Consider the following 54,421-nt stretch of genomic DNA (forward strand, 5'->3'; position numbering starts at 1 on the left):
GGCTGGCTATCAATGGGCGCCTGATGGTAGAAGTCTCCAACCTATCCCTGGCGGCCCGGCATCGCTTGACAAGCCGACTGAGGACCAAGCCAAGGCCCGAGGCTGGCTTGCTCAGGCCCAGAGTGCTCGGCAGAACATGATCGATGCAGCGGCGGCGAAGAAGGGTGCGGACACGCCGGGCTTTGGAGATGCTGTTGCATCGCTTCCCGGGCTGGCATCGGTGGGCAACTACATCATGTCGCCCGAGCGTCAGAAGTACAACCAAGCAGCCAGCTCCTTTGCCGAAGCCGCGCTGCGCGCTGCCACTGGTGCAGGCGTCAACAAGGACGAGGCGCTGCAGAAGATTGCGGAACTGACGCCTCGAATGGGTGACTCGAAGGAAGTGCGGGACCAGAAGTATGCGACTCAAGAGGTATACCTCAAGGCACTCGAAGCCAGATCAGGCCTTCGTCAACAAGAGCCACAGCCGCAGGCGGTTCCCCAGGCTGTAGCGCCAGTGGTTGCCCCAACAACCGCCAGCCCAACGCCTCAAGTCCAGGCGCCCGCATCGGCCGCGCCGGCGCAGCAGGTTGACCCTGGCCATTTGTCTGAATTGCAGCGCCGCGCCGCAAGCAATCCAGCCATTGCAGCAGCTCTCAAGCAAATGGGGTACTAAATGCCGACCAACTACGAGTCCATGTCTGACGCTGACCTTCTCGCGTCACTACCTCGCCGCGATGCCGCCCCGGCCGCGCCAACTTCTGCGCCGGTGCCGACCGCACCAACCGGGCAACGGGCTCTGCAGCGCACCCTTGCCCAGGGGGGAATGCTGACCCCGCCCCCTTCTACCCCTCCAGCGTCCGTCCCCGTCATGGGGGTAACCGCTGGCCCGCCAGCATCCCCGCAGCCATCTGCAACGCCGTCACGGGATTATTCCAAGATGAGCGACGATGATCTTCTGGCTGCACTGCCTGCGCGCAAGCCCGCCGGCGGCAACCCAGGGATCCTTGAGGGGGCTGGAATGGGTTTGGCCCGCGGCGTCAAGGATGTGATCGACACCGGCGCCCACGCGCTGGCATCGGGGTTTGACTCACTGATGGGCACCAAGGAGGCTGACCGCATCAAGGCATCGGACGCGGCCGGCGCTCAGGCCTTCGAGCAAAGGTACGGCGACAGCACCGCGGCCAGTATTGGCCGGGTGGGCGGTCAAGTGCTGGCCACCGCGCCTATCGGCGGCGCTGCGGGCGCCTTGGTGAAGGGCGGGGCGGCTGTCGGCGCTCTACCCAAAGGGGCGGCAGCCCTTGGCGATGCGATTGCTTCGGGCGGCATTGGAGGCTCTGGTGCTGGTGTCGCCACTCGAATGGCGGGTGGCGCGATCAATGGCGGGCTGACTTCTGCTGCAGTTGACCCCTCGACCGTTGACGCGGGTGCCGGCATTGGGGCAGCGCTGCCTGCGCTCGTTTCTGGCGCTGGTCGCGTTGGCCAGGCCGTGGGCGCAGCGGTGGCCCCGTTCACCCGCAGCGGTCAGGATGGCATTGTTGGCAAAACCATGCGCTCGATGGCCACAGACCCAGACGCAGCTGCGGCGGCTATGCGTGCAGCTTCGGAGGTGATTCCAGGCTCAATTCCAACCGCTGCGGCAGCATCGGGAGATGTCGGCCTTTCTGGATTGCAGCGTGGACTGATCAACAAAAGCCCTTCCTTTGCCTCTGACATGGCGGCACGCACGGCCGACCAGAACGCAGCACGCACCGCTGCGCTTGAAGCCATTGCAGGGAACGAGGGCAAGATATCTTTGGCTGAAGAGGCCCGAGACGCCGCCACCGCTGCGATGCGAGAAGATGTGCTTGCCCGCGCTGGCGTTTTGGATGCAAAACCAATGCAGGCTCAACTTGATGCAATGCTGAAAGACCCAAATAACGCGGGGCTGCTTTCGCGCAAGGCGATTCGTGACTTCAAGAAGCAGCTCAACGAGGTCAGTGTTAACGGCTCGGTCGACTCCCGCGCGCTATACGCCTTGCGCAAGGACCTTAACGACATCCTGGGCGGGAAACTGCAAGGCGAGTCCGGCAACCTCAAGTACGCAAGCGGCCAGCTCATCGGCATCAAAGGCATGATTGATGATGCCATCGACATGGCCTCAAACCGAGTTCCGATGGCTTCCGGGACGAGCCTTGGTGCACCTCAAAGTCAATTGGCAGGCGCCCAATCCGCAGCGGTCGGCCAGGCGGCCCCCTCTTGGAGAGGGTATTTGTCGACCTATGCCGACATGTCCAAGCCCATTGAGCAGATGAAAGCGCTCCAGGATGTCTTTAAGTCCATTCAGACCGGGACTGTGGACACGGCCGGCAGACCGATCATCTCGCCTGCAATGCTCAACAACCAACTGAAAAATAAGCTGCCCGAGCTGAAAAAGAAGCTGACAGAAGAGCAGATTCAGGTGCTGCGCAACCTGCAGGCCGACCTGAACGCGGCAACGCTGGCCAACAACGCAGGCCGGGCCGTGGGATCCAACACGGTACAAAATCTGGCTGGGGATCAAATGATCAACGGGTTGCTCGGCTCGGCGGGGAACGCTACACCCATCAAATCGCTGGTGGGTAACGTCATGCGCCTGCCCTATGCGCGGGCTAATGAGATGGTGGAGAACCGCTTGGCTGAGGCTATGCTGGACCCGCAGGTGGCGGCCAAACTGATGACCAAAGCGGAGAAGAAGAGCGCCCTCGAAAGAATGCGCGAGCTGCCAGCGGCGGCTAATTTCGGTCGCGCTTTTCCCGTTCTTGCGAATCCGAGTCTTGACCGTTGATGCCACGTTCAAAGCCTTCCCAAAAGGCTTTGCCGACCAGCAAGGTCACGAGGACGATTTTGTAGATGAGGAGTCCGCTCACGGGCACCAATGTACCCGCCAACCAGCTGTGATGCAAAATGCCCAAAAAATTCAGTGGGGGCGTCATGAACATCTTCTCAGCCGCAAGGCGGCTTGGCATCGTGGTTTCGGCAATCGGCGTCTTGATCGCCGGGGTTCTGTTCTTCAGCTACGAGCCAAGCGTCTGGCTCAAATTCAGCGGGCCGGGCCGTATAGATCCGAACTGCACAACCGAGTACATGGACTCAATCCGCGTGACGGTCAGGAACGGATATTTCCTCGCCTATCCTTGCCGGGACAAGTTCCCACCGGTCCGGGCGGTGCCACCTCAGTCAACCGGCGCGCCTCCAGTTGACTACTCAACGATGAGCACAGCCGAGTTGATTGCCAGCCTGCCTGTGAGACCACCACAGCCGGGCCAAAAATACGCCCCTCATTGGTTTAAAGAGTCCGCCATCACCCCAGAGGACAGGGCCTACGCCGAATCTCTAATCTCAGCCGAGAAGCGCCGCTGGTTCTTTGAGGTTGTCCGGGCTGCTGGGATTGGACTGGCTGCTTTCTGGCTTGCAGCGTGGGCTATCGGCTGGGTAGTCCGGGGCGCCCTTGGTATTCCCATGGGCCGCGATTCAAAAGCTTGATCGCGCATTGGGCGCGCGCCGCTGGCGATGCATTCTTCCCAGCAGGACGTGAGCTCTTGATGCCCCAGCTCCAGGGATCCCTCGCACCCTTCGCGCCGCCGCTCCGCATCCCTTGCGAACCAACTGTGCCGCTGCTTTGAGCGTGGCTACAAGGTGGGCGTGACCGATTTTCACCTTTCCCGCAGGCCGGTTCAGCATCTGCTTGACCTTGGCAAAGGTTACGCGCCGCTTGGTCTTCTTGGGCGTGAATTCACCTGTGAATGGGTGCGCCTCACGCTCGACGGCATAGGCTGCAACTTCCTCAGCCGCCTGTAAAGGCTTCAAGGTGAGGCGGCCGTGCTTGTTGGCATAGGTGCGCTTGACCACGTCGCGCATCTTCTTCAAGGGGCCGGCGCGCTTGTTCTGCAGGGTTTCACTTAGGGCCGCGAGGAAGCGCTGCTTTCGGCTCTTGAGCAGATGCCGCAGACCGAAATGGGCAATCACTTCATGGGCCACCGTCTTGGCTACACCGGTCAATGGCTGTTTCGCCACGATGTAGACACGATTCTTCCAATAGAGCCCCGCAGCATCCTCGGGCGCCTTCACAGGTAGGTCTGATGGCTTCTCCACAACATCGACCTGGGGGATGAATTTCCACTTCGAGAGTACGTTGTGGACGATGCTCTTAACGACTTGGATGCGGTCAAGGACCTTCATGATCACCTCCGGGCAGTTGGCCAAATGGATTGAAGTTGTGAACAGACTTGCGCAAACTCCTTTCGGAGTTGCGCCTTTCGCTCAAGGAGTTCGGCCACCTCGGTTGCCGATCGTGGCAGATCTGGTGCTGGTTGCAGTTGGTGACAGGCACCCTTCTCGCGCGCGTTGGTGGATCTGGTCATTTGCGCCCATCTCCAAAGTTTCCGGTTTTAAGGCGGGCGAGGAACGCTGCCGACTTTGTCTTGAGCTGCTTCACTTCCAGATCCAGAGCCTCAGCATGTGCGGCACTGACTTCTTCGAAGAACGGTACAAAGTCGAAGTTTTTGCACATTTGGACAAACAACTCTTCGAAATTCACAATGAATCCGACGGCCGCACCACGGTTAGAGAACTCCTTGTTGTCGCGCTGACTTCTGATGTGCACAGCCGCGGCGATGATCTCGACGATGCCTAGATGGCAGCTTTCGCTGGATTGCGCCGCAAGTGTGGCCAGTTCCCCAACCAACTCCAGGCCAGTGAGGTTCCCGCTGGTGTAGTCCTGGGGTTTGACATCGAAGTAATTGATCGCGCCGTCGGCCTCAATCGCTTTCTTCTCATCCCAAGTGACGCATGAGGCTTTGCTGATATAGCTGGGTTTCGGCATATCAGTGCACCTCCACAGCTTGGGCCAACACCCGGATTGCGGACATTGCGGCGGCAGCGTGATCGCTAGCCAGCTTGTAGGACGTGGACTGGCTGCGCAGCTCATGCAGACAGCGATTCAAGGCATTGACCGCGGTCGCATGAAGCTGGACTTGATCGGGGGTGTGACCTGGGGTGGTTGCCCGGGCCTGAGGGTGTGCATTACATTTCATGGCACGATTCCTTTTCAGTAGTGAGTTTGGGGATCCAGAAGCCCCTGAGCACTTCGACTTGCTCAGGGGTTTCGTCTTTCAGAGCGCATTGCCAATCTCGTTTGCTTCGCGCTGCTTGCGCGATTGACGGATCGCATCAAGTGGGATGGCTTGGCCCGGCCCATGCTTTTTTGGTGCGTGGCTGAACTCAATCAACATCTGGCCTTGACGTTCGGCGGCGTACCGCCAGCACAACTCCCGAACCCCCTCGCGCATCGCCTTGTCGGCCAGGTCTGGGTCAAACAGCTTGGAAGTCACGCCACCGACTTCGGCTTGGCCATTCGTGTAAGCACCATGCTTCACAAGCCAGATGCTCAACATGCGCGACGCGTTCTTCAGTTGCGGCAGGCCATGGCGCCGCCAAATCTGACCGGCGGTCTCGCCATGACGGAGGCTGGTTTGCTTCTTGGACAGTTCCGCCTGGATCAGCTCAGGGATCATTGCTGCCAGCTCCTTGTGAACGACAGCTTTGACGATGCCGCCGACCTGGGATGCGACCGCCGGAGGCAGTGTCAAAAATTGATCTTGCTTCGCTTTTGTCTCGAGTTCATGCCAGCGCCGGATCACCTTGTTGCGGGCGACGATGCTGTAGCCAGTCAAAAGCGTGTCCGTCAACTCACGGTTCAGGTGGAAGCAGGTGGTGTAACCGCGTGCATCCTTGTCTTCTTGGGGGTGGTCCAAAACTGGACCATCTTTTCCGAGCTCATCCAGCATGTTGCGAATGTCCCGCAGCACATGCTTGTGCTCCTTACCAGTCAGCTCCGCGATCTCGCGGCTGGTCATGGTTGCGATCAACGCTGGGCCGGTGATGGTGATCGGGGTGCTCATGCCTTGACCTCCTGAAACACGGGTTTGCCGGCCACTTCAAGGAAGAATTGCGCGCTGCCGAAAAGGAACTCCGGCAGGTTGCCATCGGTTTCCATCGAATGGGCGATGGCGCCTTCAGCGAAGAGGGCGGCCGCTTCCGCCTGACTCAGACCTTCGCCGGTCTTGAACCAGGCCTCTTTCGCCATTTCGAATCCGGCACTTGCGATGTCGGATTCGGTGTCTATGAACACGCTGGGTTGGAGGGTCAATCTCTTGCTCATTGCTGGCCTTTCTGGGGCTGGTTGGAAAGCTGTTGAGTTCGGCTCTGTTCGAGGCGGAAGACGATCTCGCCATTGAGGCTTCGCTGGTTCTGTGATGCGGATTGCATCAAGTGCGCCTTCAATGGCTGGGGCAAGCGCAGCGGGTATGCCGCCGTCTGGCTTCTATCTGGGTTTGCTTTGTGCTGCATTGATCTTTCCTTTATGCCAACTCGGCATGATCGAAATTTAATGCCAACTCGGAATGATGTCAACTAGGAATATAAAAAATGTTCCAAGTCGCCAGTACCATCGGCCCATGAGCAAGAAACCCTTTCCCAGCGAGATCCAAGAGCGGTTCATCGTTCGGTTGCCCGATGGGATGCGCGACCAGATCGCCTCAGAAGCTAAGAGCAATCAGCGCAGCATGAACGCGGAGATCGTTCACCGCTTGCAGCAGACCTTCCAGCCTGGCGGCTCTGTCCAACTTGGCGATACCTTTGAGGTTGAGCTGGCAGAGATGGTTGAGGAAGTGGTGAAGGCCTTGGGCCACAAGGTTGGTACGGCCCGGTATGAGTTCGCCTTCAATGAGTTGATTGCGTACGCGAGGCAGAGCGCAAGCCGGGAGGCAAAGAGAGCAATGGATGGCATTGCCTGGCTAGCAAAACTCCAGCGCGAAAACCCTGAGGCGCTTGCCAATATCAGCGAGACCACCGCCACCTACCGCGCCACCGAAGGCAACCCGAAGCCCTGACCCCCGTTTCGGATTCCCTGGTGGCCTGGATCGGCCGACCATCATCAGATGGCAATCCGACAATCCCCACCACTGAACTCACAAGGCCGGCCGCCCAAGCCCAGGGAACTGCGCCGCCAACAACTGCGCGAGCTGGAGCAATACCAACGCCGGCGCGAGTACCCACAGCCCGAGGTGGCCCCCTGGAAGCCCTTGGGATGAAGACCAAGCCGCAGGCCAAGCCATCACCGGCGACATTGGCAACGCTGCCCTCACCATCGCCCCCAAGGCTGCAAGCAACCTGGCTAAGGGTGTCGACATGCTCAACGCTGGGGCCTACCGCGATGCGAAGGGCTACAACGTCATCCAGACCACTCCCGGCGAGGCCTTTTCCAAGGCACTGGGCTTTCAGCCCGGCAGCGTTGCCAAGATCCAAGAGGCCAATGCGATCCACCAGCGCGAGAAGAACTTCTACGCGATCAACGCCGCTGAGATCCGGGCCAAGTGGGCGCGCGGGATCTTCGAGAAAGACCCGGACATGGTTGCCGAGGCCCGCGATGCTCTGGCCGACTGGAACGAGAAGAACCCGGATCAGCGGATCTCGCCCAACATGCCGGCCATCATGAAGAAGGTCCGAGAGATGGGCAAATCCAAGGATCAGCGCATCGCAGACACCGCCCCGAAGGCCATGCGCGCCGAGATGCGCCGCGAAAACGCCCAGGTGCGCGAGGGGATGTAAGGGCAGGGCGGGCGGCCGGGAAACGGCTGTCCCCCCTGTTGGGTTTCTGGATCTTGGGGCGCGCGGGAACACTGCACTCATTTGCGGCTTGACCGCATTGCAGGAGCCCAGCATGAGCAACCATCGAACTCCCCAGAACCAGTTCGTCTACCCATTAGCTGACAACGACGGGCGAAGCATCATCACATCCGAGGCGATTCGGTCTGTCATTGAAGTTCCGATTCTGGCTGGCAATAGCGTCACGTCGAACCTGGACCTCGGCAACAACTCGCTGATCGGCATCGCAATGCCGGCCGCTTGGACCGCTGCAGCCCTGACCATTGAGGTGTCCGAGGATGGCTCCACATGGCGCACCGCATACGACTCCAGCGGCGTGGCCACCGGGGTCATTTCTTCGCCGGTAGCTGGTGCTGCGTATGCAGTCGATGTGCAAGCGCTGTTGCCCTGGAGGTATGTGCGATTCCGGTCGAGCACCACCCAAGCTGCCCAGCGCCTGCTCGAAATCGTCACCCGGGCACTGGCATGACGCTGCTGCTACGACAACAACGCAATGATCGGCGCGCCGGGTACGCGCTGCTGCGACGTCTCGGGGACCGAGCGGTGGCCCTGCTGCCTGGTGTTGCCAACCCTGATGGCTCGCACTGGATCACCAATGCCAGCCTGACGCCTACCGCTGGGACTCTGGGGCCGGACGGTGTGAGACGACCGGGCGCTCTTTGGTTCAACACGGCTCAAGACAGCGCGAACACTATCGCTACAGCGGTGGACAGCCCTGTCGGGTTCTTAAGCGATGGCCTTGGAACAGTCGAAGCCCCTGGCAAGAATGCGACCCAGGCCACCGGCGCCAACAAACCGGTGTTGCGCCGGGGTGTGTTGAACACCCTACTGAGTAACGGAGTTCTAAATAGCGCGTCGTGGAACTCAAATAACAACGTGACCGTCACGAACAACTATGCAACCGCGCCGGATGGCACAACCACGGCTGCGCGGGTCCAGGTGAATGCGGCTAACGGAGCCCTGATACAAGGGTTGTCCATCTCTGCAAATACCCAATTCACACAAATGGTGTGGGTAAAAAGTAATACGGGAAGCAGCCAAACTTACCAGTTTTGGAACGGTTCCGCGAGTATCCAAGGTACGGCCACAACTGATTGGCGTCCCGTGACCCCAGGTGCGTCTAGTTTCGCAACTGGTACGCGTTTTGACTTCGGTAGTCCTACTAGTGGTGCGGACCTACTCGTCTGGCGACCTGGTGCGTTTGTCGGCGTGTTTACACCGGACGAAATTCGAGCCCAAGGTGGTATCCCTCTGACCACGACCGTGGCGGCTAGCTCGGCGCTGGGAAACTACGCGCTTGAGTTTGACGGTAATAGAGTTCTGCTCGCAGCGGCTCCGTTCCAGCCTTCGGAAGATCACATACTGATTGCGTCGGCTATCAATAGGGTTAGCGATACTGCATCCAAGAGTGTGCTTTGCATTGGTAACGCAGGTCAGGGCTTTGTGGAAGTCAGCTTCTCCCCCTCCGGGTCTATTCCACGGGCTATATGGAAAGATGACGCGGGTGCGCAAGTAACCATCGTGAATGACACACCCGTACTAAACGCCCCCGTCGTTATTACAGGTCGCAAAGTTGGTAATACCCGCTCCTTGAGGATCAACGGGATTACGAAGGGTACAGACACAACCGTGTTGGGGGCATCTGTTGCAAACACGATGTCCGTTGGTGCGCGATTTACGATCAATGCGTCGGGGAGCAGCCTCTTTGGTTTGTTTTTCGATGGGATTGTTATTCGTGGAACACTCACCGACGCCGAGCTGCTGATGCTAGAGCGCTTCGTTGCGGCACAGACCGGCCCCGTCCCCAACAGCGTGAGGTTCTGACAATGACCCCCTACACCGAGCAAATCCGCATGACCCTGCCGCTGGGCTTCGAGACCATTGCCGCAGCGATTGGTCGGGCTCTGGACCCCGATGTTGGCGGCGCCGAGTCTTTCCGCCGCCAAGTCACCGGCTACAACAAGGACGAAACGCCCATCTACGGCGACGTGCTCACCTGCTCCAGCCTCTGCACGCCTGAGTTCAAGCAGCAGGCCCTGGCGATGCAAGCGAAGCCGGAACTGCTGCACGCGGCCTGCGCCGCAGACTATGCTGCCCGCTGGCCAGACCTGACACCCCCAACCTTGGAGGACTGCCAGGCCTTTGCGGCCGCGGTGGCGATCGAATGAGTGCTTGGGTCTGGTTCATCGGCGGATGGGCCCTGCTACTGGTCCTGATGGCGTGGTGCTTCGTGCGCGCTGGGCGCCGCATTGAAGACGATGCTGGCGAGTTCGCTGAGGATCTGGCCGAGGCGATGATCGAGGACATTCAGGCCCGTCGCACTATCAAACCGAAAGACTAACCCCCCCCTTCAGGTTTCGACTTTCCCGTCACCCCTCAGAAACTCGTGTGCAGCTTGAACACGCACCGAGATTCACTCATGACGCACGAAACCACCGCTCAGGGCACCCAGGACAGCCCCCATGTCTGCCCGGTCTGCGAGGCCCCAGACCAGCAGGTCCAGGACCGCCTTGACGATGGTGACGCCCGCATGAGCAGGATCGAAGCCGCCCTGGCCGAAGTCGTGCAGTCGCTGGGGAAAAACACCGAGTTGACCCAGAAGAATGCCGATTCGACGCGCGACATCGTGGAGTTCTTTGAGGCCTTCAAGAGCGCTTTCAAGGTGCTGGGTTGGATCGGAAAGCTCGCCATGCCCTTTACTGCAATTGCGAGCTGCTGCGCGGCCCTGTACTCCCTCTGGATCACATGGAAGACGGGCCACCCCCCGCTGCACAAGCCATGAACGAGATCCTTCGCTCCCGCTTGGCCAAGGCGGCTGCCGGTGGGACGCTGGCCATCGTGGCCGTGCTGCAGTCGCATTTCGAGTCGAGCGACCGGCGCCCCCTGGTGCCCTACCTTGACCCAGCCAACATTTGGACCGTCTGCCATGGGGTGACCGGGCCAGAAGTGATCCCCGGCAAGACCTACACGACAGCCGAGTGTGAGGCCTTGGAGCGCAAGCACTTGGCTATCGCTGAGGCGGCGACCAAGCGCCAGATCGTGGTCTACGACCGTCTGAACCCCTTCCAGCAGGCCGCCCTGGTGGACTTCACCTACAACGCCGGCGAGGGCAACCTGGCCAGCTCAACGATGCGCCGCCTGTTCAACAGCGGCCAGACCGATGCGGGCTGCCGCGAGCTCATCAAGTGGGTGAAGAGCCGCGTCAATGGCGTGCTGATCACGCTGGATGGCCTGGTGGATCGCCGCTCGGTCGAGATGGAGCTTTGCCTTACCTGGGGGCGCAAATGAGCACCAACCTGATCGCTTTCATCGTCGGCGCCGTACTGGCCGGCCTGGGGTCTTGGACCTTCCAAGACACCCGCCGCGCCGCCGAGGTGTCGGAGATCCGGCTGGCCCAAGCCACTGCCGAGGCCGACGCAAGGGAAAAGGCCCTGGCCGAAGAGCGCGCAATCACCACCCGCTACGAAGGAGCCCTCAATGCTGCCCGAACCCGTGAAGCGGCCCTGCGCCGTGATGTTGACAGTGCTCGCGCTGAGTCTGACCGGCTGCGCGACCAGAACGCCGACGCCGCTCGCCGCCTCGCCAGCGCTCCCGCCGGTGCCGTCCTTGAGTACGCCCTTGCCGTCAACCAGCTATTCGACCAGTGCCAGCGGGAATATCAGGGACTGGCAGCAAAAGCTGACGGCCACGCAAGTGATGTCCTCACCCTGATCGAGGCCTGGCCCAAGCTCCCCTCAAACAAGTAGCGCTCCACCGAATTGCCCGCGATGGCCAGGGCTTCCCGCTGTGAGCCGCAGCAAACAACCCAAGGAGTTCTCCATGATGCGTTCCTCGTTCCGTTCCATGTTCTCTCTGGTGCTGGCGGCCGCCGCGGCCTTCGCTTGCGCCGTTGTCGACGCCTCCGGCCGGGCTGTCGCCGCGATCAGCACCCTGGTGGCCGGCGCTGTGGCGGTCTTCCACCAGCCGAGCTTCGACTTCATCCAGCGCTTGGGCCGACCGCCGGCCAAGTTGACGGGTGATCGAGAGCGGATCGTGGGAATGGCCCGCCGGGTTGAAGGGCGCCGCATGTTCAGCACTTGGCGATTGTGCCCCTCGATCTGAGGCTTGATCTTCCACCTCCCAATCCCTGAAAGGGCTCGCAGCGCGCGGGCCCTTTTTCGTTTGAGGCTCAGTCCTCGTCGTCATACTCCGGGCTGAATGCATCGTTGGGCCTGACTTGGATCTTGGAGAGCAACGCCAGGGCGACGGACTCATCCCACACGCACAGCCAAGTCTGAGCCCACTTTGTGGCGCGGCCCTTTGTGGTCCTTGATGTGATCTCAACCCCCGAGAGCTGCATGGCCTCACCGCGGATCTGCTTGACGGACGCATACTCCAGCGGCTGTGTAAGGTCCCGGCCATCCGGGCCCAGCAGACGGGCGCGGCGCCTGGTCTCTCCTACGTCAGCGGGAACGAGCTGGAGATCCCCGCGCAGCGCATGGCGAAGGGTCGGATCAGCGCCTGGGATTCGGTGGCCGCCGGAGCGAAGGCGGTAGACGATGATTTGCATCCTCAGCCCTTGCTGCAGCCCTCAACCGCGGCCCGAGGAGCAAAGGAGGCGCAGCCGTTGGCCGCATTGTTGTCCGCGCCGGTGTGAGCGGCGTAGATTCTGAATCCCGGTTCCATTTTCTCAGTCCCTCAAAAATCGGCGTAGGTTTTGGCGCAGTTTTGTAAAAACCAGCCCAATTCTCCGAGGGGGACATTGCAATCGAGGATCACAATGTTCATCCCCTGATTGTGCCTTGCCTGCGCTGCCCCCATCGCCATCCGGGCCAGCCTGGCGTGGCCTAGTTGGCGCTCCGGTGCGGGGAGGGGCGGCCCAAGCGTCTGAACAGACGGTCAAAGTCGGATTCCGATCGGTCTGGCAACAGTTCAGTGCCGGATTGAAGCCTTGGCAGACCGAGCGCCCGCTCAAGGGCAGCGTCCCCTGCCGCTGAGCGCCCGCCGGGCGTCCATCGAACGACATGGAGCCTCTGTCGAGCGCTTGCTGAGCGCCCTCAGGGCCCGGACGCCAGGGCCTGGGGCCCTGTGACGGCAGGTTCAGTGCAGCAGACCAGGGTGGGCATTGGCCAGTCGCTCGAGTTCGGCGCACACATCGGCCATGCGGCCCGAGATCACCAGGCGGCCCGCATGGCGGCTGGACTGGCGTTGCTCGCGGATGCGCAGCACGCGCAGCGGTCGGGCCTGGGCGCCCTCGCGGGCCGACAGGGACAAGGCCGGGCTGGCCAGGTGGCCGTGGGCACCGCTGACCAGCGAGCCGGCGGGGGGCTGAGGGGCGCTGGACGTTGGCGTGTTGGGGGCCTCCCAGGCGGCGACCCGGGGCGAGTCAGCGGGCGGTTCGACCCGCAGGCCATTGACCGGTCGTTGGGCCTCGGCCGCCAAAGGGCCGGTGGCAGGGGGCTGGAAGACCGCGCGGTCCGCCTGAGGACGCGGGGGCTGGCCGGGGGCGCTGTTCAAGTGCGTGGGCCGCCATTGGTCCCACAGCAGGCCCAGCGGGGCGAGCAGGCGCGACGCGGCAGAAAATGCCTTTCCCATGTGAAACTCCAGTTCGATTCAGGGGTTGAACACAGGCAGGATTCAAGGTGTCGCCACAGACCAGGGTTGTTTGGCAAATCCGGATTTGCCTCAAACGCCCGCCACCTGGTCAGGGCTGCTGAATCACATCAGCATCGAGTTCCGGATCAGGCCGACCGCGAGGCCTTCGATTTCGAAGGGTTCGTCGGGCTGGACAATGATGGGCGCGAAATCGGGGTTTTCGGCCAGCAGTTCAATGTGATCGGCGGTGCGGTGCAAGCGCTTGACCGTCACTTCTTCGCCCAGTCGGGCCACGATGATCTGGCCGTTCTTGGCTTCGCGGGTGGACTGCACCGCCAGCAGGTCGCCGTCCATGATGCCGACGTCGCGCATCGACATGCCCCGCACCTTGAGCAGGTAGTCGGGCTTTTGCTGGAACAGGCTGTTTTCGACGTAATAGGTCTGGTCCACGTGTTCCTGCGCGAGAATGGGCGAGCCTGCGGCCACCCGGCCGATCAGGGGCAGCGCCAGCTGGCTCAGGCTGGGCAGGGGCAGCGAGAACTGCGGGTCCCGCGACTGGTTGAGCTGGCGCAGGCTGTTGCCGCGCAGGCGGATGCCGCGCGAGGTGCCACTGACCAGTTCGATCACGCCTTTGCGGGCCAGGGCTTGCAGGTGCTCTTCAGCGGCGTTGGCCGACTTGAAGCCGAGTTCCGAGGCGATCTCGGCCCGGGTGGGTGGGGCGCCCGTGCGGGCGATGGCGTTCTGGATCAGTTCCAGAATTTGTTGCTGTCTTGCGGTGAGCTTCACTGTGAGCTGGGGCATGTCCATCATCGCGCCTCCTGAGGGCTGTTTGAATATCCAGTAACTGTATTTTTGACCAGTTTTTTACGAAATGCAAGTCACCTCTCCAAAAGCCGATCGCCTGCTTGTGTTGGGCACCGGGGGCACCATCGCGGGCGAAGCCGGCAGCCAGCATGACAACGTCGGTTACCGGGCCGCTCAGCGCAGCGTCAGCGACCTGCTTGGCAGCTTGCCTGTGCCCGAGGGCCTGACGGTGCAGGCCGAGCAGGTGGCCCAGCTCGACAGCAAGGACATGGACCACGCGACCTGGCAGCAGTTGCTGGCCCGGGTCCACGCGGCGCAAGCCGATGAGCGTGTGCGCGGCATCGTCATCACCCACGGCACCGACACGCTCGAAGAGACCGCGTTCTTTTTGCACACCTTGCTCGGTGACAGCAAGCCGGTCGTGCTGACTTGCTCGATGCGCCCCGCCACGGCCCTGCTGTCCGACGGCCCGCAGAACCTGGTCGACGCGCTGGCCGTGGCGGCCGACCCATCGGCCCGCGGCGTGGTGGTGGTGTGTGCGGGGCAGATCCATGACCCGGTGGGCGTGCAGAAGGTGCACACCTACCGACCCGATGCGTTCGCCTCGGGCGATGAGGGGCCCCTGGGCCAGGTGCTCGAAGGCCGGCCTGTGTGGCACCGGCGCACGGCACGGCCCCACCAGGCAGCCGCCCCCGAGGCGCTGGCCGCCGCCCTGGCGCAGCCGGTGCAGGACTGGCCCTGGGTGGCGGTGCTGAGCAGCCATGCAGGTGCCACCGAGCGCGCCATCGATGCCTGGGTGGCCCAGGGGCTGTCGGGCCTGGTGATCGCGGGCACGGGCAACGGCACGGTGCACGAGGCCCTTGAGGCGGCGCTGCAACGCGCTGCCGAGGCGGGGGTGTTGGTGTGGCGCAGCACCCGCTGTGTGGGCGGACCCGTGCTCGAAGGCGGGGCCTCGCCGTGGCCCATCGCTGAGGGCCTCAATGCCGTCAAAGCCCGGGTGGCCTTGCTGCTGACCTTGCTGGCACGCCGCACCACGGCGTGAGCCTGTGGGGCTGAACGCCTGAAGTACGCCCCGCGGCGCCAAGCGGGGCGTTCAGAGGCCCCAAAAAAAGCCCGTCGAGGCCAGGCCTGACGGGCTTTGATTTGACCAGGGCCGCCCGACCATTGGGCGGGGCGGATCTGGCCGGGCCGCGCGCTTGTGGCGCGGTCAGGGAGTCAGAAGTTGTCCAGCACGGCGCCCTTGCTGGCGCTGGCGGCGTTGAAGGCGAACTTGGCTTGCACGCCACGGGTGTAGCGCGGTGCGGGGGCGGTCCAGCCTTCGCGGCGCTTGGCCAATTCGGCTTCCGGCACGTTCAGCTCCAAGACCAGCTTGTGCGCGTCAATGGTGATGCTGTCGCCTTCGTTCACGAAGGCGATGGTGCCGCCCGCGGCCGCTTCAGGCGCCACGTGGCCCACCACCATGCCCCAGGTGCCGCCCGAGAAGCGGCCGTCGGTGATCAGGCCGACGCTCTCGCCCAGGCCGGCACCGATCAGGGCGCCCGTGGGGGCCAGCATTTCGGGCATGCCCGGGCCGCCCTTGGGGCCCAGGTAGCGCAGCACCATCACGTCGCCGGCCTGGATCTTGCCGTCCAGGATGGCCTTGAGTGCCGATTGCTCGTCGTCAAAGACGCGGGCCGGGCCGGTGATGACGGGGTTCTTCAGGCCGGTGATCTTGGCCACGGCGCCTTCGGGGCTCAGGTTGCCCTTCAGGATGGCCAAGTGACCCTGTTCGTACATCGGGTTGTTGATGGGGCGGATCACGTCCTGGTCAGCGCGCGGCTCGTTGGGCACGTCGGCCAGCACTTCGGCGATGGTTTTGCCGCTGATGGTCAGGCAGTCGCCATGCAGCAGGCCGGCGTTCAGCAGGACCTTCATGACTTGCGGGATGCCGCCGGCCTGGTGCAGGTCCACGGCCAGGTACTTGCCGCTGGGCTTCAGGTCGCACAGCACCGGGGTCTTCTGGCGCACGCGCTCGAAGTCGTCGATGGTCCACTCGACGCCCGCGGCGTGGGCGATGGCCAGGAAGTGCAGCACGGCGTTGGTCGAGCCCCCGGTGGCCATGATCACGGCCACGGCGTTCTCGATCGACTTGCGGGTCACGATGTCGCGCGGGCGGATGTCCTTCTTGATGGCTTCGATCAGCACCTTGGCCGATTCCTTGGCCGAGTTCATCTTCTCGTCGTGCGGGTTGGCCATGGTCGAGGAGTAGGGCAGGGAGATGCCCAGGGCCTCGAAGGCCGAGCTCATGGTGTTGGCGGTGTACATGCCGCCGCAGGAACCGGTGCCGGGAATCGCGCGCTTTTCGATCTCCTTGAGGTCGAAGTCGCTGAGCTTGCCGGCGGCGTTTTCACCGACGGCTTCGAACACGCTCACGATGTTCAGGTCCTTGCCCTGGTAACGGCCCGGCAGGATGGTGCCGCCATACACGTAGATGGCTGGCACATTGGCGCGCAGCATGCCCATCAGGCCGCCGGGCATGTTCTTGTCGCAACCGCCAACCACCAGCACGCCGTCCATCCACTGGCCTTGCACGCAGGTTTCGATGCAGTCCGAGATCACTTCGCGGCTGACCAGGCTGTACTTCATGCCTTCGGTGCCCATGGCCATGCCGTCGCTGATGGTCGGGGTGCCAAAGACCTGGGCATTGCCGCCCGCTTCTTCGATGCCCGCGATGGCCGCGTCGGCCAGCTTCTGCAGGCCCGAGTTGCAGGGCGTGATGGTGCTGTGGCCATTGGCCACGCCGACCATCGGCTTCTTGAAGTCGCCTTCCTCGTAGCCCATGGCGTAGTACATGGAGCGGTTCGGGGCGCGCGACTTGCCTTCGGTGATGTTGGCCGAGCGGCGGTTGATCTGGATCGGTTTGGTTTCCATGGGGGCGTCTCTTTCGGCTGTGCCGGCCTCGGATGCGTGGGCCGGCGTGGGCTGAAGTATGCCTTGGGTGATTGATTCTTTCTAATCCTGTTTTTCGATCAATTAATATGCTGTGCATATGAAAGAAGCCCCCATCGAGCTGCGGGTTTGGCGCCAGTTTGCGGTGCTGGCCGAAGAACTGCACTTTGGCCGTGCTGCCCAGCGCCTGCACATGACCCAACCCCCGTTGACCCAGGCCATTGCCCAGCTGGAGGCCACATTGCAGGTGCGCCTGTTCGACCGCACGCGGCGCAGCGTCAAGCTCACGGACGCGGGCCAGGCCATCCTCGCGGACGTGCAGGGCCTGCTGGCGCGGGCGCAGCAGCTGCCCTGGCGGGCCCGCGCCGCGGCCCAGGGCCAGACCGGCTTGCTGCGCCTGGGCTTTGTGTCGACCATCGGTTTTGATGTGTTGCCTGCCTGGGTGCAGGCGTTTCGAACCCAGTACCCGCAGGTGCAGCTTGAACTGATCGAGGCCACGGGCGACGTGCAGTTGCAGGCTTTCGAGCGCGGCGAGCTGGACGCGGGCTTCATGTTGCATTCGCCAGGCTTTGCGCCGCCGGGCTTTGCCTGTCGCCGCGTCAGTGCCGAGCCCCTGGTACTGGCACTGCCGGCCCAGCACCCCCTGGTGAGTGAGGCGGCCAGCCTGTCGGACAGCCGGTTCCTGGCGCGCGCACTGGATGAACCCCTGGTGATCTTTCCGCGCCGCATCGTGCCGTCCTTGCACGATGCGGTCTTTGGTCTCTACCACGCCCAGGGGCGCAGCCCGCAAGTGGTGCAGGAGGCGATCCAGATGCAGACCATCATCAACCTGGTGTCGGCCGGGCTGGGCGTGGCCTGGGTGCCGCGCAGCGTGACGCAGTTCCGGCGTGAGGGCGTGGTCTACCACGCGCTGGCCGAGCGTCGGCGTCCGCTGGTGCCGGCCTGCGAGACCAGTCTGCTGTGGCCCAGCGCGGTCCCCTCGCCCGTGGTGGCCTGCTTTGCCGCCTGCGCGCCGCCGGGGCGCTTGGTGGCCTCGGCGGGCGCTGCGGGCTGAAGCCTGCTGCCACTGTCGCGCTGTGCCGCTGTGCCGCTATGCCGCTATGCCGCTATGCCGCTATGCCGCTATGCCGCTGTGGGGAGTACTGGGCAGACAGGCCGCGGGGGGCGCAGGCATGGCCTGTCACAGCGGGGTCGCGTTCTGCGGGCACAATCTCGCGCATGCTGACCTACCCGCAAATTGACCCCGTGGCCTTGCAGCTGGGGCCCCTGTCCGTGCATTGGTACGGGCTGACTTACCTGGCCGCCTTTGGCCTGTTCATGTTGCTGGGCCTGCGCCGCCTGCAACACCCGCCCTATGTCGGCATGACCGGCGACCGCGCCTGGAGCCGCCGCGACATCGAGGACATTTTGTTCTACGGCGTGCTGGGGGTGGTGCTCGGGGGGCGCCTGGGTTACTGCCTGTTTTACAAGCCGCTGCACTACCTCAGCCACCCGCTGGAGATCTTGCAGATCTGGACCGGGGGCATGAGCTTTCATGGTGGCCTGCTGGGGGTCACCGTGGCCCTGATCTGGTACGCCCGCTCGCGCCACCGGCCTTGGCTGGAAGTGACCGACCTGGTCGCGCCCTGCGTGCCGACCGGGCTCGCGGCGGGCCGCGTGGGCAACTTCATCAACGGCGAACTGTGGGGCCGTTTCAGCCCGCCCGACCTGCCCTGGGGCATGGTGTTCCCGCAAAGCGGTTCGCTGCTGCCGCGTCACCCCTCGCAGGTCTACCAGTTCTTGCTGGAGGGGCTGCTGCTGTTTGTGCTGCTGTGGCTGTACGCGCGTCAACCGCGCCGCCTGGGGGAGGTGTCGGGGGCTTTCCTGATCGGCTATGGCCTGCTGCGTTTCACGGCCGAGTACTTCCGTGAGCCCGATGCCTTCCTGGGCTTGCTGTCGCTGGGCATGAGCATGGGGCAGTGGCTGTGCGTGCCGATGGTGCTGGCCGGGGCGGTGATCTGGGGCTGGGCCCAGCGCGGGGCCGCCGCTGTGCAGCGCTGAGTCCATACCTGGTCGCCGGGGCGGTTGAGGCCGCACCCGGCATGCACGCGGGCTGAACGCCCCATCTGTCCCATCTGGCTTAAGAGGCGGATCAACACCGCGGTGCTTCGGCGCGCCTGCGCTGGGCTTGCGCCCCAGGCCGGCCGGCCTGAGCTTGAGGGCGGGGGGCTGAGGGTAAATACCGGTGGGGATGTCCTTGCCAGTGCCGCGCAAATCGCCATAATTATCCGTAATTATGAAAAATTACCGTGTCGCAGCCCCCCAACTCGCAGGCCCCCTCGGGCCAGCTGAGTCTTGCCCCCCGTGTGGGACCGGGCCGGTATGCGGCGGGGACCGGGTGACGATTCTGGCCACGCGCGTGGCCGAGGGGCGCCCATGAGGGCCATGTCGCAGTCGCTGCACAGCGAGGTGGCCGACCGCCTGCGCGAGCACATCTTTGCGGGTGAGTTGCCGCCAGGCACCTTCCTTGATGAAGTCGCGCTGTGTGAGCGCCTGCAGATCTCGCGCACCCCACTGCGCGAGGCGCTCAAGGTGCTGACGGCCGAGGGCCTGCTGCGGCACGAGCCGCGCCGCGGTTGCTTTGTCAACGAGGTCACCGAGCAGGACCTGGACGAGATTTTTCCGGTCATCGCGCTGCTTGAAGGTCGCTGTGCCTATGAGGCGGCCCGCCAGGTCAATGACGCCGACCTGCGCGCTTTGGCCGTGCTGCACGAGCGCCTGGAGCAGCACGCCCGGGCACGTCAGATCCCCGAGTACTACGCCGCCAACTACGCCATCCACGAGGCCCTGATCCAACTGGCCAACAACCGCTGGCTGGCGCAGGTGATCAGCGACCTGCGCAAGATCCTCAAGCTGGCCCGGCTCCAGTCGCTGCAGGCCACCGGCCGCATCGAGCAAAGCCTGTCCGAGCACTTGGCGGTGTTTGCCGCGCTCAAGGCACGCGACCCCGAAGGCGCCGAAGCCGCCATGCGCACCCACCTTCTGCGTCAGCGCGATGCGCTGCGCGACCTGGCTCGTCAACACAAAAGCAGTCTCCTCGCATGAACACACCGACCTGGATCAGCCGCGGCGTCTCCAAGCTCATGCCCGCCTCGAAGGCGGCCAAGACCGCCGAACCCTCTGGCGCGGCGGCCGCGCCGGCCAACGCGCCCGCAGCAGCGCGCGGCCGATCGGCCCAGCGCAGCACCCGCGAGCGCCTCGAGGCCACCTTGCGCCAGGGCGATGAGGCACTGTCGCCCCGCATGCTGCGACGCACCCTCGAGGAGCTGCGCGGCATCATCGATTCGCGGGTCAGCGAGGTCGAGGGCGGGCGCCGCGCCATGGCCGTGGCCGCCTGGTACGCCGGGGCCACGCCCGCCCGCCGGCGCGACCTGTGGTTGCTGATGAGCGAGATGTTTGTCGCCGACCCGGTCAAGGCCAAGGAGGCCCAAGCCCGCTTTGCCGCAGCGGTCGGCACCCCCGACGAAGCCGTGGCCGAGGTGCACTACCGCCGCGCCACCGTGTCGCCGCGCCGCCGCCTGTTGCAGCGCTTCAGCGTCTACCCGGGCGGCGTGCAGTTTCTGGTCGACATGCGGGCGGAGATGCAGCCCCAGTTGCGCAGCGACAAGCGCCTGCAAGCCCTGGACGTGGAGATGGAGTACATGTTCTCCACCTGGTTCGATGTGGGCTTTCTGGACCTGCGCCGCATCAGCTGGGATTCGCCCGCCTCGCTGATCGAGAAGCTGATCCAGTACGAGGCGGTGCACGACATCAAGAGCTGGGCCGATGTGAAGAACCGCCTCGACAGCGACCGCCGCTGCTACGGCTTCTTCCACCCGCGGCTGCCCGATGTGCCGCTGATTTTTGTGGAAGTAGCCCTGGTCGACGAAATCGCCAGCGACATCGTGCCCCTGCTCGATGAGTCGGCCGCCGCGGCCGACCTGCAAAAGGCCACCACCGCGATCTTCTATTCGATCAGCAACACCCAGGTGGGCTTGCGCGGGGTCAGCTTTGGTGATTCGCTGATCAAGCGCGTGGTCGAGACCCTCAAGGACGAGTTTCCCAAGCTGCGCACCTTTGCCACGCTGTCGCCCATCCCGGGGCTGCGCGCCTGGCTGGGGCGTCAGGTGGCAGGCCAACTGGAGCGCCTGGACGAGCGCTCGCGGCGCGACCTGGGGCGGGCGGTGGGCTTCGAGCCGCCCTCGGCCGAGCATGTGCTGGCCGCCTGGGACAAGCCCTTGGCGCTGGACGCCAAGTCGCCGGCGCGCCAGTTCTTGCTGCAATGCGCGGCCCAATACCTGGGGCGCGAGATGCAGGACGGCAAGCCGCTCGACCCGGTGGCCCGCTTCCATTTGGGCAATGGTGCCCGCGTGGAACGCCTGAACTGGGCCGGTGATCCGTCGCCCAAGGGGCTCAAGCAATCCTATGGTCTGATGGTCAACTACCTCTACGACCTCAAGCGCCTCGACAAACACCGCGCCTTGTTGGCGCAGGGCCGCATCCCGATGGCGGGCGAGGTCGAGAGCCTGCTCAAAAATTGAGCCCCGGTACATTCGGCTTTCAATGGTCCGATGGCATCTGCATCGGTGAGTGCAAGAGCGCGTTCCAAGCGCCCCTGGGGCACAGGGCCCCGAGACAACAACGACAGGAGACAAGCATGAACAATCCATCCCTCACCCGCCGCCGACTGATCGCCGGTGTTCCCGCGCTGGGCGCCTTGGCGGCGCTTGGCGGCAGCCTGCCGGCCTGGGCGCAAGGAGCCTGGCCCAGCAAGCCCGTCAACATGGTGGTGCCCTTCCCGGCGGGTGGCGGCACCGACGCATTCGCGCGGCCTCTGTCAGCCCAGTTTTCCAAGACCACGGGCAAGCAATTGATTGTGGACAACCGCGGCGGCGCCGGGGGCACGTTGGGGGCCAGCATCGCAGCCAAGACCGCGCCGGACGGCTACAACCTGTTCATGGGTGCGGTGCACCACGCGATCGCACCGTCGATGTACCCCAAGCTCGATTACGACATCGAGAAAGACTTCGTGCCCCTGATGCTGCTGGCCAATGTGCCGCAGGTGCTGGTGGTCAACCCCAAGAAGGTGCCGGGCGATTACAAGGCCTTCCTCGCGGCGGTCAAGGCCGCGCCAGGGCGCTTCAACTTCGGTTCGGCGGGGGGCGGCACCTCGCACCACCTGGCTGGCGAGCTGTTCAAGATCCAGACCGGTACTTTCATCACCCACATTCCCTACCGCGGTGCGGGCCCGGCCCTGCAAGACCTGATGGCGGGCAATGTGGACATGATGTTCGACGGTCTGGGCTCGTCGGCCAACCACATCAAGGGCGGCCGCATCAAGGCGCTGATGGTGTCGGGCAACAAGCGCAACCCGGCTTTCCCCGACGTGCCCTGCGCGGCTGAGCTGGGCTTGCCGGACTACACCGTCACCACCTGGTACGGCCTGTGGGCCCCCAAGGGCACGCCCGCCGACCTGCAGGCGCAGATCATCGATCAGATGCGCCAGGCCGGCGCCAGTGACGAAATCAAGACCGCCTGGGCACAGAATGGCGCCGAATTCGGGGGGCCGGTGCAGCAACAGTTTGGCGCCTTCGTGAGCGCCGAGGTCAAACGCTGGGCCGCGGTGGTCAAGGCCTCGGGCGCCAAGCTCGATTGACGGACAGAACAGGACACAAGGAAGCAGCATGACAGGTCAGGTCAGGGTGCAATGGCACACCGGTGAAGACAGCGGTGTGGTGCAGGTGTGGCTGTCGCATCCGGCCAAGCTCAATGCCATGTCGCGCGCCATGTGGCGCCAACTGCGCGAGGTCTTTCTGGACCTGCAACAGCGCCCCGAGGCGCGTTGCGTGCTCATCACTGGGGAGGGCGGCCACTTTTGTGCCGGCGGCGACATTGCCGAGTACCCGGACTTTCGCTTCGACGAGGCTGGCTTGCGCCACTTCCACGAGGTGGAGGTGTGGGGCGGCCTGTCGGCCATGCTGGCCTGCGACGTGCCCCTGGTGGCGTGCATCGAGGGGGCTTGCATGGGCGCCGGGGTCGAACTCGCGAGCACCTGTGACCTGCGCTTGTCGGCGGCGTCGGCCCGTTTCGGCGCCCCGATTGCCAAGCTGGGCTTTCCGATGGCGCCGCGTGAACTGGCTCTGGTGCGCGCCGCCGCGGGCGAGCTGAGCACGCGCCAGATGCTGCTGGAAGCCGCCACCTTGGACGCGGCCACCTTGTTGGCGCGCGGCTTCCTGACCCGCTTGCTGCCCGACGAGCAACTGCAGGCCGACGCGCTGGACACCGCGCGCCGCATCGCCCGCCTGGCACCGCAGGCGGCCCGCCTCAACAAGCAGACCCTGCGGGCCCTGGCGCCGCCCTGGCCCGCGGGCCTGCTCGACACCGCCTATGCCTACGCCGACAGCGCCGAGCACCGCGAAGGCATTGACGCCTTCCTGGCCAAGCGCCGACCCCAGTTCTGAGCCGGCCCTGGTGCCGGTGTTCCGTTTTCAACCCTCCTCATCCCAACCTCTGCCTCTCCCATGAAGAACCAGAACCTTTTTGTGGCCTTGCGCGCCCAGTTCCCTGCCGACCTCGATGCCACTGCGGTGGAGACCGACAACGGCTTGTTCTACACCTGGCGCGACCTCGACCATGCCACCGCGCGCATGGCCAATCTGTTGGCCTCGCTGAACCTGCCGGCTGGCGCTCGCGTGGCGGTGCAGGTTGAAAAGTCGGTCGAGGCGATGGTGCTGTACCTGGCCACGCTGCGCGCCGGCTATGTGTTCCTGCCGCTCAACACGGCCTACCAAAGCGCCGAGATCGAGTACTTCATCGGCAATGCCGAGCCCTCGGTGGTGGTCTGCAGCAGCAAGAACTTTGGCTGGGTCAGCAAGATCGCCTTCAGCGCCGGCACTGCCCATGTGTTCACGCTGGACGATGACCGCACAGGTTCGCTGCTGGACCGCGCCGCCCACTTTAGCGACCAGCACACCCCGGTCCACAGCGAGGCCGATGACCTGGCCGCGATCCTCTACACCAGCGGCACCACGGGCCGCAGCAAGGGCGCGATGCTGAGCCATGGCAACATGCTGAGCAACGCGGTCATGCTCAAGGACTACTGGGGCTGGCAGGACGGCGACGTGCTGATCCACGCGCTGCCCATCTTCCATGTGCACGGCCTGTTCGTGGCCATCCATGGTGCGCTCATCAACGGCAGCAAGATGATCTGGCTGGCCAAGTTCGACCCCAAGCTGGTGCTGCGCAAGATGCCCGAGGCCACGGTCTTCATGGGCGTGCCCACGCTGTACGTGCGCCTGCTGGCCGAGCCCGGCCTGACCCGCGAGGCGGCGTCCAAGATGCGCCTGTTCATCGCCGGTTCGGCCCCGCTGCTGATCGAGACCTTCAAGGAATGGCAAGACCGCACCGGCCACACCATCCTCGAGCGCTACGGCATGAGCGAAACCATCATGCTGACCTCCAATCCCTACACGGCCGATGCGCGCCATGGCGGCGCCACTGAGCGCCGTGGCGGCACCGTGGGCTTCCCGCTGCCGGGCGTGTCGCTGCGCGTGCAGTCCGATGACGGCCAGGCCCTGCCGGTGGGCGAAATCGGGGGCATTCAGGTCAAAGGGGCCAACGTGTTCAAGGGCTACTGGCGCATGCCCGAGAAGACGCGCGAGGAGTTCACTGCCGACGGCTACTTCAAGACCGGCGACGTGGGCAAGATCGACGAGCGCGGCTACGTGCACATCGTGGGCCGCGCCAAGGACCTGATCATCAGCGGTGGCTACAACGTCTACCCGGCCGAGATCGAGAGCTACATCAACGACATGCCCGGTGTGGCCGAAAGCGCCCTGGTCGGCGTGCCGCACCCCGATTTCGGCGAGGTGGGTGTGGCGGTGGTGATTGCCAAGCCCGGTGCCCAGGTCGAGGCCGACACCGTGATCAGCGCGCTCAAGTCGCAACTGGCCAACTTCAAGATCCCCAAGAAGTGCTTCGTGGTCGCCGAGTTGCCGCGCAACACCATGGGCAAGGTGCAGAAGAACCTGCTTCGCGACCAGTACAAGACGCTGTTTGTTTGAGGGAGCGGGCACCGGCCTCGTGCCACCGTGGCGGGGCCGGTTTCGTCCTTGACTTGCCATTGACACTTGCCGCCCCCTTGGCCATGGGGCGCGGCTCTTGAAATTTGCGCTCTACTGAACGCGCGCAGGTCGCATCACCCAAGCCAACACCGCGAATACGAGCTGGACCTTCACCTACGATGCCAACGGTAACCGCACTGGAGGGGCACTGAACGGTGGGCAGCCTGCTCCCTGCACAATCGCTGCAGCCAGCAACCGCCTAGTGGCACTGAGCAACCCAGCGATTTCTCTGACCCCTGACGCCGCTGGCAACGCAACATCCGATGTGACCTATTCGTTGGCCTACGATTTGCGCGGTCGCCTGGCGAGTGTGACCGCTGGAGTGGTGACCAGTTACACCTACGATAACGAAGGGCGCAGAGTTCGTAAGAGTAGCAGCGCAGGGGCTGGAGCCACCATCTTCTACGCCTACGACACACAAGACCATCTGCTAGGTGAGTACGACGTCAATGGCACTCCGATTCGGGAGTATGTATGGCTCGGTGATATCCCTGTGGCGGTCTTCACACCAGATCCATCGAACGCCATGGGTGCGCCGCTGGTGTATTTCATACACGCGGACCACATCAACACGCCTCGGGTGGTGATGGATAGGGACAATGTGATGCGCTGGAGCTGGTTTGCGGAGCCGTTTGGGACGACACTGGCGGACAACAACCCCAGCGGGATGGGCAGCTTTGCGATGAGCTTGAGGTTTCCTGGGCAGGTGTTTGATGTGGAGTCAGGGATGCACTACAACATGAACCGTGACTATGTGCCGGGGGTAGGTCGCTATGCACAGAGTGATCCGATTGGCTTGGCGGGGGGATCAATACCTACTCATCTGTGGACGCAAGCCCTTTGTTGAAAGTTGATGCCACGGGCCTGTTCTCCTTGTCAGATGTGTCAGATGCATGGGGCCATTATTGCGATGGCAGTGGCACTGATTGGTCTACGAGTTTCAGTTCATTGAATTGGGGTGATACTGAGGCGAGCATCAGTGTAAAAATAAAAAACTTGGTAGGTGGCTCTTGTAAGGATGCGACTATTCCAGTTGAGTTTACAAGCGAAGGACAAACTGGTGGTGCCGATGCATGGATCGTGGGACGTCATTCAGTAAAAACCAAAGGGGCTATCCAACTAAGCCGCGACTGCACCTGGAAATTTAGCGGTGACTTATCCTCTGCGCGCGGGTATGACCCCTATGATTTTGATAAATCAAATCGCGGATTTATCGCTGAAACGGCCACTGCTGTGGGTCGAGCCTCTTGCAAGACCAAGGCGAAGTCGTTCAAAATACTTATTACTGGCTCTAAGGCTATCTCCTTGAGCGGCAAGGTAAAAGGGTAATCCGCATGTTGCGAAAAGTAATCGTTATCGGTGCATTGACGTTGATTTTTTTGGTGGTTGTTTCTATTCTGCATGACTATTGGTGGCGTTGCTCTTCTGGTGGATTAAGTAGAGATTTTGCTTTGGCCATTGCGAATGAAAAGTTGAGTGCGCAAGAAAAAAAATACCAAACAGCTGAGTATTCTTTGAAGGCGATACTGCATCATGGCGATGATTGGATGTTTACATATGAGGTCAAAGATTGCACCATCGATATTATTGTAAATAAGTGCGGCGTCGCTGATGTTGGAGGTCTAACGCGAGGATGTTTCTGATGTGAGTTATCTACTCGTATGTGGGTGCATCTCCAACTAGCTCGGTTGATCCTTTGGAACTTCTCGCTAGGTGTGAGGCTGGTATCGCAGCAATCGGAGGGGTTGCATTAGGACCCATACGCCATACGTATCAATGTTGGTTTGGCTTTAATGGTCAAAAGATCTGTCGTAGTTATTCAGCCGACCCAGCGAGCAATCCTAGTCTCCTAGATAAAACTACAGGCAATGTATTTGGAGTGGTTGATGTTTCTGATGATGGAATCTGTGAGCCTGACGACAATCGGCAATGTATGAATAAATGTGTAAGTAGAAGATTTATGCATCATGCAAATTCAGGTGGTGTGGGATTTTTAGGCAAAACTTTCCGAGAAGTTGATGCAACTATCTTTATGCATTGGTTAATAGATTGTTAGGAAAATTTAATGATGATCAAACAGTTGAATCACCGCTGCCTTCTGCTCTTGCTAGGGTTGTTTTTTATTCAATTTCTACTCCTCAAATATACTGAAGAGATGGTGGTTTCGACGACATGGTTTGGGTGGGTTTTGAATCTGGAGTTCTTTTTTATTGTTGCCTCATGGCTCTATCTATTAAAATGCACTTTTGTTGATGTGGATTGGGGTAATTTTGTTTATGGCTGGATCTTGGTGAGTGCATCAATATTTATTTTGATAGTATCACTTGCTTCTGATTTTTACTCGGACGGGTTTGCTGATGGTGTAGATTATCTTTTTTTTGGACTCTATTTCCCATTTTCACTTGCGGGTCTTCCGATTGTTGCATTGATTGATTGGTTTTTTACCACGTATGTGCCCAATTTTTACGGAACTTTTGTAGGCAAGTTTCTTGTTTGGGAAATATCTTCTCTACTTTTTCTTATATTTTCATTTGTCTTTAGTAATTTTTTGCTCAAGCAGCGCTCACCTTCCCGTGATGATTAGTTTTACCCTTTTATGTCGGGGGAAATCGCTGAGTAAGACAAGCGCAGAGTTCGCAAGAGTGGCAACGCTGGGGCAGGTCGCTTGACTACTCTTATAGAGTGTGTGAACCAAAAAAAAGGGAGCCGAAGGCTCCCTTTTTTGTTTGGATCGGATGCGTCTGGATCAGGGCATGGTTCCTGGGGTATCAGGCGATACGCTGAACAGGTTCATGCCTTGCTGAGGTCGAGTTGATCCTCACAGGTGCAGCATGGCCGCACCGCCAATCACCAGCCCCACGCCAGCCACGCCGAACATGGCGTATTCCAGCCACTTCTTCTTGGTCAGCAGCGCGATGGCGGCCAGCGCGATGGCCACTTGCAGGGCGGTGGTGGACTGGGCCCAGCGGTGGTGCTGGTGCATTTGCTGGTCGGACTGCTCGTCCCACTGCTTGGCTTCGGCTTCCAGCTTGTCGGCCACCACCTTGATCTCGTTCTTTTCTTTTTCGTAGCGCTCCACCTTGGCCTGGTAGGTGGGCTTCTTGTCCTCAGGGGCCAGGTCACGCGCCAGTTCGGCCAGCGACTGTTTGGTGCTCTTGGACTGGAAGTAATTCCACTGGTTGGACGCTTCGGTCTTCTTGATGGCGGCGTTGTTCTTGTACAGCCCGGCGTTGGCCTGGGTGGCGCCGCCCATGTAGGAGAACATGGCGCCGACCGTGGCGATGATGGCCGTGAACATGGCGATCTGGTTGGTCATGCGGTCACCGCCGTGTTGGGCGGCGTGCTCCAGCTCGTGGTCGTGCGGACCGTGCACATGGAATCCGTGTCCGGACATATCAGGCTCCTTTTTCTTGTGTGTAGGTGACAAAACGGAATGTGAGGCCGGTCGATGACGTCTGCAAGTCGCTGCGGCTCGATTCGGTCCAGCCCGGGCCGAAGTGTGGCGCCAGGGCGTCACCCTCAAACGCCTGCTCGATCTCGGTCACCACGGCCTGTTGGGCCAGGGGCAGGGCCTGGGCGTACAACTCAGCGCCACCAATGACCCAGACGTCCTGCTCAGCGGGCAGTGCGGCCAGCGCTTCGCTCAAAGAGCCCACGCGCAGGGCGCCCTCGGCCACCCAAGCGGGGTTGCGGCTGAGCACGATGTTCTGGCGCCCAGGCAGCGGGCGAAAGCGCGGCGGCAGAGAATCCCAGGTGCGCCGCCCCATGATGACGGGGCAGCCCAGGGTGGTGCGCTTGAAGTGGGTCAGGTCCTCGGGCAGGTGCCAAGGCAGGGTGTTGTCGCGGCCGATCACGCCGTTGGCGGCGCGGGCAAAAATCAGTTTCAGGGGCATGCGGGCTTTCAGACGGCGACCGGCGCCTTGATGGCGGGGTGGCACTGGTAGTCCAGCACTTCAAAGTCTTCGTACTGGTAGTCGAAGATCGATTCAGGGCGGCGCAGGATGCGCAGCGTCGGGTAGGCGTAGGGCGTGCGGGCCAGCTGCGTTTCGACCTGCTCGTGGTGGTTGCTGTAGATGTGGCAGTCGCCACCAGTCCAAATGAAGTCGCCCACATCGAGGTCGCATTGCTGGGCCACCATGTGGGTCAGCAGCGCGTAGCTGGCGATGTTGAAGGGCACGCCCAAAAAGATGTCGGCACTGCGCTGGTACAGCTGGCAGGACAACTTGCCACGCTCGCCCGGGGCCTGGCCCGGGGCGACGTAGAACTGGAAGAACGCGTGGCAGGGCATCAAGGCCATCTTGTCGAGGTCGGCCACGTTCCAGGCGCTGACGATGATGCGGCGCGAGTCGGGGTTGGTCTTGAGGGTCTTGATGACTTCGGCGATCTGGTCGATGTGGCCGCCGTCGGGCTTGGGCCAGCTGCGCCATTGCACGCCGTAGACCGGGCCCAGGTCACCGTCCTCGCGCGCCCATTCGTCCCAGATGGTGACTCCGCGCTCCTTCAACCAGAGGTTGCTGCTGGAGCCGGTCAGGAACCACAACAGCTCCTGGATGATGGAGCGCAGGTGCACCTTTTTGGTGGTCACCAGCGGAAAGCCCTCGTTGAGGTCGAAGCGCATCTGGTAACCAAAAACGCTGCGGGTGCCCGTGCCCGTGCGGTCGCCCTTGCTGACGCCCGTGGTGTAGACGTGGCGCATGAAGTCCTCGTACTGGGCACGGATGGGGCGGTGGGGCAGGGTGGTCATGGCGGCTCGGCTGGGTTCGCAAACGCGCGATTTTAAGGCCAGGGCGTCGGGCCGTGCCGCGCCGTGTCAGCCCATCGGGCACTGGGCCGCAGCGCTCGGGGACAGGGGGGCGCCCGATGGTGGACCGTTTGGCGGCTTGAGGGGGCAGGACGGGCAGGTGTCCTGCCCACCAGGTTGAACCCGGGCGCCGGGTCTTCATGAGGTGAAATTCAGGTGTTGCAGGGGCTTACGATAAAAACACTTATCGATACAATGATTTTGGTTAAGAAATGGCCATCGACCGTGAAGTTTTGCAGAGCCTCGTGCTTTGGTTGATGGCCGTGCATGAGTGAACCCCTTCCTCGCGGTGGTCTGACCGCGCGAGTTGTGTCTAACCCCCGCGGAGCCTTATGCAAACTCATGATCTACCGGCGCGTCGGCGTTTGATGGTTCAGTTGGCCGCCTGTGCGGCAGCGGTGGCCTTGCCGAGCGGGGTGGTTCAGGCCGCCAGCAGCCTGACATTTCCGCGCCGCCAGGTCCGAGCCCTGGCCTCGGTTTGCCAAACCCTGACCGGCATCGCCAGCGACAACGACACGCTGACCCAGCAGTACCTGTCTGTGCTGCTCAAAAACCTCGACAAAGCGCAGTGGAACGCCCTGATGGGCTTGGCCAAAATGCCGCCACCCCAACAACGCGCGGCCTCACTGCAGGCCCCGCTGAGTGAGGTGGTCGAGTTCGCCTTGCAGCTGTGGGTCAGCGGCATGGCGGGTCAGACCCAGGTGGTCACCTACGCGGAGGCCCCGATCTGGTCGGCGCTGACGTTCACCAAGCCACCAGGCATGTGTGGTGGCGCCTTTGGTTACTGGGCCGAACGGCCTGCCGCCTGAGGCGGCGGCAAGCCTTCGGCGTTTGAGCCAGCCCCACCGCCACCCTGCGCCCCTATTTGCCCTGAGGACCCGCTTGCATGACCAAGTTGCTAGACAAAGATCTGACCGCCGACGTGGTCATCGTGGGGGCCGGCGCTGTCGGCAGCATGATGGCCTGGCAGCTCGCGCTCAAAGGCGTCAAAGTGCTGTTGCTGGAGGCAGGGCCCCGCATCGAGCGGGCCACTGCGGTGCAGCACTTCTTTGCCTCGGCTGAGAAAGGGCCGAATTCGCCGTACCCCAGCCAGCCCTATGCGCCACACCCCATGCACGCACAGGACCACTTGGTGCAGGCCGGGCCCGCGGTGTTTGGGGGCAGCTACCTGCGCGGTGTCGGTGGCACCACGTGGCATTGGACGGGTTTCTCGGCGCGCTTCCGACCCAACGACTTCCGCACCCAGACCCTCTTTGGGGTTGGTGTGGATTGGCCCGTAGCCTACGCGGACCTGGTTGATCACTATGAGTTCATTGAGAAGCAGTGGGGCACGGCGGGCGACAACGCTTTTGACCAAGGGGGGCCCCGCAACGGTGTGCCTTTCCCGCTGCCCAAGGTCCCCATGACCTATGCCGACACGGTGATCCGGGATGCGCTGGCGCCCCTGGGCTACACCGTGGCGCCGTTTGCACATGCGCGCAACTCGGAGGTCTTCGATGGCCGGCCGCCCTGCTGTGGCAGCTCGAGCTGCGCACCGATCTGCCCGATCGGTGCCAAGTACGACGCCAGTGTCCATGTGGCCAAAGCCGAGGCCGCCGGCGTGCGTGTTGTGCCTGAGGCCTTGGTTGAGCACATTGAGGTGGGTGCCAACCAGCAAATCACCGGTCTGCGTGTGCGCGGTTCGGACGGTCAGCGGGCCATGGCCCGGGGCCGTGCTTTCATCCTGGCGGCCCATGCGATTGAGACCCCCAGCCTGTTGTTGCGCTCGGCGCAGCCTCAGGCGCCGCAGGGGGTGGCCAACCGCAGTGATGCGGTCGGGCGTTACCTGATGGGGCAGGTGGACCTCGACACCCGTGCCTTGACGCGTGACCCGCTCTACACCTACCGCGCTCCGACCACCACCGCTGGGGTGCTCGAGTTGCGCGACGGCCCCAGCCGCCGCGAGCACGGCGCCGTGGGCACCTCCTTCCTCAACCGTGGCTGGCGCACAGGTCTGGGCCCGATGCAGCGCTCGGCGCGCCTCATCAAGGCTGGTGTGCGCGGAACCGAACTGGCGCGCCGACTCAACGACGAATGCGCGCGCGAACTCGCCATCAACAGTTCGGTGGAGACCTTGCCCTCGGCCAACAACCGGGTGCTGCCCGACCCCGTGTTGCGCGATGCCAGCGGCGTGCCGCGGCCGCGGGTGCAGTTCACCATTGAGGACTACACCCTGCGTGGGATCGAAAAAGCCCGCGAGCGGCATGCCGCGATCACCCGGGCTTTGGGCTGCACCGACATTGAGACCGATGCCCCGTCGGTGGCCACGGCGATCATCGCGGGCACGGCGCGCATGGGCAGTGATCCGCGCACCTCTGTGGTCGACGCCTTCTGCCGCAGCCACGATCACGCCAACCTGTTCATCGTTGGCACGGCCAACTTTCCCACCATGCCGATCAATGCGCCCACCCTCACGGCCGTTGCCCTGGGTCTGCGTGCCTTGCCGTCCATTCATGCCGATCTGACCGCGGGACGTTTCCCGATGCCGGTCTGATGGGTCCACGAAAGCCCCTATGCTGCGACGCCACTGGTTGAGTACGACAGCGCTGCTGTCTTTTGCGGTCAGCCTCCCGAGCCGGGCTCGAGATGCTCTGCGTCCCCCGAGCCCCACTGCGTCGGCGGGGTCGGCCAAGTACCAACGCATCGTGCACCGCATTCGCGACAGCTTCCCGTCGCCGGTACGCTCGGCGAGCGCCGACAGCAGACTGTCCCGGCTGATGGCGTTTGCGATGTCCGAGTATGAGAAGCGCAAGTCCCATCGCACCTTCCTCGGCAGTCGTCGGGCGCTGGACTATGCCGGGGCGCGCCGCGAGCGTCTGGGTGATCCGCTCGGAGATGCCCGCAGCACGGTGCGCGAAACCGCGCGCTACCTGGAGGGGCAATACACCTGGAGCCACCCGAATGTGCACCGCCTGCACGGTTCGGCCACCTCGGTGTCCATCATCGGTCAGCTTTACGGCTCCATCATCGACCCCAACACAGTGTGGGACGACTTGTCCTACAAGGCGGCGGAGGCTGAGGTGCGCGTGTCCGCGATGTGCGCTGCGTTGGTGGGCTATGACGCCAACAAGGCCTTGGGCCTGTTCACCTTTGGTGGCACCGGCACCACCTTGTACGGGATCAAGGTCGGTGCTGAGATCGCGCAGCCCGGCTTGTTCAACGACGGGGTGCGCCAACCCTTGCGCGTCTTTGGATCGGACCTCGCGCATTACGCCAAGCTTAGCGCCTCCGCCTGGTTGGGGCTAGGGGCCCAGGCCGCCGTGTCGGTGCCCACTCGGGACGACAACTCGATGGACGTGGGGGCGCTCGAGAAAGCCCTGCGCCAGAGCATTGAGAAGGGCGAGCGCATTGCCGCCATCGTGGTGACCATGGGCACCACGGACGCTTTCGGCATTGATGACATTGCCGCGGTGCACGCCCTGCGTCAGCGTCTGGTGGAGGAGTACCGGCTCAATTACACGCCGCACCTGCATGCTGATGCGGTGATCGGCTGGGCCTACGCGGTGTTCAACGACTACGACTTCGCCGCCAACCCGCTGGAGATTCCGAGTGCGGCTGCCAGCTCGCTCGAAGCGGTGCGTCAGCGCATGCGTCACCTGCACCTGGCCGATTCGATGGGCATCGATTTTCACAAGAGCGGCTACACGCCTTACGCGTCCAGCCTGTTCCTGGCCCGCGATGCCCAGTTGCTCAACGCCATTCGGCGCGACAAGGTGGCCATGCCCTATCTGTTTCAGTTCGGCGAGTACGACCCAGGCATCTACACGCTCGAATGCTCTCGCTCGGGCGGGCCGGTGCTGGCGGCGTTGGCCAACCTGCTGATGTTCGGCAAAGACGGTTACCGTGGCCTGCTGAGTCACTGTGTCGAGATGTCTCAGCGCCTGCGCGAGCGCGCCCGCGACTTGCCCTGGCTGACGGTGCTCAACACCGACAACCACGGTGCAGTGGTGGTGGTACGCGTCTACCCCGACGGCGTGGCGGGTGACCAGACCTACCTGGCCGAGAAGGCCGACGTGGCCCAGCGCGACACCCTGGCGCGCCACAATGAATTCAACAAGGCGGTCTACACAGCCACCCGCGCCGCCGCCGAAAGTGGCGAAGGCCCGGTGTTCGTGCAGACCAGCCGCTACCGCAACACGGCGTATGGTGAGCCCGTGGTCGGGATCAAGGTGTTCACCTTGTCCGCCTTCACTGACCCCGCCGCAGTCGATGCCGCCATCGCGGCGCTGCAAGCTGCCCGCAAGAAAGTCTCGACGGCCTCGAAACGCACCTGATCGCTCTCATTTTCGTGAGGTTCCCTTGACCCTTTTGACCCCTTCCATCCGCTTGCCAAACTGGTCCCGCCTGCTGCGCCGAGGCGCCTGGGTGGCCAGCCTGGTGTTGCCGTTGGCGCTGATGTCGCTGCCCTCACAGGCCTTGGACGCGGCGCCAGCCGCCCCTTCCACGGCCGTGCAAGGCACCACGCTGCCGATCCCGAATCAGCTTTTTGCGCTGACCCACCCGATTGGGCAGCAGCGCTTGATCGAGAGCAGCTACCGCCAGGCCTACTTTCCGCTGGCGACCTATTTTGAAACCCAGCGCAACCAGGCCTATTGTTCGGTCGCGACCTCGGTGATGGCCTTGAACGCCCTGGGGGTCAGCCGTCCGGTCACGGCGCTCTACCCGGACTACCGCTTCTTCACTCAACAAGACTTCTTCGCCGGCGTGGACCCGCGCATCGCGCAGCCCGATGTGGTGGCGCGCGAGGGCATGACCCTCGAGCAACTGGGCAGCGTGCTGGCCTTTCAACCGGTGCGGGCCGAACTGGTGTTTGCTGACACCCTGAACGTTGCTCAGCTGCGTCAGCTGCTCATGAAGCATTTGCGCGAACAGGACCGCTTTGTGCTGTTCAACTTCAACCGCCGCATCCTGGGTGAAGCGGGTGGGGGCCACTGGTCGCCGCTGGCGGCTTACCACGAGGCCAGTGATTCAGCCCTGGTGATGGACGTGGCACGCTACAAGTACCCGCCCGTGTGGGTCCCCCTGGCTGACCTGCTGCGCAGCGCGCAAGACCACGACAGCGTGAGCGGCAAGGCCCGTGGACTGATTGTCTTGAGCGGGCGCTGACACCAAGATGGCGTTCATTCGAGACCTCGCCGCGGGCCGAGACCACAGCCTGGTGCTGGATGTGCAGGGGCGGTTGATGGCCTGGGGTGGGGACGGCACCGGGCGCTTGCCGTCGCCGGCTGGCATTTGTGCCGCGCCGCCAGCTGTGGCCTCGCCCATTCCGGTGCACACCCCCTTGCCTCTGCTGCAGGTGAGCGCCAGTGGCAGCGCCAGTCTGGGGCTGGACGCGCAGGGGCGGCCTTATTTGTGGGGGGCCAACCGGGCTGGTTTGGGGGGGTACTCGATGCACATCGTGCACGAACGACCCGAACCGCTCAAAGGCCTGCCGCCGCTGGCACAGCTGCATGGCAGCGAATTCTTGTCCCTCGCGCTGGCGCGCGATGGGCGCTTGTTTGCATGGGGCCTGGTCAATCACCCGAGCCAGGTAAGCAACGACCCCCCGGCCTTGTTTGACGGTTGGCCGGCGCTGGTGCAGTGCGTGGCGGGCGGCGCTCACGTGTTGGGCATCGACGCGGCGCGCCGCCTGTGGGGTTGGGGCGCCAATGCCGCAGGGCAATTGGCCCAGGGCCATCTGCGAGACACGGTGCAACCCGTTCGCATCCAGGGGCTGGGCCGGGTGGCGGTCGCGGCCGCTGGGGCCAGCCACAGCTTGGCCATTGACACCCTCGGGGCGGTATGGGCCTGGGGTAGCAACCAACATGGGCAATTGGGTCGCCACGAGCCTCCCTACAGCGACCGGCCTCAGCGTGTGGCCTTGCCCGAGAAGGCGCTCAAAGTCAGTGCGGGGATGTATGTGTCCTATGCCCTGGGCGCCTCTGGTCAGTTGTACGCTTGGGGCTGGAACGCTCGCGGTCAGTTGGGCCAGGGTGACCTGCTGCCACACGGGGGTATTTGCCGCGTCGCCCTGCCAGGCCGTATCCGGCATTTGGTGTCTGGCCAGGGGCATGTGTTGGCCAGCGATGGCACCCAGGTCTGGGCCTGGGGCGACAACACCAGCGGCCAACTGGGTCGCGAAGGTGGGCACAGTGGCGTGCCCCAACGTTTGTTTTTCGGCGATGCCGCGCCGTCCCTGCCCACCTGAACCCGAGCCTTGCCATGACCTCCAGTGCCTCCCGCCGAGACTTTCTCAACGTCAGCTGGCAACTCAGCGCCGGTGCCGTGGTCGCCCCGGTGTTGTCGGCCTGCGGGGGAGGGCAGTCGACCCCCGAGACCTTTGTCGAACCGCTGCGAATCCAGTCGGTCAACGGGGTTTTGGACTACACCCTGCGCATGGCTTACGCCGATTTGCAAATCGATGGCAAGCCGGTGCACCTGCGCACTTACAACGCAATGATCCCGGCACCGACCTTGCAACTGCGCGCTGGCGAAGTGTTGCGCTTGCGGGTGCAGAACGACCTGCCGTCCAACCCGGCGAGCACCGAGCCCGTGACGCATTTGCGCTACATGAACAGCGCCAATTTACACACCCACGGCTTGCATGTGTCGCCCAGGATGCTGGCGCCTGGCTTGTATGGCGACTATGTGGTGGACGACCCCAATTCAGCCGTGCAGCCCGGCACTTCGCGGCAGCACGAGTACGCGATTGCCAGCGACCACCCGATTGGCACCTCCTGGTACCACCCGCACTTGCATGGTTCGACCGCCATCCAAGTGGGCAGCGGCATGGCTGGCGCGATCCTGATCATGGGCGACCTCGACCAAGTGCCCGAGATCGCTGCGGCGCGTGATCGGGTGATGGTCTTTCAGGCCCCGGTCTTTGATGCGCAAGGTCGGCTGGAGAGCTTCTCACAGGTGACTTCCCCCACGGCGGAGCCCCCCTTCCTCATCAACGGCGTGCGCCGACCGCGTCTTGTGCTGAGGCCCGGCGAGGTACAACGCTGGCGCCTGGTCAATGCCGGTATTGCCAACTACCTCAACCTCGCCCTCGATGGCCACAGCTTGCAACTGATCGCACTCGACTCCTGTCCGCGCCGACGTCCAAAGGCCTATCCGGCCGAGGCCGAGACGGGTCTGGTCTTGGCGCCGGGCAACCGCGCCGATGTGCTCATCCAGGCCGGGGCACCAGGGCGCTATCAGTTGCGAACGAAGGCGTATGACATGGGTTTTCCCAGTCCGCTGGCGGCCGACATCCTGGCGGAGGTCGTGGTCGAGGGGGAGCCCCTGAACATGCGCCTGCCTGCCGGTGACTTGCCAGTGTCGTCCATGCTTGATCCGATCACCGATGCCGAGTTGGCCGCCAAGGGCGGCCTGCGCCGCAAGGTGGTGTTGCGCTCGGTGTTCAATGACAACGGTGACCCGCTCACCATGGCGCCGGCGGCCGATGTGCTGGACCAACCCGGCAGCGAGCTGTCGCAATGGCAATACCAGACCGATGGCACCTTCTTTTCGGACACCGCCTTCACGGTGGGCACAGGCAATGGCTTGGCCTCGACTTCCCCCGCCATGCCGCAGCGCTTTGCGCCATTCCAGTCGCACCGGGCCACGCGCCAGACCGTCGCGCTGGACAGCGTGGAGGAATGGACCGTTTACAACATGAATGCGGTACAGCACCCGTTTCACATCCACATCAACCCGTTCCAGGTCGTCAAGGTCAACGGCCTGCCGGTCGAGCCCTATTGGGCCGACACCATCGGTCTGCCCCGCGGGGGCACGGCCCAGGTGCCGACGTCCGTGACTTTTCGCACCCGCTTCACGGACTTCACAGGCTTGTATGTCATGCACTGCCACATCCTGGCCCACGAAGACATGGGGATGATGCAGCTCGTTGAGGTGACGTGACGCGGAGCACCGAGGTTGATGCGCTGGCGACCGAGCGGCCGTTCCCCGACAGGGCCGGCCTCGCGGTGGTGGTGGCCTGCGCCGGGGTCGCGCTGGTGGCGCCCTGGGCCGGCTGGGGCCCGGCTCAACTGCTGGCGCCCGCACTGCTCTTGGCCTTGCTGGCGGGGCTGTGGGCTCTGCCGGGCACGCCGATCTTGTTTCCGCCACTGCTGGTGCTGTTGCTGCTGAGCCTGTTCGATCTGGTGCCGCCAGAGGGTCTGATCCGCGCCGCTTCGGGCGATGCGGCGCTGTGGGCCCTGGGGTCGTTGGTGTTGTCGCTGGCGGCACGGCAGAGTGGTTTGCTGGGGCGCTTGTTCGCGGCTGCGGCGGCCCCGGGGCGTCTGACTCGGCTGTCGGTGGTGTGGCTGGCGCTGGCGCTGGCGCTGCTGCCGTCGCCTCTCCAGGCGGCCCGTTGGAGTCAGAGCTTTCAGGCCGTTTCGCCACGGTCGGCGCGCGCTCGCGAGGAGCTGCTGCGCGCCGCCCGTTTGCTGGCCCGACTGGCCTGGTTGCCAGCCCACCCGGCCAGCCTGGTGGCCATTGGCCTGTTACCCGCAGAAGGCCTGGACCGATACGTGGCCATGCACTGGCTGCTGCCAGTTTGGCCGCTGTTGGTTCTGGCCCTGCTGCAGGGGCTGCTGGCGCCATGGTGGCTGGACCGATCGTTCACTTCAGCCGCCCCCCCGACAACAGGCCGCGCCACCGGGCCGGCAATGGCCCCCGCGGCGACCGACGAGCGACTGGCCATGTACGGCGTGGCTGGGATCGGCTTGAGCTTGATGTTGATGACGCTGCTGCAGCCCTTTCACGGGCTGGCGCCGGGGCAAATGGCCTTGTTTGGCTTGGTCATGTTGTTTGCGCTCCAGTGGGTGCCTCAAGGCCGCTTTCACCCCGCGGTGGACTGGTCCGTGTTGGTCGCGGTGGGCCTGCTGCCGGGCCTGATTTCAGCCCTGGCGGTCCCCTTGCCGCAGGCCACAGCGTCTTGGCCTCTTGGGGCCCTCGCGCTGCCGCTGTTGTTGCTTCTGCGGCTCTGTTTTCCGCCGCTGGCCGCCGCGAGCTTGGCTTTCGCCTTGGTGTTGCCCTGGACCGCGCACCTCAACGCTGATTTGCTCAGCACGGCTTTGCCGGTGTTGGTGGCGCTGCACATCGCCGACCTGTTGCTGGTGAGCTCAGACAATGGGGACCGCCGTGCCAATTGGCGCAGCCTTGGACTGGCCTTCAAGTCGGGCCGCACCTGGCTGTGGGTACCAGCCTACTACCTTTGGCTGGGCTGGTGGAACCCATGATGACCCCCGACCCCTCTCTCGGCGCGGCGCGGTGGACGCGGCCTCTGTTGCTGGGAGCCCTGGTTCTCCTGGCTGGCTGCCTGTTGTGGCAGGGCTCGCGCCGACCCGCCGTGCTGGTGGTACACAGCCAGAGCGAGGGCCTGCCCTGGACCCAGGGGGTGAATGCGGGCTTGGATGCTGTGTTGGCGACCCGCAAGGATGTGCGCCTGCAACGCTTGTACCTGAACGCACACGCCACCGAACAGTTGGATGGCCGTGTCAGGACGGCGCATGGTTTCATCCGCCGTTGGCAGCCTGATGCACTGGTCACCGTGGACGACGTGGCCCAGTCCACTGTGGGCGTCCACTACCTGGGCCAACCTTCCCCATGGTTGGTTTACAGCGGCATCGAGGATGCAGAGCGGTCCCTGGCGGCCAGCGGTGCGCCCAATGTCAGTGGCATTGGCGAACGCACGCCCTGGTCCGTGGTTGAGCGCACCCTGCTGCACCTGGCTGAACCCAAGGGAGCGGGCGGTGCGTCCGGGCTGGGCCCTCAGGCCCAGCGCAAGCGCTGGCGTGTGGCTTTGATCAACGATGGCGGGGCCGCCTCGACCGAGGAGGCGCAGGGTTTTATCCAGCACCCCTGGAGCCTCGCCAAGCCGGTCGGGGTCTGGCGCTGCCACAGCCCGGCGCAGTGGGCGGCCGCGCTGCGCGAGATCGCACACCGCGCGGACCTGGTGGTGGTCGGCGACTACCGGGCCATGCCGCCCCCTGCCGATGCACCCGCCCTGACCTGGTCGCGTGACTTGGTGACGCAGGCGTTGGCCGAGTTGTCGCAGCCCATGGTGGCACTGTCGTATTACGCTGTGCGCGATGGCGTCCCGGTGGGGGTCCTGCCGTCGCCGATGGAGCAGGGCGCGGTGGCCGCACGGCATGCCCTTCAGGCTTTCTCAGTCCGGGCGGGGGCCATTGAGCCGTCGCCCAGGCACGCCCAGACCACGGAGTTCGCCCTGGTCATCAATCCCGAGTCGCTGGCCCAGCGTCGGCTGACCGTGGGCGGGGTTGAGGCCCACTACGCCCGCCTGTCCAGCCGCCTCCTGAGGAGCTCCCCTCCGTGACGGCCCCACTGCAAGCGCACCCGTTTTGGCGCAGTCTTGACCCCTCCATGCGGCGCCTGCTGGCGCTCGGCCTGCAGCCACTGCGCTGGACCAACCTGCATGAATTGCAGCAGCTCAGTGCGGGGCAGTTGGTGATTGGTTACTCCGAGCAGGGCGAGGTGCTGACCTTGAACGCCGCGTCGTGCTTGGCGCCAAGCATCGAGGCCCCCGTGGCCGCCCCGCCGGACGGTTCTGGTCAGGGCTGGCTGTTGCCTCGGGCGCTGTTGTGCCCCTTGCTTGAGGGGCAGGAGGCCAGTCAAAGTCTGTTGAGGCAGGCCTGTGTCCGTCCCAGTGTGCCTCCCCAGGCCGACCCGACCGTGGCAGATGGCGGGGTGAGCGCACTGCGCCCGGCCTTTGTCGGCGGTTGGTTGCTGGCCGTGGCCTTCCCATTGCTCACCTCATGGTGGTTGGGGCATGCACCGGTCTTGCATGCCTCGTTGGCACAGTGGCTTCATTTTTTGGCTGCCTTGGCCTCGGGGTTGTGCGTTTGGGTGCTCAACTTGGCTCCGCCATTTGTCGGCGCCATGATGGCCATGTTGTTGATGGTGCTGGGCAGTGGTATGCCCCCCGAGCTGGCCTTTTCGGGCTTGGCCAGTGCCAGTTTTTACTTGCTCCTGGGCATGCTCGGGGTCAGCGTCGCGGTGCAGCAAAGCGGTCTGGTGGAGCGGCTGATGGGGGCGGTGCTGCGGTACTTTCCGGGGGGCGCGCGCACGGTACAGATCAGCGTGGTGATGATTGGGGTGCTGATGTCTGTGTTCATCCCCAGCTCCTCAGGCCGTCTGCAACTGTTGGCACCCATGGTCAGCGCCTTCGCGCGGGTGGGACATCGGTCGGCGCTGGCCCTGGCGGGCCTGTCGGGGACCACGCTGTTTTCGACGGCTTTTCTGCTGGGCAACGCGGGCAACTTCATCGTGCTGGGGCTGCTGCCCGCGCACTGGCAACCGCATGTCAATTGGCTGATGTGGTTCAAGGGGTCTGCTGTTTACGTGGCCGTGCTCGGTCTTTGGTTGGCATTGAGCTTGTGGTGGTGCCCTCTGGCCGAAGCCGAGGCCAGTGCACCGGCCTCGGCTGGCGCGCGACCGTTTTCATTCAATGAGGGCACGGTCGCCTTGGCGCTGGCATGCCTGACTTTGGGCTTGGGGCTGGGGAATGTTCACCACATCGAAACTGCCTGGCTCACGCTGTTTGTGTTCTTGCTGCTCTGGGCCACCGGGGTGTTGCGCTGGTCTGGCTTGCAGGGCGCCATCCACTGGCCCATCCTGATCTACCTGGTTTGCACGGTGGGTTTTGCCCGTGGCTTCGCCTTCACTGGCCTCAATGACTGGATCGGTGCCCACCTAGGGGGGCTGACTGCCCTGATGCGCAGCGGACAGTCTGAGTTTTTATGTTTGCTCATCGGCATTGTTTTGCTGATGCGACTGCTCCTGCCCGCCGTGGTGTGCGTGACCACCATCTGCGCCGTGATGATGCCGCTGGCCGATGCTTTTGGACTCAATCCCTGGGTGATTGGCTTTGTCGTGTTGACCACTTGCGAGGTCTGGTTCATGCCGCACCAGAGCACCGATTACCTGCTGTTCCGCGAGTCCACCGGTCTGAGTGAGGCGGAGCGAACCCAGCTGTTGCGGCGCAACTTGTTCCTGCAAGGGGGACGCTTGCTGGCGCTGTCCTTGTCGATCCCTTACTGGCGTTTTTTGGGGTACGTGCAATGACCCACCCTGGCCGCCTGGGTTGGTTGTCGGTGTTCTTGCTGCTGGCCGTGGCGGCGGTGTGGGTCAATGCCAGCAGCCGGCGCATCTTCATCCTGCACGAAGGGCGCGCGGAGCAGCCGACCTCGCGTGCGTTCTTCGCTGGATCTGAGCGGGTGCTGGGGCGGCTGTCCCACCTCAAGGCCCGCCATCAGTATTTGGGAGCTGACGCTGATGCCTGTCGCCAAGCCTGGACGCAGTTGCAGGCCTTTCAGCCCGACGCGGTGATCGTCGAGGGCGCCCAAGCTCAGGAATGTCTCAGCGACCGCTTGCGGGGACCTGCGTACGCCCAAGTGCGGCTGGTGCAGGCGTCCGCGACAGGCGCAGCGGCGCATGGCCGGGCCGCCTTCATCGCGTCCTGGGCCACCTTGTTGGGTGAATTGTCGTCAGGCCAGGGGCCGGTCATGCTGCTTCATGGCGGCGATCCTGCCGGCTTGGCGGAACGCGATTTACTGACCCTGGCGGTCGCCCAGGCCGGTTTGGACGTGCAGTGGGTCGACGTGTCGACGGCCTCCTCCGCGGGGCGGCCACTGGTCTGGCCCGAGGCCCTGCAGGGGCCCATCAGCAACGTTGTGGTGCTGGGGCAGAGCGTGGGCTGGGGGGCACCGCAGGGTACGGAGCAAGCGCTGAGGGCTTTGGTCGGGGTTCTGCGCCAAGCCAGTCCACATCCCATTTTGGCGACCCGTTTGGACCGCGTGTTTTGGGGCGTCGACATGGCGTTGGACGAGTCGCCTGAGCAGCGGGGCGAGCAAATGGCCTTGAACGCCTGGCGTGGCGACCGGACGGACCCTCTGCCGCCGCTGGAGATGGCAGTGGCCTTGCGCGCCGAGTTTGCCGAGCGCCGCGCCAGCAGCCTGCCCTCGATCTACCGGGCCAGCGCGCGGCTGGCGGGGTTCTGGGCCCCTCCTTGAGCCCAGCGACCCAGCGAGTCCATGGGCCGTCTGCCCCCACGTGGCCTCAGTCCTTGGCGGCGTCCACTTCCTTGAACACGTCCTTGGCGGTGCGGAAGCTGTCGATGGCGGCGGGTGCGCCGCAGTACACGGCGGTCTGCAGGAACACCTCCTGGATCTCCTCGCGGGTGACGCCGTTGTTGAGCGCGCCGCGCAGGTGCAGCTTGAGTTCATGCGGGCGGTTCAGCGCGGTCAGCATGGCGAGGTTGAGCAGGCTGCGGGTGCGTCGGTCCAGGCCGGGCCGGTTCCAGATCTCGCCCCAGGCGTACTGGGTGACCAGCTCCTGCATCGGCATGTTGAAGGCATCGGCATTGGCGATGGCGGCGTCGACGTAGTCGGCGCCCAGCACTTCGCGGCGGGTCTTGAGTCCCGCATCAAAAAGGTCTTGGTTCAGGGCCACAGGGGTTCCTTGCAGGGGTGACAACAGGGGGGGCTGTGCCGGTGTGCTGCGGGCATCACGCGGGCGGGCTCAGACCTCGACCACCCGGCCGGGGTTCATGAGGTTGTGCGGGTCCAGCGCGCGCTTGATGGCGCGCATCAGGTCCAGCGCCACCGGCGACTTGTAGTGTGGCAGCTTGTCCCGCTTCAGTGAACCCACGCCGTGCTCGGCCGAGATCGAGCCCGCGTAGCGGCTGACCTGGTCATAGACCAGGGTGTTGACGCGGTCCTCTTGCTCGCGCAGGAAGGCCTTGGCATCGCCGTCGGCCGGGGCCTGCACGTTGTAGTGCAGGTTGCCGTCGCCCAGGTGGCCAAAGTTGACCAGGCGCACGCCCGGGATCTCGCGCTGCAGCAGGGCATCGGTCTCGGCGCAGAAGGCCGGGATGCGCGACACCGGGATGCTGATGTCGTGCTTGATGTTGAGCCCTTCTTCGGCCTGGGCCAGCGGGATGCTCTCGCGCACATGCCACAGCTGGTGGGCCTGGCTGAGGTTCTCCGCCACCACCGCGTCTTGCACGCAGCCCTGCTCGAAAGCGGTTTCGAGCAGTTTTTCGAAGCGTTCGCGAGCGTGGGCTTCGGACTCGCTGTCCGAGTTCTCCAGCAGCACGCCATAAGGCGCGTTGTCCTGGCCCAGGAAGGGCACGCGCAACTGCGGCATGTGCTTGCCCACCAGGCTCAGCGCGAACTGACCCATCACCTCAAAGCCGGTCAGCCCTGCGCCCAGGTGCTGGTGTGCCAGGCCCAGCAGGGTGACGGCGTCGTCGAGCGAGGCCACGGCGGCCCAGGCGGTCAGGGTGGCCGCGGGCTTGGGGTAGAGCTTGAGTGTGGCCGCGGTGATGATGCCCAGCGTGCCCTCGCTGCCGATGAACAGATCGCGCAGATCGTAGCCCGTGTTGTCCTTGCGCAGGCCACTGAGGCCGTCCCAGACCTCGCCCTGGGCGGTGACGACTTCCAGACCCAGGCACAGCTCGCGCGTGTTGCCGTAGCGCAGCACCTGGGTGCCCCCGGCGTTGGTGCCGAGGTTGCCGCCGATGGTGCAGCTGCCCTCGGCCGCCAGGCTCAAGGGGAACAGGTAACCGGCCTGGTCGGCCACGTCCTGCAGGTTTTGCAGCACGCAGCCGGCTTCGACGGTCAGGGTCAGGTTGTCGGGGTCGAGGCGACGCACCGCGTTCATGCGCGTCAGGCTCAGCACCACCTGGCGGCCCGAGTCGTCGGGGATCGAGCCCACGGCCAGGCCGGTGTTGCCCCCCTGCGGCACGATGGGGGTGCCCGCGGCGACACAGGCCTTGACCACGGCCGCCACCTCGGCGGTGTTGGCGGGGCGCACCACCGCGAGTGCGCGGCCGCGCGAGCGGCGACGCCAGTCTTGTTCCCAGGCGCTCAGGTCGGTGGCGGGGTCGTCGTGGGTCAGCACCTGGGTGGTGCCGACGATGGCTTGGAGTTGGGCTATCAGGGCAGTGGTCATGGTTCTTGTGAAGGGGCAGGGTGCGCCGGAGCGGTCAAACAGACGGGCTAGCTTAGCCGCCGTTTAAACTGAAGACAAATCGAATAATTTTGAGGTTTATGCCGAATTTTCCGAATAACGTGAGCCTGCGCCAACTGCGTGCCTTTGCCGAGGTGGCCGAGTGCGCATCCTTCGCGGCGGCGGCGCGGCGGCTGTTCATCACGCAGTCGGCCTTGTCGGAGTCGATTCGCCTGCTCGAGGAGGCCGTGGGTTTGCGCCTGCTGGACCGCACCACCCGCTCGGTGGCGCTGACCGCCGCGGGGACGGTGTTCCTGGAAGAAGTGCAGCAGGCCCTGGCCACTTTGGCCCAAGGCATGCGGCGCATGGACGACCTGGCCTCGCTGCAAGGCGGCGAGGTGCGGGTGGTGGCCGCCCCCTCGGTGCTGGCGGCGCTGGTCATGCCCTGCCTGCCCGCGTTGCGGGCCCGCTACCCGGGCTTGAAGGTGCTGTTGCACGAGGACGGCGGCGCAGCGGTGCTGCGCGCGGTGCGCGAGGGGCAGGCCGACTTTGGGGTTGGCGGTTGGCACGCCAGCGCGCTCAACCTGGACGCCGAGGCCCTGTTGCGTGACCGCATGGGCTGGCTGGCCCGACCCGACGACCCGTTGTTGGCCCGGCCTGGGCTGAGCGCGGCCGACCTGGCGGGGCAGCCCTTGGTGGGCTACACCACCGACACGGCCATCCACGCCTTGTTGAGTGCCGAGCCCAGCCTGCCCGAGTCGGTGCTGGCGCCGGCCTTGCGGGTGTCCAACACGGTGCTGCTGCAGCAGGCGATTGCCTTGGGTTTGGGGGGCGCGGTGGTGCCGGCCTTGATTGCCCGCCACCCGCTGCTGCAAGGGCTGGGTTTTCGGCCCCTGGCAGCGCCGTTGATCGAGCGCCAGGTGATGGTGTTTCAGCGCCCTCGGCGCTCGCTGTCGCCGGCTGCCGAGGTGTTCAAGGCCGCCATCGTGGCGCAGGCCCGTACCCTGCAGGGGCAGCCTGGCATCGAGGCGGTGGCCCGCTGATCAGGCCGCCGGTGGCGCCCCGGGGCTGGCCGCGGCAGCCGTCTGGCTGGCGGCCAATTCGCGTGCGTGGCGCAGGCGCAGGCGCACATGCAGGGCACAGGCGGCAAACAGGCTCAGGCACAGCAGCACTTCGAGCAGGGCCAGCGCATTGCTTGGAAAACGGTCGCCGTAGGCGCGCACCACGCCCTCGGTGAAGTACAGCCAGACCAGCAGGCTGACCCAGCGGTAGGTGTACATGCGGTTCTTCAGCAGACCGGCCAGGGGGATGCACAGCGGCAGCACCTTGAGCGCCAGCAGCGAGCCGCCGGGGCGCACGGGGGCCAGCACCAGTTCCCAGGCCAGGCCCAGCACAATCAGACCGATCAGGCTGCCCACCGCCAACCAGCGGCTGCGTTGGACCGCGGGGTGGGTGGCCGGCAGCTGGAAGGCGGCATCGGGGCTGGGGGAAGGTGGCGTGGGCAGTGTCATGGCGGTGGCATCATAGCGGCCATGTCCGAGTCTGCCCGATCTGCTGCTCTGTCCCGTTCACTGTCCCAACGCTTGGGAGTGCAGCTTCGGCAGCTGTGGCGCGGCCTGTCGCGATTTCCGTGGCGGGTCACCGCGCTGATCTTGCGCGAGCGTTTTCGCGAAGACCGCCTGGGCCTCACGGCCAGCAGCTTGACCTTCACCACCACGCTGGCCCTGGTGCCGCTGGTCACGGTGGCGCTGGCGGTGTTCACCGCCTTCCCGATGTTCGGCAAGGTGCAGGACGTGCTGCAGCGCTGGCTGATCGAGAGCCTGGTGCCCGAGGCCATCTCGCGGCAGGTGCTGGGCTACCTGACCCAGTTCGCCAGCAAGGCCAGCCGCCTGGGCGTGGCGGGTTTGTCGGCCTTGCTGGTCACGGCGCTGACCCTGATCCTGACCATTGACCGCACGCTCAACAACATCTGGCGCGTGCGCCGACCGCGCCGGCTGCCGCAGCGGGTGCTGATTTACTGGGCCGCTCTGACGCTGGGGCCGCTGGCCTTGGGCATGAGCCTGGCCCTGACCTCGTATGTGATGAGCGCCTCACGCGGCGTGGTGTCGGCCTTGCCCGGGCCCTTGCGCCTGCTGCTGGATTCGGTGGAGTTCGTTGTGCTGGCGGCAGGCATGGCGGGGCTCTACCACTACGTGCCCAACACGGCGGTCAAATGGAGCCATGCCTGGGCGGGGGGCGTGTTCGTGTCGGTGGGCATCGAGCTGGCCAAAAAGGTGCTGGGCCTGTACATGACCCAGGTGCCCACCTACTCGGCGGTGTACGGGGCGTTTGCCACCTTCCCGATTCTGCTGATCTGGATCTATGTGGCCTGGGTGATCGTGCTGCTGGGGGCGGTGACCACCGCCTACCTGCCCAGCCTGATGTCGGGCGTGGCGCGCTACGGCACCGGGCCGGGCTGGGCTTTCCAGTTGTCACTGGAGGCCTTGCAGCGCCTGCGCCAGGCTCAGGCGGGCCCGGAGCGTGGCCTGGGCATCGGCGCGTTGGCCACCCACCTGCGGGTCGACCCGCTGCAACTGGAGCCGGTGGTCGAGACCCTGCAGGCCCTGGACTGGATCGGGCTGCTGCAAGAGGCCGAACGCGGCAACGAACCGCGCTACGTGCTGCTGGCCGACCCGACCCAAACCCCGCTGGCGCCCTTGCTGGAGCGCCTGCTGCTGGAGCTGCACAGCGGCGTGGCGCCATTCTGGTCCCACGCCAGGCTGGACCAGTTGCGCCTGGCCGACGCCTTGCCCCCGCCCTGAGGCGGGCGCCCGGCCCCAACCCAGGGGCCGAGGGGCAGCCCGGCGCAGGCTGGGCTCGGATGCTCAGCGGCGCAAAAAGTCGCGCAGCGCGTACAGCGTGGCCTCGGGGGCTTCGGTCATCTGGTGGTGGCCCACCGGCAACTGAACGGTCTGCACCGCGACACCGGCCGCCTGCGCGGCCTGGGCCAGGCCCTGGGCCGCCTTGGGGGGCGTCATCTGGTCCAGGCTGCCCAGCAGCAGCAGAACCGGGCAACGCACCTGGCCCATGGCCTCCAGCCCGTGGGCATAGCGGTCGCAGGCCAGGAACCCGCGGTGGAACACGTTCACATGGGGGTTGCTGCGCAGCACCCGGCGGCCCAGCGCCAGGCTGCTGCCATAGACCCAGGTGCCCGGGCCCAGCGCCGACGGCGGGGCCGCCAGCGTGCTGCGCGAGAACACATTGATCATGTGCAAGGCTTTTTCGGGCTCGTTGAGTGCGCTGTCCAGCAGCGCGGGCGAGACCTTCATGGGGAAGGCGCAGCCGACCAGGGCCAGGTGGCTGATGCAGTCTTGCAGGCGGGCTGCGGCCTCCAGGGCGATCAGCGAGCCCCAGCTGTGGCCCACCAGGGCCGCGCGCTGCACGCCCGCGGCGTCCAGCAGGGCGGCCACGAAATCGGCCGCGGCCTCGACGCTTTCGGGCGCCTCGCCAGCGCTGCGGCAGTGGCCGGGCAGGTCGACCGCCAGCACGTTCCAGCCGTGGTGGGCCAGGTAGCGGCTCTGCAGAATCCAGACGCTGTGGTCGTTCAGCACGCCATGGACAAAGACCACGGTCGGCTGGGCCGGGTTGAAGGCCTTGCCCCCGGTGTAGCAGTAGGTGTTGTGGCCCTGGACGTTGAGGTACATGGCTCAGGCCCCCGCTTTCTCGGCCGCCTTGAGCGCCCGTTTGAGGTCATCGATCAGGTCGTCCGGGTCTTCCAGGCCAATCGAGAGGCGGATCGTGCCTTGGCCGATGCCGGCGTGGGCCAGGGCCTCGTCGCTCATGCGGAAGTGGGTGGTGCTGGCCGGGTGGATCACCAGCGAACGGCAGTCGCCCACATTGGCCAGGTGGCTGAAGATCTTCAGGGCTTCAATGAACTTCTTGCCCTGCTCGCGGCTGCCCTTGAGGTCGAAGCTGAACACCGAGCCCGCGCCGCGGGCGCCAAAGCGCAGCACCTTCTCGGCCACGCGGTGGCTGGGGTGCGACTCGAGCAGCGGGTGCCCGACCCGCGAGACAAAGGGCTGGCTGGCCAGGAACTCAACCACCCGAGCGGTGTTGGCCATGTGCCGCTCCATGCGCAGCGGCAGGGTCTCGATGCCTTGCAGGATCAGCCAGGCCGAGTGCGGGCTCAGGCAGGCACCGAAGTCGCGCAGCCCCTCGCGGCGCGCCCGCAGCAAGAAGGCGCCGACGGTCGATTCTTCGCTGAACACCATGTTGTGGAAGCCATCGTAGGCCTGGGTCAGCTCGGCAAAGCGGCCGCGCGTGGCCGGGCCTTCCCAGTCGAAGCTGCCACCATCTACCACGATGCCGCCGATCACCGTGCCGTGCCCGGACAGGAACTTGGTGGCCGAGTGGTAGACCAGGTCGGCGCCCTGGGTCAGGGGTTTGACCAGGTAGGGCGAGGTCAGGGTGGAGTCGACCAGCAGGGGCACGCCAGCCTCGTGGGCGATGGCGCTGATGGTGGGGGTGTCCAGCACATCGAGGCCGGGGTTGCCCACGGTCTCACCAAAGAACAGCTTGGTGTTGGGCCGCACGGCGGCACGCCAGCCGTCAATGTCACCGGGTTGCACGAAGGTGGTCTCGATGCCAAACCGGCGCAGCGTGTAGTGCAGCAGGTTCTGCGACCCGCCGTACAGTGCGGTGGAGGCCACGATGTGCGAGCCCGCACCCATCAGGGTGGCGATGCTCAGGTGCAGCGCGGCCTGGCCGCTGGCGGTGCTGATGGCGCCAATGCCTTCTTCGAGCGCGGCCACGCGCTGCTCGAGCACCGCGTTGGTGGGGTTGGAGATGCGCGAGTACACATGGCCTGCGCGCTCCAGGTTGAACAGGGCGGCTGCGTGGTCGCTGGACTCGAACACGAACGAGGTGCTCAGGTGGATGGGCACGGCGCGCGCGCCCGTGCTGGGGTCGGGCGCCGCGCCCGCGTGAAGGGCCAGGGTGTCAAACCCCGGGTCTGAATAACCGGCCATGCGGTGTCTCCTGTGTCGTTTTGGGGGTGGCCTGAGGGCCAAGACTTCCATCATAGAAGCCTGCGACCGGGCGGCGCAGCAGCCCCGGCGGGGCAACTGCCCCCTGCGCGACCTCGAGGCTGCACTTTCTTCCGTCAGAGGCGCCAATCTTCGTTATATTCTGGCGAAGACCATCCGCTCCAGGAGACGAAACATGAAAGTCAGCGACATCCTCCGCGTCAAGGGCAACACGCTCTACACCGCCACCCCTGATGAGCCCCTGGCCAAGGCCATCCAGATCATGGCCGACAAAGACATTGGCTCGCTGGTGGTCATGGAGCACGGCGACCTGGTCGGCATGCTGACTTTCCGCGAAGTCATCCAGACCGTGGTCAAGAACGGGGGCTCGGTGGGCACCATGCTGGTGCGCTCGTCGATGGACGACCACCCCATGACGTGCACGTCCGAGACCGACCTCGACGAAGTGCGCCGCATGATGCTGGACCGCCACACCCGCTACATGCCGGTCATGAACCAGCGCATGCTGATGGGCGTGATCAGCTTCTACGACGTGGCCAAGGCCGTGGTGGACAGCCAGAACTTTGAAAACAAGATGCTCAAGGCCTACATCCGCGACTGGCCCGAAGAAGACGAAGCCAAGTCCTGACCGGTCGGCGCGCGGGCGCGCCGCTCGCAGACACGTCAACGTCAAACGGGCCGCTTCGGCCCGTTTTGCATGGCGCGGCCCAGGTCGGGGTTTACCCGCCTTATGCCGGTGAAGCCTGGGGCTGATGCCGAATTCACATGCACTTGGCCCGACCTTTGCCTACCATGCGCACATTCACCGGAGTGCGACATGAATTTCAACCAAGTGCGGGTCTCGGGCAAGATCTGGGGCGCCATCCTGGTGCTGCTGCTGGCGATGCTGTCCGTGGCCGGCTTCACCTTGTGGCAGGCCGACCGGACCCAGAACCGCTTGCTGGATCGGCAGGCCAACCAGTACGGCATCATCGAGAAGGCGCTTCAATGGCGCGCCATGACCCAGGTCAGCCTGACCCGCACCGTGGCGGCAGGCATGAGCGCCGATCCCTCGGTGGGGGACTTTTTCAAGGCCGAACAGGCCTCCGCGATCGCCGAGATCCAAAAGCTGCGCGAAAGCCTGCGCGAGACCGCGGACACCGACGAGGAGAAGCAGGCGCTCGACCAGATCGCCAAGTTGGGCCAGGTGCTCCTGGGCAAGATCAAGCTGGTCGATGACGCCAAGGACGACGGCGACGGCGCCATCGCGGCGGCCAAGGTGCAAGGTGAGCTGCTGCCCGCGGCCAAGGCCTACCTGGCGGCCATTGGGGCCTACGAAGCCTTGCAGCGCCAGATCCTGGCGCGTGACCAGGTGGCCGCCGAAGCCAGCAAGCGCCTGATCGCGCTGATCGGCGCTGGCAGTGCCTTGCTGGTGATCGCCTTGGGCGGCGGCGCGGCGCTCTGGCTCAGCCGCAGCATCAGCCAGCCGCTCAAGGAGTCGGTGGCCCTGGCCCAGTCGATTGCCCAGGGGGACCTGAGCCAGCACATCAGCACGCAGCGGGGCGATGAATTTGGTGATCTGATCCAGGCTTTGGCGCGCATGAACCAGTTCCTGGGGCAGGTGGTGGGCCAGGTGCGCGAGGCGTCAGACAGCATCGCGGTGGCTTCGAACGAGATCGCCAACGGCAACCAGGACCTGAGTCAGCGCACCGAGCAGACCGCCAGCAACCTTGAGCAAACCTCGGCCTCGATGCAGCACCTGACCGACACCGTGAGCCAGAACAGCCAGGCGGCGCAGCAGGCCAATGAACTGGCCCACACCGCGTCGGCCGCCGCCCAGCGTGGTGGGGCCGTGGTGGCCGATGTGGTCAGCACCATGGAGGCCATCACCCAGTCGTCACGCAAGATCACCGACATCATTGGCGTCATCGACGGCATCGCTTTCCAGACCAACATCCTGGCGCTGAACGCCGCGGTGGAGGCCGCGCGGGCTGGCGAGCAAGGCCGGGGCTTTGCCGTGGTGGCCGCCGAGGTGCGCAGCCTGGCGCAGCGCAGTGCGTCGGCCGCGCGGGAGATCAAGGGCCTGATCGGCAACTCGACCGAGAAGGTGGAGATGGGGGCCTCGCAGGTGCAGGCGGCCGGCAGCACGATGGACGAAATCGTCAGCGCGGTGCAGCGTGTGACCTTGATCATGCAGGACATCCTGGCCGCCACACGCGACCAGGCCACTGGCATCTCCGAGGTCAACCAGGCGGTCAACCAGCTCGACCAGATGACTCAGCAGAACGCCGCCCTGGTGGAGCAAGCCGCCGCCGCGGCCAGCGCATTGCGCGAGCAGACCGCGCACATGACGCACACCGTGTCGGTGTTCCAACTGGGGCGCGACGCTGGGCGCGCCACACCCGGTCTGGCCGCACCGCGGCCTGTGCCGCGGCTCGAGGGCTGATCACCGCGGTGGTGGCCGGGCCCGGCGCAGGCGGGCGCCTTGCCTCAGCCCGGTGTCAGCGGTGAAGCGATCACCGGGGCCGTGTGCCCTTGCATCCAGGCGGTCAGCGCCGTGGCCGGCATGGGGCGGCTGAACAGGTAGCCTTGCAGCACCGGGCGGCCCTGGGCCTGCAGCCAGTCCTGTTGCTCACGGGTTTCCACCCCTTCGGCCACCAGCGTTTTGCCCAGGCTTTGGGCCAGGCTCATCACCGACAGGGTCAGGGCCCGGGCCGTTGGGCTGGTGGAGAGGTCCTGCACAAAGCTCTTGTCGAGCTTGAGCTCGCCAATCGGCAACCGGTGCAGGTAGCTCAGGCTCGAGTAGCCGGTGCCAAAGTCGTCGAGCGAAAACACCAGCCCCAGCGCATGCAGGCGTTCCAGGTTGGCGGCGGTGACCGAGCGCGTGTCCATCATCACGCTCTCGGTGATCTCGAGCACCAGGTCGCCGGGGGCGATGCCGTGCCGCCGCAGCGCCGACTCGACCAACTGGGCAAATTCGGGCTGGTGAAAGCTGCGCGCGGACAGGTTCAAGGCCACGCGGGGCACGGTCAACCCTTGGTGGCGCCACTGCGCGAGTTGCCGGCAGCACTCATCGAGCAGCCAGCGCGTCATGGGGTGGATCAAACCGCTTTCCTCGGCCACCGGGATGAAGCGGTCGGGGGGCACCCAGCCCCACGCCGGGTGTTGCCAGCGCATCAGGGCCTCGACGCCATGCAGGCTCAGTGTGGCATCGCTGTTCACTTGGGGCTGGTAGTGCAGGCTGAGCTGGCCTTGCTGCAGGGCGTGTTTCAGGGCCTGTTCCAGCGCGGCGCGGGCTTCGGTGCGCTGGTTCATGTCGGCACTGAACAGCATCAGGCTGTGCCGCGCCTCGCTCTTGGCCTGGTACATGGCCTGGTCGGCGTGGCGCAGCAAGGTGTCGATGTGGTCGCCGTCCTGGGGGAACAGCGCGATGCCGATGCTGGCCTGGGGCGTGTGGGTCTGGCCTTCCAGCAGAACGGGTTCTCCCAGTACCTGCAGCAGGTGTTGGGCCGTTTGCACGGCGCGCTCGGCGTCGCAGTCGCCGAGCATCAGCACGAACTCGTCACCCGCCAGGCGGCCCGGCAGGTCCTGCGACCCAAGCTGGCTCAGAAGGCGTTCCGCCACCAGGCGCAGCAGCGCATCGCCGGCGGCATGGCCCTGGCTGTCGTTGATGTGCTTGAAGCGGTCGAGGTCGATGTAGAGCAGGGCGCCCGTCTGCTGCTCGCTGGCCAGTTGCTGCAGGGCTTGCTCGGCGCGTTGGCGGAACTGGGTCCGGTTGGGCAGGCCGGTGAGCACATCGAAGTACGCCAGCTGGTGGATGCGCTGGCGCGAGGCTTCGCGCTCCAGGGCCACGGTGCACAGGTGCAGGCAGACTTCGACCAGGCGGTGGTGCAGGGCGTCGGGCACGCGCTGCTCCTGGAAATAAAAGGCGAAGGTGCCCACTACCCGGCCCTGGTGGTTCTTGATGGGGCTCGACCAGCAGGCCCGCAGGCCTGTGGGCGCGAAGAGGGCCCGGTAGTCGGCCCACAGCGGGTCGGTGTGGATGTCGGTCACCAGCACCGGTTCGCCACGCCAGGCGGCCGTGCCACAAGAGCCCGCCTGGGGCCCGATCTGCAGCCCGTCGATGGCTGCACCCACGTAGGCCGGCATGCTTGGGGCTGCCAGGGGGTGCACACGGCCGTCTTCGTCGACCGACAGGATGGTGGCGGTCACCTCGGGCGCGATGCGTTCCACCTCGCGGCAGACCAGGGCCATGAGCTCGGGCAGCGGGGTTTCGCGCACCATGCTCTCAAGCACCTTTTTCTGCAGCACCTCGTGCATCTTGGTCAGGGTGATGTCCGTCAACACGCTGATCGAGCTGGCGCCCTGGTCGGGGTGGTCGCAGCTGTTGATGACCAGGGACACCCAGCGGGGCTGGCCCGAGCGGCTGTAGATCAGGGCCTCGCCGTGGGCTTGGCCGCGGCGCTGCAGGCCGTCGGCGATGGTCTGGGTCAGTTGGGGATCGGAGTGCCGACCCATCAGCAACTCGG

At 64.6% G+C, this 54,421-nt stretch carries 58 protein-coding genes (2 of these 58 cut by a window edge); 40 read left to right on the plus strand and 18 right to left on the minus strand.

The window, feature by feature from the left end:
- From PSQ40_RS04965 to PSQ40_RS04975, 3 genes are all read left to right on the plus strand, one after another.
- A protein-coding gene (locus PSQ40_RS04965; protein WP_273949243.1) for a hypothetical protein crosses the window boundary here: on the plus strand, nt 1–655 show its 3' portion. It extends 1,169 nt beyond the left edge of the window; 655 of the gene's 1,824 nt are visible here — the last part of the coding sequence; its start codon lies beyond the left edge, outside the window; it ends in the stop codon at nt 653–655.
- Between the two features lie 264 nt (nt 656–919).
- Nucleotides 920–2,785, plus strand: a complete 1,866-nt coding sequence (locus PSQ40_RS04970; protein WP_273949245.1) for a hypothetical protein — start codon at nt 920–922, stop codon at nt 2,783–2,785.
- A gap of 119 nt (nt 2,786–2,904) precedes the next feature.
- Nucleotides 2,905–3,483 carry a hypothetical protein gene (locus PSQ40_RS04975; protein ID WP_273949246.1) on the plus strand — a complete coding sequence of 193 codons (579 nt, stop codon included), beginning with the start codon at nt 2,905–2,907 and terminating at the stop codon, nt 3,481–3,483.
- Here the strand turns inward: PSQ40_RS04975 and PSQ40_RS04980 are convergent.
- The 5 genes from PSQ40_RS04980 to PSQ40_RS05000 form a co-directional block, all read right to left on the minus strand.
- Nucleotides 3,472–4,179: a hypothetical protein gene (locus PSQ40_RS04980; RefSeq protein ID WP_273949248.1), complete on the minus strand. Its 708-nt coding sequence runs from the start codon at nt 4,177–4,179 to the stop codon at nt 3,472–3,474. The two genes, PSQ40_RS04975 and PSQ40_RS04980, sit on opposite strands and share 12 nt — an antisense overlap.
- A 178-nt stretch (nt 4,180–4,357) precedes the next feature.
- Nucleotides 4,358–4,822, minus strand: coding sequence for a hypothetical protein (locus PSQ40_RS04985; RefSeq protein ID WP_273949250.1), 465 nt, complete (start codon nt 4,820–4,822; stop codon nt 4,358–4,360).
- 289 nt (nt 4,823–5,111) lie between these two features.
- A complete protein-coding gene (locus tag PSQ40_RS04990; protein WP_273949251.1) occupies nt 5,112–5,900 on the minus strand; it encodes a Rha family transcriptional regulator in 789 nt (262 codons plus the stop codon).
- Nucleotides 5,897–6,148 (minus strand): hypothetical protein, encoded by a 252-nt coding sequence (locus PSQ40_RS04995; RefSeq protein WP_273949252.1) that lies wholly within the window; start codon nt 6,146–6,148, stop codon nt 5,897–5,899. Before PSQ40_RS04995 ends, PSQ40_RS04990 begins: the two co-directional genes overlap by 4 nt.
- 8 nt (nt 6,149–6,156) lie before the next feature.
- Nucleotides 6,157–6,348 (minus strand): Arc family DNA-binding protein, encoded by a 192-nt coding sequence (locus tag PSQ40_RS05000; protein ID WP_273949253.1) that lies wholly within the window; start codon nt 6,346–6,348, stop codon nt 6,157–6,159.
- Between the two features lie 107 nt (nt 6,349–6,455).
- Here PSQ40_RS05000 and PSQ40_RS05005 point away from each other — a divergent pair, with 107 nt between their 5' ends.
- From PSQ40_RS05005 to PSQ40_RS05055, 11 genes are all read left to right on the plus strand, one after another.
- Entirely contained in the window at nt 6,456–6,890 is a 435-nt protein-coding gene (locus PSQ40_RS05005; RefSeq protein WP_273949254.1) for an Arc family DNA-binding protein, read from the plus strand.
- Nucleotides 6,891–6,938: 48 nt separating this feature from the next.
- Entirely contained in the window at nt 6,939–7,091 is a 153-nt protein-coding gene (locus PSQ40_RS05010; protein WP_273949255.1) for a hypothetical protein, read from the plus strand.
- Between the two features lie 22 nt (nt 7,092–7,113).
- Nucleotides 7,114–7,608: a PLxRFG domain-containing protein gene (locus tag PSQ40_RS05015; RefSeq protein WP_273949916.1), complete on the plus strand. Its 495-nt coding sequence runs from the start codon at nt 7,114–7,116 to the stop codon at nt 7,606–7,608.
- 112 nt (nt 7,609–7,720) lie between these two features.
- On the plus strand, nt 7,721–8,134 hold the full coding sequence (locus PSQ40_RS05020) for a hypothetical protein (RefSeq protein ID WP_273949256.1): 414 nt from the start codon (nt 7,721–7,723) through the stop codon (nt 8,132–8,134).
- A complete protein-coding gene (locus PSQ40_RS05025) occupies nt 8,131–9,489 on the plus strand; it encodes a hypothetical protein (protein WP_273949257.1) in 1,359 nt (452 codons plus the stop codon). The genes PSQ40_RS05020 and PSQ40_RS05025 overlap by 4 nt, the downstream gene beginning before the upstream one ends.
- Before the next feature lie 2 nt (nt 9,490–9,491).
- Nucleotides 9,492–9,833 (plus strand): hypothetical protein, encoded by a 342-nt coding sequence (locus tag PSQ40_RS05030; RefSeq protein WP_273949258.1) that lies wholly within the window; start codon nt 9,492–9,494, stop codon nt 9,831–9,833.
- Nucleotides 9,830–10,006: a hypothetical protein gene (locus PSQ40_RS05035; RefSeq protein WP_273949259.1), complete on the plus strand. Its 177-nt coding sequence runs from the start codon at nt 9,830–9,832 to the stop codon at nt 10,004–10,006. Before PSQ40_RS05030 ends, PSQ40_RS05035 begins: the two co-directional genes overlap by 4 nt.
- Before the next feature lie 78 nt (nt 10,007–10,084).
- Entirely contained in the window at nt 10,085–10,447 is a 363-nt protein-coding gene (locus tag PSQ40_RS05040) for a hypothetical protein (RefSeq protein WP_273949260.1), read from the plus strand.
- On the plus strand, nt 10,444–10,953 hold the full coding sequence (locus PSQ40_RS05045) for a lysozyme (RefSeq protein ID WP_273949261.1): 510 nt from the start codon (nt 10,444–10,446) through the stop codon (nt 10,951–10,953). Before PSQ40_RS05040 ends, PSQ40_RS05045 begins: the two co-directional genes overlap by 4 nt.
- Complete coding sequence (locus PSQ40_RS05050; protein WP_273949262.1) at nt 10,950–11,411, plus strand: hypothetical protein; 462 nt, start codon at nt 10,950–10,952, stop codon at nt 11,409–11,411. The genes PSQ40_RS05045 and PSQ40_RS05050 overlap by 4 nt, the downstream gene beginning before the upstream one ends.
- Nucleotides 11,412–11,484: 73 nt before the next feature.
- On the plus strand, nt 11,485–11,766 hold the full coding sequence (locus PSQ40_RS05055) for a hypothetical protein (RefSeq protein ID WP_273949263.1): 282 nt from the start codon (nt 11,485–11,487) through the stop codon (nt 11,764–11,766).
- 67 nt (nt 11,767–11,833) lie between these two features.
- On the opposite strand, the gene PSQ40_RS05060 is transcribed toward PSQ40_RS05055, so the two are convergent.
- From PSQ40_RS05060 to lexA, 3 genes are all read right to left on the minus strand, one after another.
- Nucleotides 11,834–12,214, minus strand: a complete 381-nt coding sequence (locus PSQ40_RS05060; RefSeq protein WP_273949265.1) for a hypothetical protein — start codon at nt 12,212–12,214, stop codon at nt 11,834–11,836.
- Nucleotides 12,215–12,744: 530 nt separating this feature from the next.
- Nucleotides 12,745–13,239, minus strand: a complete 495-nt coding sequence (locus PSQ40_RS05065; RefSeq protein WP_273949267.1) for a hypothetical protein — start codon at nt 13,237–13,239, stop codon at nt 12,745–12,747.
- A gap of 123 nt (nt 13,240–13,362) precedes the next feature.
- A complete protein-coding gene (gene lexA, locus PSQ40_RS05070; protein ID WP_409338547.1) occupies nt 13,363–14,046 on the minus strand; it encodes a transcriptional repressor LexA in 684 nt (227 codons plus the stop codon).
- 64 nt (nt 14,047–14,110) lie between these two features.
- Here lexA and PSQ40_RS05075 point away from each other — a divergent pair, with 64 nt between their 5' ends.
- Complete coding sequence (locus PSQ40_RS05075; protein ID WP_273949269.1) at nt 14,111–15,085, plus strand: asparaginase; 975 nt, start codon at nt 14,111–14,113, stop codon at nt 15,083–15,085.
- A gap of 173 nt (nt 15,086–15,258) precedes the next feature.
- On the opposite strand, the gene ilvD is transcribed toward PSQ40_RS05075, so the two are convergent.
- The gene (gene ilvD / locus PSQ40_RS05080; RefSeq protein ID WP_273949271.1) at nt 15,259–16,953 is read right to left on the minus strand and encodes a dihydroxy-acid dehydratase; all 1,695 of its coding nucleotides are present in this window, start codon (nt 16,951–16,953) and stop codon (nt 15,259–15,261) included.
- 118 nt (nt 16,954–17,071) lie between these two features.
- Between ilvD and PSQ40_RS05085 the strand changes: the two genes are divergently transcribed.
- From PSQ40_RS05085 to PSQ40_RS05135, 11 genes are all read left to right on the plus strand, one after another.
- Nucleotides 17,072–18,025, plus strand: a complete 954-nt coding sequence (locus tag PSQ40_RS05085; protein ID WP_273949272.1) for a LysR family transcriptional regulator — start codon at nt 17,072–17,074, stop codon at nt 18,023–18,025.
- A 164-nt stretch (nt 18,026–18,189) separates the two neighbouring features.
- The gene (lgt, locus tag PSQ40_RS05090; RefSeq protein ID WP_273949273.1) at nt 18,190–19,011 is read left to right on the plus strand and encodes a prolipoprotein diacylglyceryl transferase; all 822 of its coding nucleotides are present in this window, start codon (nt 18,190–18,192) and stop codon (nt 19,009–19,011) included.
- A gap of 375 nt (nt 19,012–19,386) precedes the next feature.
- Nucleotides 19,387–20,055 carry a GntR family transcriptional regulator gene (locus PSQ40_RS05095; RefSeq protein WP_273949274.1) on the plus strand — a complete coding sequence of 223 codons (669 nt, stop codon included), beginning with the start codon at nt 19,387–19,389 and terminating at the stop codon, nt 20,053–20,055.
- Complete coding sequence (locus tag PSQ40_RS05100) at nt 20,052–21,530, plus strand: malonyl-CoA decarboxylase (protein ID WP_273949275.1); 1,479 nt, start codon at nt 20,052–20,054, stop codon at nt 21,528–21,530. Before PSQ40_RS05095 ends, PSQ40_RS05100 begins: the two co-directional genes overlap by 4 nt.
- A 116-nt stretch (nt 21,531–21,646) precedes the next feature.
- On the plus strand, nt 21,647–22,645 hold the full coding sequence (locus PSQ40_RS05105) for a Bug family tripartite tricarboxylate transporter substrate binding protein (protein WP_273949277.1): 999 nt from the start codon (nt 21,647–21,649) through the stop codon (nt 22,643–22,645).
- Between the two features lie 28 nt (nt 22,646–22,673).
- Nucleotides 22,674–23,450, plus strand: a complete 777-nt coding sequence (locus PSQ40_RS05110; RefSeq protein ID WP_273949279.1) for an enoyl-CoA hydratase/isomerase family protein — start codon at nt 22,674–22,676, stop codon at nt 23,448–23,450.
- A 60-nt stretch (nt 23,451–23,510) separates the two neighbouring features.
- Complete coding sequence (locus PSQ40_RS05115) at nt 23,511–25,052, plus strand: malonate--CoA ligase (protein ID WP_273949280.1); 1,542 nt, start codon at nt 23,511–23,513, stop codon at nt 25,050–25,052.
- A 262-nt stretch (nt 25,053–25,314) separates the two neighbouring features.
- A complete protein-coding gene (locus PSQ40_RS05120) occupies nt 25,315–25,959 on the plus strand; it encodes an RHS repeat domain-containing protein (protein WP_273949281.1) in 645 nt (214 codons plus the stop codon).
- Nucleotides 25,953–26,441, plus strand: coding sequence for a lipid II-degrading bacteriocin (locus PSQ40_RS05125; RefSeq protein ID WP_273949282.1), 489 nt, complete (start codon nt 25,953–25,955; stop codon nt 26,439–26,441). Before PSQ40_RS05120 ends, PSQ40_RS05125 begins: the two co-directional genes overlap by 7 nt.
- Before the next feature lie 5 nt (nt 26,442–26,446).
- On the plus strand, nt 26,447–26,755 hold the full coding sequence (locus PSQ40_RS05130) for a hypothetical protein (RefSeq protein WP_273949283.1): 309 nt from the start codon (nt 26,447–26,449) through the stop codon (nt 26,753–26,755).
- 425 nt (nt 26,756–27,180) lie between these two features.
- On the plus strand, nt 27,181–27,696 hold the full coding sequence (locus PSQ40_RS05135; protein ID WP_273949284.1) for a hypothetical protein: 516 nt from the start codon (nt 27,181–27,183) through the stop codon (nt 27,694–27,696).
- 234 nt (nt 27,697–27,930) lie between these two features.
- Here PSQ40_RS05135 and PSQ40_RS05140 read toward each other — a convergent pair whose 3' ends face one another.
- Genes PSQ40_RS05140 through PSQ40_RS05150 form a run of 3 tightly spaced genes read right to left on the minus strand, consistent with a single transcriptional unit; the run spans nt 27,931 to nt 29,856 of the window.
- Nucleotides 27,931–28,506 carry a DUF4337 domain-containing protein gene (locus PSQ40_RS05140; protein ID WP_273949285.1) on the minus strand — a complete coding sequence of 192 codons (576 nt, stop codon included), beginning with the start codon at nt 28,504–28,506 and terminating at the stop codon, nt 27,931–27,933.
- 1 nt (nt 28,507) lies between these two features.
- On the minus strand, nt 28,508–29,005 hold the full coding sequence (locus PSQ40_RS05145; RefSeq protein WP_273949286.1) for a dihydrofolate reductase: 498 nt from the start codon (nt 29,003–29,005) through the stop codon (nt 28,508–28,510).
- Between the two features lie 8 nt (nt 29,006–29,013).
- A complete protein-coding gene (locus tag PSQ40_RS05150) occupies nt 29,014–29,856 on the minus strand; it encodes a thymidylate synthase (RefSeq protein WP_273949287.1) in 843 nt (280 codons plus the stop codon).
- Between the two features lie 389 nt (nt 29,857–30,245).
- Here PSQ40_RS05150 and PSQ40_RS05155 point away from each other — a divergent pair, with 389 nt between their 5' ends.
- The 10 genes from PSQ40_RS05155 (at nt 30,246) to PSQ40_RS05200 (ending at nt 42,950) form a co-directional block, all read left to right on the plus strand.
- Nucleotides 30,246–30,722 (plus strand): sugar dehydrogenase complex small subunit, encoded by a 477-nt coding sequence (locus PSQ40_RS05155; RefSeq protein WP_273949289.1) that lies wholly within the window; start codon nt 30,246–30,248, stop codon nt 30,720–30,722.
- 77 nt (nt 30,723–30,799) lie between these two features.
- Nucleotides 30,800–32,446, plus strand: coding sequence for a GMC family oxidoreductase (locus tag PSQ40_RS05160; RefSeq protein ID WP_273949290.1), 1,647 nt, complete (start codon nt 30,800–30,802; stop codon nt 32,444–32,446).
- Nucleotides 32,447–32,597: 151 nt separating this feature from the next.
- Nucleotides 32,598–34,226: a pyridoxal phosphate-dependent decarboxylase family protein gene (locus tag PSQ40_RS05165; RefSeq protein ID WP_273949291.1), complete on the plus strand. Its 1,629-nt coding sequence runs from the start codon at nt 32,598–32,600 to the stop codon at nt 34,224–34,226.
- A 25-nt stretch (nt 34,227–34,251) separates the two neighbouring features.
- Nucleotides 34,252–35,058: a phytochelatin synthase family protein gene (locus tag PSQ40_RS05170; protein WP_273949292.1), complete on the plus strand. Its 807-nt coding sequence runs from the start codon at nt 34,252–34,254 to the stop codon at nt 35,056–35,058.
- Nucleotides 35,059–35,065: 7 nt separating this feature from the next.
- Nucleotides 35,066–36,139, plus strand: coding sequence for an RCC1 domain-containing protein (locus PSQ40_RS05175; RefSeq protein ID WP_273949293.1), 1,074 nt, complete (start codon nt 35,066–35,068; stop codon nt 36,137–36,139).
- Between the two features lie 14 nt (nt 36,140–36,153).
- On the plus strand, nt 36,154–37,836 hold the full coding sequence (locus PSQ40_RS05180; RefSeq protein ID WP_273949294.1) for a multicopper oxidase family protein: 1,683 nt from the start codon (nt 36,154–36,156) through the stop codon (nt 37,834–37,836).
- On the plus strand, nt 37,833–39,158 hold the full coding sequence (locus PSQ40_RS05185; RefSeq protein ID WP_273949296.1) for a hypothetical protein: 1,326 nt from the start codon (nt 37,833–37,835) through the stop codon (nt 39,156–39,158). The genes PSQ40_RS05180 and PSQ40_RS05185 overlap by 4 nt, the downstream gene beginning before the upstream one ends.
- A complete protein-coding gene (locus PSQ40_RS05190) occupies nt 39,158–40,255 on the plus strand; it encodes a hypothetical protein (RefSeq protein WP_273949298.1) in 1,098 nt (365 codons plus the stop codon). Before PSQ40_RS05185 ends, PSQ40_RS05190 begins: the two co-directional genes overlap by 1 nt.
- Before the next feature lie 47 nt (nt 40,256–40,302).
- Complete coding sequence (locus PSQ40_RS05195; RefSeq protein ID WP_273949300.1) at nt 40,303–42,003, plus strand: SLC13 family permease; 1,701 nt, start codon at nt 40,303–40,305, stop codon at nt 42,001–42,003.
- Entirely contained in the window at nt 42,000–42,950 is a 951-nt protein-coding gene (locus PSQ40_RS05200; protein WP_273949302.1) for a hypothetical protein, read from the plus strand. The genes PSQ40_RS05195 and PSQ40_RS05200 overlap by 4 nt, the downstream gene beginning before the upstream one ends.
- Before the next feature lie 46 nt (nt 42,951–42,996).
- Here the strand turns inward: PSQ40_RS05200 and pcaC are convergent, their stop codons facing one another.
- Together pcaC and PSQ40_RS05210 are read right to left on the minus strand one after the other, a co-directional pair.
- Nucleotides 42,997–43,383 carry a 4-carboxymuconolactone decarboxylase gene (gene pcaC, locus PSQ40_RS05205; RefSeq protein WP_273949918.1) on the minus strand — a complete coding sequence of 129 codons (387 nt, stop codon included), beginning with the start codon at nt 43,381–43,383 and terminating at the stop codon, nt 42,997–42,999.
- 75 nt (nt 43,384–43,458) lie between these two features.
- Nucleotides 43,459–44,892: an FAD-binding oxidoreductase gene (locus PSQ40_RS05210; RefSeq protein ID WP_273949304.1), complete on the minus strand. Its 1,434-nt coding sequence runs from the start codon at nt 44,890–44,892 to the stop codon at nt 43,459–43,461.
- A 119-nt stretch (nt 44,893–45,011) separates the two neighbouring features.
- On the opposite strand from PSQ40_RS05210, the gene PSQ40_RS05215 reads away from it, so the two are divergent.
- On the plus strand, nt 45,012–45,932 hold the full coding sequence (locus tag PSQ40_RS05215) for a LysR family transcriptional regulator (RefSeq protein WP_273949306.1): 921 nt from the start codon (nt 45,012–45,014) through the stop codon (nt 45,930–45,932).
- On the opposite strand, the gene PSQ40_RS05220 is transcribed toward PSQ40_RS05215, so the two are convergent.
- Nucleotides 45,933–46,400, minus strand: a complete 468-nt coding sequence (locus PSQ40_RS05220; RefSeq protein WP_273949309.1) for a DUF2069 domain-containing protein — start codon at nt 46,398–46,400, stop codon at nt 45,933–45,935.
- Nucleotides 46,401–46,421: 21 nt separating this feature from the next.
- On the opposite strand from PSQ40_RS05220, the gene PSQ40_RS05225 reads away from it, so the two are divergent.
- On the plus strand, nt 46,422–47,690 hold the full coding sequence (locus PSQ40_RS05225; protein WP_409338548.1) for a YihY family inner membrane protein: 1,269 nt from the start codon (nt 46,422–46,424) through the stop codon (nt 47,688–47,690).
- A gap of 63 nt (nt 47,691–47,753) precedes the next feature.
- Here the strand turns inward: PSQ40_RS05225 and PSQ40_RS05230 are convergent, their stop codons facing one another.
- Both PSQ40_RS05230 and PSQ40_RS05235 read right to left on the minus strand, forming a co-directional pair.
- The gene (locus PSQ40_RS05230; protein WP_273949313.1) at nt 47,754–48,572 is read right to left on the minus strand and encodes an alpha/beta fold hydrolase; all 819 of its coding nucleotides are present in this window, start codon (nt 48,570–48,572) and stop codon (nt 47,754–47,756) included.
- 3 nt (nt 48,573–48,575) lie between these two features.
- Nucleotides 48,576–49,895 carry an O-acetylhomoserine aminocarboxypropyltransferase gene (locus tag PSQ40_RS05235; protein ID WP_273949316.1) on the minus strand — a complete coding sequence of 440 codons (1,320 nt, stop codon included), beginning with the start codon at nt 49,893–49,895 and terminating at the stop codon, nt 48,576–48,578.
- A 193-nt stretch (nt 49,896–50,088) separates the two neighbouring features.
- Between PSQ40_RS05235 and PSQ40_RS05240 the strand changes: the two genes are divergently transcribed.
- Together PSQ40_RS05240 and PSQ40_RS05245 are read left to right on the plus strand one after the other, a co-directional pair.
- Entirely contained in the window at nt 50,089–50,541 is a 453-nt protein-coding gene (locus PSQ40_RS05240) for a CBS domain-containing protein (protein ID WP_273949318.1), read from the plus strand.
- Between the two features lie 189 nt (nt 50,542–50,730).
- Nucleotides 50,731–52,338: a methyl-accepting chemotaxis protein gene (locus PSQ40_RS05245; protein ID WP_273949320.1), complete on the plus strand. Its 1,608-nt coding sequence runs from the start codon at nt 50,731–50,733 to the stop codon at nt 52,336–52,338.
- 44 nt (nt 52,339–52,382) lie between these two features.
- Here PSQ40_RS05245 and PSQ40_RS05250 read toward each other — a convergent pair whose 3' ends face one another.
- Nucleotides 52,383–54,421, minus strand: partial view of a sensor domain-containing protein gene (locus PSQ40_RS05250; protein WP_273949322.1) — the 3' portion only. The gene runs 220 nt beyond the window's last position; the window shows 2,039 of its 2,259 coding nt (coding positions 221–2,259); its start codon lies beyond the right edge, outside the window; the stop codon is at nt 52,383–52,385.

The sequence above is a fragment of the Curvibacter cyanobacteriorum genome (genome assembly GCF_028649475.1).
Lineage (GTDB): Bacteria > Pseudomonadota > Gammaproteobacteria > Burkholderiales > Burkholderiaceae_C > Curvibacter > Curvibacter cyanobacteriorum.

What these genes read in the sequence shown, in the direction of transcription:
- PSQ40_RS05110 (WP_273949279.1), top strand. Translation starts at nt 22,674, where the DNA reads ATGACAGGTCAGGTCAGGGTGCAATGGCACACCGGTGAAGACAGCGGT.
- PSQ40_RS05010 (WP_273949255.1), top strand. Translation starts at nt 6,939, where the DNA reads ATGGCAATCCGACAATCCCCACCACTGAACTCACAAGGCCGGCCGCCC.
- PSQ40_RS05145 (WP_273949286.1), bottom strand. Translation starts at nt 29,005, where the DNA reads ATGCCCCTGAAACTGATTTTTGCCCGCGCCGCCAACGGCGTGATCGGC.
- PSQ40_RS05000 (WP_273949253.1), bottom strand. Translation starts at nt 6,348, where the DNA reads ATGCAGCACAAAGCAAACCCAGATAGAAGCCAGACGGCGGCATACCCG.
- PSQ40_RS05210 (WP_273949304.1), bottom strand. Translation starts at nt 44,892, where the DNA reads ATGACCACTGCCCTGATAGCCCAACTCCAAGCCATCGTCGGCACCACC.
- PSQ40_RS05160 (WP_273949290.1), top strand. Translation starts at nt 30,800, where the DNA reads ATGACCAAGTTGCTAGACAAAGATCTGACCGCCGACGTGGTCATCGTG.
- PSQ40_RS05225 (WP_409338548.1), top strand. Translation starts at nt 46,422, where the DNA reads ATGTCCGAGTCTGCCCGATCTGCTGCTCTGTCCCGTTCACTGTCCCAA.
- PSQ40_RS05020 (WP_273949256.1), top strand. Translation starts at nt 7,721, where the DNA reads ATGAGCAACCATCGAACTCCCCAGAACCAGTTCGTCTACCCATTAGCT.
- PSQ40_RS05035 (WP_273949259.1), top strand. Translation starts at nt 9,830, where the DNA reads ATGAGTGCTTGGGTCTGGTTCATCGGCGGATGGGCCCTGCTACTGGTC.
- PSQ40_RS05155 (WP_273949289.1), top strand. Translation starts at nt 30,246, where the DNA reads ATGCAAACTCATGATCTACCGGCGCGTCGGCGTTTGATGGTTCAGTTG.
- PSQ40_RS05005 (WP_273949254.1), top strand. Translation starts at nt 6,456, where the DNA reads ATGAGCAAGAAACCCTTTCCCAGCGAGATCCAAGAGCGGTTCATCGTT.
- PSQ40_RS05195 (WP_273949300.1), top strand. Translation starts at nt 40,303, where the DNA reads ATGCGGCGCCTGCTGGCGCTCGGCCTGCAGCCACTGCGCTGGACCAAC.
- PSQ40_RS05180 (WP_273949294.1), top strand. Translation starts at nt 36,154, where the DNA reads ATGACCTCCAGTGCCTCCCGCCGAGACTTTCTCAACGTCAGCTGGCAA.
- PSQ40_RS05100 (WP_273949275.1), top strand. Translation starts at nt 20,052, where the DNA reads ATGAACACACCGACCTGGATCAGCCGCGGCGTCTCCAAGCTCATGCCC.
- PSQ40_RS05065 (WP_273949267.1), bottom strand. Translation starts at nt 13,239, where the DNA reads ATGGGAAAGGCATTTTCTGCCGCGTCGCGCCTGCTCGCCCCGCTGGGC.
- PSQ40_RS05235 (WP_273949316.1), bottom strand. Translation starts at nt 49,895, where the DNA reads ATGGCCGGTTATTCAGACCCGGGGTTTGACACCCTGGCCCTTCACGCG.
- PSQ40_RS05060 (WP_273949265.1), bottom strand. Translation starts at nt 12,214, where the DNA reads ATGCAAATCATCGTCTACCGCCTTCGCTCCGGCGGCCACCGAATCCCA.
- PSQ40_RS05200 (WP_273949302.1), top strand. Translation starts at nt 42,000, where the DNA reads ATGACCCACCCTGGCCGCCTGGGTTGGTTGTCGGTGTTCTTGCTGCTG.
- PSQ40_RS05055 (WP_273949263.1), top strand. Translation starts at nt 11,485, where the DNA reads ATGATGCGTTCCTCGTTCCGTTCCATGTTCTCTCTGGTGCTGGCGGCC.
- PSQ40_RS05095 (WP_273949274.1), top strand. Translation starts at nt 19,387, where the DNA reads ATGAGGGCCATGTCGCAGTCGCTGCACAGCGAGGTGGCCGACCGCCTG.
- PSQ40_RS05040 (WP_273949260.1), top strand. Translation starts at nt 10,085, where the DNA reads ATGACGCACGAAACCACCGCTCAGGGCACCCAGGACAGCCCCCATGTC.
- PSQ40_RS05245 (WP_273949320.1), top strand. Translation starts at nt 50,731, where the DNA reads ATGAATTTCAACCAAGTGCGGGTCTCGGGCAAGATCTGGGGCGCCATC.
- PSQ40_RS05190 (WP_273949298.1), top strand. Translation starts at nt 39,158, where the DNA reads ATGACCCCCGACCCCTCTCTCGGCGCGGCGCGGTGGACGCGGCCTCTG.
- PSQ40_RS05150 (WP_273949287.1), bottom strand. Translation starts at nt 29,856, where the DNA reads ATGACCACCCTGCCCCACCGCCCCATCCGTGCCCAGTACGAGGACTTC.
- PSQ40_RS05130 (WP_273949283.1), top strand. Translation starts at nt 26,447, where the DNA reads ATGTTGCGAAAAGTAATCGTTATCGGTGCATTGACGTTGATTTTTTTG.
- PSQ40_RS05045 (WP_273949261.1), top strand. Translation starts at nt 10,444, where the DNA reads ATGAACGAGATCCTTCGCTCCCGCTTGGCCAAGGCGGCTGCCGGTGGG.
- PSQ40_RS05135 (WP_273949284.1), top strand. Translation starts at nt 27,181, where the DNA reads ATGATCAAACAGTTGAATCACCGCTGCCTTCTGCTCTTGCTAGGGTTG.
- PSQ40_RS05175 (WP_273949293.1), top strand. Translation starts at nt 35,066, where the DNA reads ATGGCGTTCATTCGAGACCTCGCCGCGGGCCGAGACCACAGCCTGGTG.
- PSQ40_RS05050 (WP_273949262.1), top strand. Translation starts at nt 10,950, where the DNA reads ATGAGCACCAACCTGATCGCTTTCATCGTCGGCGCCGTACTGGCCGGC.
- PSQ40_RS04985 (WP_273949250.1), bottom strand. Translation starts at nt 4,822, where the DNA reads ATGCCGAAACCCAGCTATATCAGCAAAGCCTCATGCGTCACTTGGGAT.
- PSQ40_RS05115 (WP_273949280.1), top strand. Translation starts at nt 23,511, where the DNA reads ATGAAGAACCAGAACCTTTTTGTGGCCTTGCGCGCCCAGTTCCCTGCC.
- lgt (WP_273949273.1), top strand. Translation starts at nt 18,190, where the DNA reads ATGCTGACCTACCCGCAAATTGACCCCGTGGCCTTGCAGCTGGGGCCC.
- PSQ40_RS05030 (WP_273949258.1), top strand. Translation starts at nt 9,492, where the DNA reads ATGACCCCCTACACCGAGCAAATCCGCATGACCCTGCCGCTGGGCTTC.
- PSQ40_RS04970 (WP_273949245.1), top strand. Translation starts at nt 920, where the DNA reads ATGAGCGACGATGATCTTCTGGCTGCACTGCCTGCGCGCAAGCCCGCC.
- PSQ40_RS05105 (WP_273949277.1), top strand. Translation starts at nt 21,647, where the DNA reads ATGAACAATCCATCCCTCACCCGCCGCCGACTGATCGCCGGTGTTCCC.
- PSQ40_RS05240 (WP_273949318.1), top strand. Translation starts at nt 50,089, where the DNA reads ATGAAAGTCAGCGACATCCTCCGCGTCAAGGGCAACACGCTCTACACC.
- PSQ40_RS05220 (WP_273949309.1), bottom strand. Translation starts at nt 46,400, where the DNA reads ATGACACTGCCCACGCCACCTTCCCCCAGCCCCGATGCCGCCTTCCAG.
- ilvD (WP_273949271.1), bottom strand. Translation starts at nt 16,953, where the DNA reads ATGGAAACCAAACCGATCCAGATCAACCGCCGCTCGGCCAACATCACC.
- PSQ40_RS05075 (WP_273949269.1), top strand. Translation starts at nt 14,111, where the DNA reads ATGCAAGTCACCTCTCCAAAAGCCGATCGCCTGCTTGTGTTGGGCACC.
- PSQ40_RS05025 (WP_273949257.1), top strand. Translation starts at nt 8,131, where the DNA reads ATGACGCTGCTGCTACGACAACAACGCAATGATCGGCGCGCCGGGTAC.
- lexA (WP_409338547.1), bottom strand. Translation starts at nt 14,046, where the DNA reads ATGGACATGCCCCAGCTCACAGTGAAGCTCACCGCAAGACAGCAACAA.
- PSQ40_RS05230 (WP_273949313.1), bottom strand. Translation starts at nt 48,572, where the DNA reads ATGTACCTCAACGTCCAGGGCCACAACACCTACTGCTACACCGGGGGC.
- PSQ40_RS04990 (WP_273949251.1), bottom strand. Translation starts at nt 5,900, where the DNA reads ATGAGCACCCCGATCACCATCACCGGCCCAGCGTTGATCGCAACCATG.
- PSQ40_RS05140 (WP_273949285.1), bottom strand. Translation starts at nt 28,506, where the DNA reads ATGTCCGGACACGGATTCCATGTGCACGGTCCGCACGACCACGAGCTG.
- PSQ40_RS04975 (WP_273949246.1), top strand. Translation starts at nt 2,905, where the DNA reads ATGCCCAAAAAATTCAGTGGGGGCGTCATGAACATCTTCTCAGCCGCA.
- PSQ40_RS05085 (WP_273949272.1), top strand. Translation starts at nt 17,072, where the DNA reads ATGAAAGAAGCCCCCATCGAGCTGCGGGTTTGGCGCCAGTTTGCGGTG.
- PSQ40_RS04980 (WP_273949248.1), bottom strand. Translation starts at nt 4,179, where the DNA reads ATGAAGGTCCTTGACCGCATCCAAGTCGTTAAGAGCATCGTCCACAAC.